Source organism: Pseudomonas sp. P1_A1 (assembly GCF_056406935.1).
In genome coordinates, this window is the sequence record NZ_JBFTZE010000001.1 from 566,880 (window position 1) to 624,550 (window position 57,671).

At 60.2% G+C, this 57,671-nt stretch carries 50 protein-coding genes (2 of these 50 cut by a window edge); 26 read left to right on the forward strand and 24 right to left on the reverse strand.

All coding sequences use genetic code 11. The features are described 5' to 3' along the window. Positions 1-7,206, reverse strand: partial view of a non-ribosomal peptide synthetase gene (locus tag AC1D2Q_RS02535; RefSeq protein WP_477812146.1) — the 5' portion only. 5,166 nt of this gene lie to the left of the window's left edge; the window shows 7,206 of its 12,372 coding nt (coding positions 1-7,206); it begins with the start codon at positions 7,204-7,206; its stop codon lies off the left edge, out of view. A gap of 247 nt (positions 7,207-7,453) precedes the next feature. Continuing rightward, on the reverse strand, positions 7,454-8,188 hold the full coding sequence (locus tag AC1D2Q_RS02540; protein WP_477812147.1) for a thioesterase II family protein: 735 nt from the start codon (positions 8,186-8,188) through the stop codon (positions 7,454-7,456). Between the two features lie 193 nt (positions 8,189-8,381). Between AC1D2Q_RS02540 and AC1D2Q_RS02545 the strand changes: the two genes are divergently transcribed. Continuing rightward, positions 8,382-10,205 carry a glycoside hydrolase family 15 protein gene (locus AC1D2Q_RS02545; protein WP_477812148.1) on the forward strand — a complete coding sequence of 608 codons (1,824 nt, stop codon included), beginning with the start codon at positions 8,382-8,384 and terminating at the stop codon, positions 10,203-10,205. A gap of 94 nt (positions 10,206-10,299) precedes the next feature. Here AC1D2Q_RS02545 and AC1D2Q_RS02550 read toward each other — a convergent pair whose 3' ends face one another. Then, positions 10,300-10,674 (reverse strand): DUF6124 family protein, encoded by a 375-nt coding sequence (locus tag AC1D2Q_RS02550; RefSeq protein WP_086945112.1) that lies wholly within the window; start codon positions 10,672-10,674, stop codon positions 10,300-10,302. Between the two features lie 687 nt (positions 10,675-11,361). Here AC1D2Q_RS02550 and AC1D2Q_RS02555 point away from each other — a divergent pair. Continuing rightward, a complete protein-coding gene (locus AC1D2Q_RS02555) occupies positions 11,362-11,751 on the forward strand; it encodes a hypothetical protein (protein WP_477812149.1) in 390 nt (129 codons plus the stop codon). 32 nt (positions 11,752-11,783) lie between these two features. Here the strand turns inward: AC1D2Q_RS02555 and AC1D2Q_RS02560 are convergent, their stop codons facing one another. Continuing rightward, entirely contained in the window at positions 11,784-12,776 is a 993-nt protein-coding gene (locus tag AC1D2Q_RS02560) for a GlxA family transcriptional regulator (protein WP_477812150.1), read from the reverse strand. Positions 12,777-12,866: 90 nt separating this feature from the next. Between AC1D2Q_RS02560 and inhA the strand changes: the two genes are divergently transcribed. Further along, positions 12,867-13,553: an isonitrile hydratase gene (gene inhA / locus AC1D2Q_RS02565; protein ID WP_477812151.1), complete on the forward strand. Its 687-nt coding sequence runs from the start codon at positions 12,867-12,869 to the stop codon at positions 13,551-13,553. Positions 13,554-13,572: 19 nt separating this feature from the next. Here the strand turns inward: inhA and AC1D2Q_RS02570 are convergent, their stop codons facing one another. Beyond that, positions 13,573-13,920: an antibiotic biosynthesis monooxygenase family protein gene (locus AC1D2Q_RS02570; RefSeq protein WP_477812152.1), complete on the reverse strand. Its 348-nt coding sequence runs from the start codon at positions 13,918-13,920 to the stop codon at positions 13,573-13,575. A 26-nt stretch (positions 13,921-13,946) separates the two neighbouring features. Further along, a complete protein-coding gene (locus AC1D2Q_RS02575; protein WP_477812153.1) occupies positions 13,947-14,576 on the reverse strand; it encodes a LysE family translocator in 630 nt (209 codons plus the stop codon). Positions 14,577-14,665: 89 nt separating this feature from the next. Between AC1D2Q_RS02575 and AC1D2Q_RS02580 the strand changes: the two genes are divergently transcribed. After that, the gene (locus AC1D2Q_RS02580) at positions 14,666-15,991 is read left to right on the forward strand and encodes an aminotransferase-like domain-containing protein (protein WP_477812154.1); all 1,326 of its coding nucleotides are present in this window, start codon (positions 14,666-14,668) and stop codon (positions 15,989-15,991) included. A gap of 527 nt (positions 15,992-16,518) precedes the next feature. Here AC1D2Q_RS02580 and AC1D2Q_RS02585 read toward each other — a convergent pair. Further along, on the reverse strand, positions 16,519-17,007 hold the full coding sequence (locus AC1D2Q_RS02585; RefSeq protein ID WP_477812155.1) for an SRPBCC family protein: 489 nt from the start codon (positions 17,005-17,007) through the stop codon (positions 16,519-16,521). A gap of 208 nt (positions 17,008-17,215) precedes the next feature. Between AC1D2Q_RS02585 and AC1D2Q_RS02590 the strand changes: the two genes are divergently transcribed. Then, positions 17,216-17,617: a lysozyme inhibitor LprI family protein gene (locus AC1D2Q_RS02590; RefSeq protein ID WP_477812156.1), complete on the forward strand. Its 402-nt coding sequence runs from the start codon at positions 17,216-17,218 to the stop codon at positions 17,615-17,617. Positions 17,618-17,979: 362 nt separating this feature from the next. Further along, positions 17,980-18,336: a hypothetical protein gene (locus AC1D2Q_RS02595; RefSeq protein ID WP_477812157.1), complete on the forward strand. Its 357-nt coding sequence runs from the start codon at positions 17,980-17,982 to the stop codon at positions 18,334-18,336. Between the two features lie 48 nt (positions 18,337-18,384). Here AC1D2Q_RS02595 and AC1D2Q_RS02600 read toward each other — a convergent pair whose 3' ends face one another. The 4 genes from AC1D2Q_RS02600 to AC1D2Q_RS02615 all read right to left on the reverse strand — a co-directional run bounded on the left by AC1D2Q_RS02600 (position 18,385) and on the right by AC1D2Q_RS02615 (position 21,442). Then, positions 18,385-18,639 (reverse strand): DUF1652 domain-containing protein, encoded by a 255-nt coding sequence (locus AC1D2Q_RS02600; RefSeq protein ID WP_477812158.1) that lies wholly within the window; start codon positions 18,637-18,639, stop codon positions 18,385-18,387. A 179-nt stretch (positions 18,640-18,818) separates the two neighbouring features. Further along, entirely contained in the window at positions 18,819-19,556 is a 738-nt protein-coding gene (locus AC1D2Q_RS02605; RefSeq protein WP_028941162.1) for an S-methyl-5'-thioinosine phosphorylase, read from the reverse strand. A 12-nt stretch (positions 19,557-19,568) separates the two neighbouring features. After that, on the reverse strand, positions 19,569-20,579 hold the full coding sequence (gene nagZ, locus AC1D2Q_RS02610; RefSeq protein ID WP_477812159.1) for a beta-N-acetylhexosaminidase: 1,011 nt from the start codon (positions 20,577-20,579) through the stop codon (positions 19,569-19,571). A gap of 155 nt (positions 20,580-20,734) precedes the next feature. Continuing rightward, complete coding sequence (locus tag AC1D2Q_RS02615) at positions 20,735-21,442, reverse strand: TetR/AcrR family transcriptional regulator (RefSeq protein ID WP_019648307.1); 708 nt, start codon at positions 21,440-21,442, stop codon at positions 20,735-20,737. 229 nt (positions 21,443-21,671) lie between these two features. On the opposite strand from AC1D2Q_RS02615, the gene lexA reads away from it, so the two are divergent. Further along, positions 21,672-22,280: a transcriptional repressor LexA gene (gene lexA, locus AC1D2Q_RS02620; protein WP_477812160.1), complete on the forward strand. Its 609-nt coding sequence runs from the start codon at positions 21,672-21,674 to the stop codon at positions 22,278-22,280. A gap of 10 nt (positions 22,281-22,290) precedes the next feature. After that, positions 22,291-22,764: an SOS-induced cell division inhibitor SulA gene (gene sulA / locus AC1D2Q_RS02625; protein ID WP_477812161.1), complete on the forward strand. Its 474-nt coding sequence runs from the start codon at positions 22,291-22,293 to the stop codon at positions 22,762-22,764. A 94-nt stretch (positions 22,765-22,858) separates the two neighbouring features. Here the strand turns inward: sulA and AC1D2Q_RS02630 are convergent, their stop codons facing one another. From AC1D2Q_RS02630 to AC1D2Q_RS02660, 7 genes are all read right to left on the reverse strand, one after another. Further along, positions 22,859-23,092: a hypothetical protein gene (locus AC1D2Q_RS02630; RefSeq protein ID WP_007933173.1), complete on the reverse strand. Its 234-nt coding sequence runs from the start codon at positions 23,090-23,092 to the stop codon at positions 22,859-22,861. 141 nt (positions 23,093-23,233) lie between these two features. Continuing rightward, on the reverse strand, positions 23,234-23,758 hold the full coding sequence (locus AC1D2Q_RS02635) for a DUF6586 family protein (RefSeq protein WP_477812162.1): 525 nt from the start codon (positions 23,756-23,758) through the stop codon (positions 23,234-23,236). Between the two features lie 142 nt (positions 23,759-23,900). Beyond that, complete coding sequence (gene topA / locus AC1D2Q_RS02640) at positions 23,901-26,528, reverse strand: type I DNA topoisomerase (RefSeq protein WP_477812163.1); 2,628 nt, start codon at positions 26,526-26,528, stop codon at positions 23,901-23,903. Between the two features lie 114 nt (positions 26,529-26,642). Further along, on the reverse strand, positions 26,643-26,879 hold the full coding sequence (locus AC1D2Q_RS02645; RefSeq protein WP_007933188.1) for a DUF1653 domain-containing protein: 237 nt from the start codon (positions 26,877-26,879) through the stop codon (positions 26,643-26,645). 99 nt (positions 26,880-26,978) lie between these two features. After that, entirely contained in the window at positions 26,979-28,154 is a 1,176-nt protein-coding gene (gene fadA, locus AC1D2Q_RS02650) for an acetyl-CoA C-acyltransferase FadA (RefSeq protein WP_007933190.1), read from the reverse strand. Between the two features lie 30 nt (positions 28,155-28,184). Then, positions 28,185-30,332: a fatty acid oxidation complex subunit alpha FadB gene (gene fadB / locus AC1D2Q_RS02655; protein WP_477812164.1), complete on the reverse strand. Its 2,148-nt coding sequence runs from the start codon at positions 30,330-30,332 to the stop codon at positions 28,185-28,187. A 540-nt stretch (positions 30,333-30,872) separates the two neighbouring features. Beyond that, positions 30,873-31,310 (reverse strand): hypothetical protein, encoded by a 438-nt coding sequence (locus AC1D2Q_RS02660; protein WP_477812165.1) that lies wholly within the window; start codon positions 31,308-31,310, stop codon positions 30,873-30,875. 104 nt (positions 31,311-31,414) lie between these two features. Here AC1D2Q_RS02660 and AC1D2Q_RS02665 point away from each other — a divergent pair, with 104 nt between their 5' ends. Then, positions 31,415-31,852: a universal stress protein gene (locus tag AC1D2Q_RS02665; protein ID WP_007933196.1), complete on the forward strand. Its 438-nt coding sequence runs from the start codon at positions 31,415-31,417 to the stop codon at positions 31,850-31,852. Between the two features lie 78 nt (positions 31,853-31,930). On the opposite strand, the gene AC1D2Q_RS02670 is transcribed toward AC1D2Q_RS02665, so the two are convergent. Continuing rightward, positions 31,931-33,853 carry an ATP-binding cassette domain-containing protein gene (locus AC1D2Q_RS02670; RefSeq protein ID WP_477812166.1) on the reverse strand — a complete coding sequence of 641 codons (1,923 nt, stop codon included), beginning with the start codon at positions 33,851-33,853 and terminating at the stop codon, positions 31,931-31,933. Between the two features lie 213 nt (positions 33,854-34,066). Between AC1D2Q_RS02670 and AC1D2Q_RS02675 the strand changes: the two genes are divergently transcribed. Next, on the forward strand, positions 34,067-35,995 hold the full coding sequence (locus tag AC1D2Q_RS02675; protein ID WP_477812167.1) for a transglycosylase SLT domain-containing protein: 1,929 nt from the start codon (positions 34,067-34,069) through the stop codon (positions 35,993-35,995). Between the two features lie 79 nt (positions 35,996-36,074). Here the strand turns inward: AC1D2Q_RS02675 and AC1D2Q_RS02680 are convergent, their stop codons facing one another. Continuing rightward, complete coding sequence (locus AC1D2Q_RS02680; protein WP_477812168.1) at positions 36,075-37,868, reverse strand: ABC transporter transmembrane domain-containing protein; 1,794 nt, start codon at positions 37,866-37,868, stop codon at positions 36,075-36,077. A gap of 257 nt (positions 37,869-38,125) precedes the next feature. Here AC1D2Q_RS02680 and AC1D2Q_RS02685 point away from each other — a divergent pair, with 257 nt between their 5' ends. Beyond that, a complete protein-coding gene (locus AC1D2Q_RS02685; protein ID WP_477812169.1) occupies positions 38,126-38,305 on the forward strand; it encodes a PA1571 family protein in 180 nt (59 codons plus the stop codon). A 91-nt stretch (positions 38,306-38,396) separates the two neighbouring features. Here AC1D2Q_RS02685 and pdxB read toward each other — a convergent pair whose 3' ends face one another. After that, the gene (gene pdxB, locus AC1D2Q_RS02690) at positions 38,397-39,539 is read right to left on the reverse strand and encodes a 4-phosphoerythronate dehydrogenase PdxB (RefSeq protein WP_477812170.1); all 1,143 of its coding nucleotides are present in this window, start codon (positions 39,537-39,539) and stop codon (positions 38,397-38,399) included. A 165-nt stretch (positions 39,540-39,704) separates the two neighbouring features. On the opposite strand from pdxB, the gene AC1D2Q_RS02695 reads away from it, so the two are divergent. After that, complete coding sequence (locus tag AC1D2Q_RS02695) at positions 39,705-41,114, forward strand: MATE family efflux transporter (RefSeq protein WP_477812171.1); 1,410 nt, start codon at positions 39,705-39,707, stop codon at positions 41,112-41,114. Positions 41,115-41,161: 47 nt separating this feature from the next. Here the strand turns inward: AC1D2Q_RS02695 and tusA are convergent, their stop codons facing one another. Together tusA and rlmM are read right to left on the reverse strand one after the other, a co-directional pair. After that, on the reverse strand, positions 41,162-41,413 hold the full coding sequence (gene tusA / locus AC1D2Q_RS02700) for a sulfurtransferase TusA (RefSeq protein ID WP_007907805.1): 252 nt from the start codon (positions 41,411-41,413) through the stop codon (positions 41,162-41,164). Positions 41,414-41,490: 77 nt separating this feature from the next. Further along, on the reverse strand, positions 41,491-42,564 hold the full coding sequence (rlmM, locus tag AC1D2Q_RS02705; RefSeq protein WP_018925308.1) for a 23S rRNA (cytidine(2498)-2'-O)-methyltransferase RlmM: 1,074 nt from the start codon (positions 42,562-42,564) through the stop codon (positions 41,491-41,493). Positions 42,565-42,787: 223 nt separating this feature from the next. Between rlmM and acnA the strand changes: the two genes are divergently transcribed. The 3 genes from acnA (at position 42,788) to AC1D2Q_RS02720 (ending at position 48,183) form a co-directional block, all read left to right on the forward strand. Then, positions 42,788-45,529, forward strand: a complete 2,742-nt coding sequence (gene acnA / locus AC1D2Q_RS02710; RefSeq protein ID WP_477812172.1) for an aconitate hydratase AcnA — start codon at positions 42,788-42,790, stop codon at positions 45,527-45,529. A gap of 190 nt (positions 45,530-45,719) precedes the next feature. Further along, positions 45,720-46,511: a lysostaphin resistance A-like protein gene (locus AC1D2Q_RS02715; RefSeq protein ID WP_477812173.1), complete on the forward strand. Its 792-nt coding sequence runs from the start codon at positions 45,720-45,722 to the stop codon at positions 46,509-46,511. Between the two features lie 106 nt (positions 46,512-46,617). After that, entirely contained in the window at positions 46,618-48,183 is a 1,566-nt protein-coding gene (locus tag AC1D2Q_RS02720; protein WP_477812174.1) for a methyl-accepting chemotaxis protein, read from the forward strand. 113 nt (positions 48,184-48,296) lie between these two features. Here AC1D2Q_RS02720 and AC1D2Q_RS02725 read toward each other — a convergent pair whose 3' ends face one another. Then, complete coding sequence (locus AC1D2Q_RS02725) at positions 48,297-48,971, reverse strand: alpha/beta family hydrolase (RefSeq protein WP_477812175.1); 675 nt, start codon at positions 48,969-48,971, stop codon at positions 48,297-48,299. Positions 48,972-49,082: 111 nt separating this feature from the next. Between AC1D2Q_RS02725 and ccoN (AC1D2Q_RS02730) the strand changes: the two genes are divergently transcribed. The 11 genes from ccoN (AC1D2Q_RS02730) to ccoG all read left to right on the forward strand — a co-directional run. Continuing rightward, positions 49,083-50,507 carry a cytochrome-c oxidase, cbb3-type subunit I gene (ccoN, locus tag AC1D2Q_RS02730; protein ID WP_477812176.1) on the forward strand — a complete coding sequence of 475 codons (1,425 nt, stop codon included), beginning with the start codon at positions 49,083-49,085 and terminating at the stop codon, positions 50,505-50,507. A 10-nt stretch (positions 50,508-50,517) separates the two neighbouring features. After that, a complete protein-coding gene (gene ccoO, locus AC1D2Q_RS02735) occupies positions 50,518-51,126 on the forward strand; it encodes a cytochrome-c oxidase, cbb3-type subunit II (protein WP_007942211.1) in 609 nt (202 codons plus the stop codon). 3 nt (positions 51,127-51,129) lie between these two features. Further along, the gene (locus AC1D2Q_RS02740) at positions 51,130-51,330 is read left to right on the forward strand and encodes a cbb3-type cytochrome oxidase subunit 3 (protein WP_477812177.1); all 201 of its coding nucleotides are present in this window, start codon (positions 51,130-51,132) and stop codon (positions 51,328-51,330) included. Continuing rightward, complete coding sequence (gene ccoP / locus AC1D2Q_RS02745; protein WP_477812178.1) at positions 51,327-52,280, forward strand: cytochrome-c oxidase, cbb3-type subunit III; 954 nt, start codon at positions 51,327-51,329, stop codon at positions 52,278-52,280. The genes AC1D2Q_RS02740 and ccoP (AC1D2Q_RS02745) overlap by 4 nt, the downstream gene beginning before the upstream one ends. A gap of 482 nt (positions 52,281-52,762) precedes the next feature. Beyond that, positions 52,763-54,205, forward strand: coding sequence for a cytochrome-c oxidase, cbb3-type subunit I (gene ccoN / locus AC1D2Q_RS02750; RefSeq protein WP_477812179.1), 1,443 nt, complete (start codon positions 52,763-52,765; stop codon positions 54,203-54,205). After that, positions 54,205-54,813, forward strand: coding sequence for a cytochrome-c oxidase, cbb3-type subunit II (gene ccoO / locus AC1D2Q_RS02755; RefSeq protein ID WP_010456412.1), 609 nt, complete (start codon positions 54,205-54,207; stop codon positions 54,811-54,813). The genes ccoN (AC1D2Q_RS02750) and ccoO (AC1D2Q_RS02755) overlap by 1 nt, the downstream gene beginning before the upstream one ends. 5 nt (positions 54,814-54,818) lie before the next feature. Continuing rightward, positions 54,819-55,004 carry a CcoQ/FixQ family Cbb3-type cytochrome c oxidase assembly chaperone gene (locus AC1D2Q_RS02760; protein WP_003175465.1) on the forward strand — a complete coding sequence of 62 codons (186 nt, stop codon included), beginning with the start codon at positions 54,819-54,821 and terminating at the stop codon, positions 55,002-55,004. After that, positions 55,001-55,984: a cytochrome-c oxidase, cbb3-type subunit III gene (gene ccoP, locus AC1D2Q_RS02765; RefSeq protein ID WP_105339580.1), complete on the forward strand. Its 984-nt coding sequence runs from the start codon at positions 55,001-55,003 to the stop codon at positions 55,982-55,984. Before AC1D2Q_RS02760 ends, ccoP (AC1D2Q_RS02765) begins: the two co-directional genes overlap by 4 nt. Before the next feature lie 183 nt (positions 55,985-56,167). Then, positions 56,168-56,422, forward strand: coding sequence for a type II toxin-antitoxin system Phd/YefM family antitoxin (locus tag AC1D2Q_RS02770; RefSeq protein ID WP_026331761.1), 255 nt, complete (start codon positions 56,168-56,170; stop codon positions 56,420-56,422). Then, on the forward strand, positions 56,422-56,832 hold the full coding sequence (locus AC1D2Q_RS02775; protein WP_430953835.1) for a type II toxin-antitoxin system VapC family toxin: 411 nt from the start codon (positions 56,422-56,424) through the stop codon (positions 56,830-56,832). The genes AC1D2Q_RS02770 and AC1D2Q_RS02775 overlap by 1 nt, the downstream gene beginning before the upstream one ends. Before the next feature lie 205 nt (positions 56,833-57,037). After that, positions 57,038-57,671, forward strand: the 5' portion of a protein-coding gene (gene ccoG, locus AC1D2Q_RS02780) for a cytochrome c oxidase accessory protein CcoG (RefSeq protein ID WP_477812180.1). Its footprint extends 782 nt past the window's final position; the window shows 634 of its 1,416 coding nt (coding positions 1-634); the start codon lies at positions 57,038-57,040; its stop codon lies off the right edge, out of view.

Here is a 57,671-nt window from a genome sequence, read left to right on the forward strand (position 1 = left end):
CGTGCCATCGGCACGCTGCCGCACCAGGTCGCCGGTGCGGTACAGCAGCCCACCGACCGCGCTGAACGGGTCAGCGACAAAGCGCTCCGCCGTCAGCCCCGAACGATTCAGGTAACCCCGGGCCAGGCCGGTGCCGCCCAGGTACAGCTCACCGGCCATGCCTTGGGGCAGCAGGTTCAGGTCGGCGTCCAGCACGTAAGCGCTGCGGTCACCGATGCGACTGCCGATCGGCGCGTAGGCCGCGCCGCACTGTACGTCGCGCCCGGCCTTCCAGATCAGCGGCGTGACCACGGTTTCGGTCGGGCCGTAGCCGTTGATGATGTAGTCTGGATCGAGCGCACGCTTGACCCGCTCGAAACTGGCGTTGGGCACGGCATCGCCGCCGAAACAGTAGATCCGCACCTTCGGCGGGTGGCCTTCACGCTCGGCGTGTTCGGCCAGTTGTTGCAGGTAGACCGGCGGGAACGCCACCACCGTCACGCCGTGTTCGCGCATGGCGTTGTAAGTCTGTTCCGGGGTCCACAGGCTGTCGTCGCGAATCAGCAGCGAGGCACCGTGGGTCAGGCTGGTCAGCCAACGCTCATGGGCGCCGTCGAAGGCGAAGGACATGAAGTGGAATTCGCAGTCGCTGTCACGCATTTCATAGCGTTCGCCAATGGCCTGGCAATGCATCGCCAGCGGGCCATGGGCGACGCTCACGCCTTTGGGGTTACCGGTGGAACCGGAGGTGTAGATGACGTAGGCGAGGTTCTGCGGATCAAGCGGCACCTTGGGTGCGGTAAGGGATTGGCTGCGCAGATCGAGACGGTCGAGCTCCAGCACCGGGACCGCATCATCCACCGGCAACTGCGCCGAAACCGACGAATCGCTGAGCAACAACGCCAGCCCCGAATCCTCGATCAAATAAGCCAGACGCTCGCGCGGGTAACTGGTGTCCAGCGGCACGTAGGCACCGCCGGCCTTGAGCACCGCCAGCAGCGCAACGATCACCCCTTCGCTGCGCGGCAAGGCCACGCCGACCCGGCTTTCCGGGCCGACACCCCGCGCGATCAGGGCGTGGGCCAACTGATTGGCGCGTTGGTCGATGTCGCCATAGCTGAACCGCTGGCCGGAGAAAATCACCGCTGTGCGCTCCGGGCGCTGGGCAGCGAGTTCGGCGATGCGCTGGTGCACGGCGACATTCACCGGGTACGGTTGCGGCTGGTTATTGGCCTGTTGCTGCGTCAGCTCGGCAGCGCTGGCCAGGGCGATTTCACCGAGGTTGCGTGCGGCCGACTCGGCGAACTGCTCCAGCAGTTGCAGCAGGTGCGCACCGATGCATTCGATCGCGGGCGTGGAGAAATGCGCCCGGTCAAAGCTGTAATGCAGCGCCAGGGTCTGGCCCAATGTCACGGCGACGCTCAACGGATAATGGGTTTGCTCGAGGTTGGCGACCTCGCCGAACACCACGCCTTGCTCAGCGCCCTGCTGCAGCGCCTGGGCAATCGGGTAGTTCTCGAACACCAGAATGTTGTCGAACAGGGCTTCGCCGCCCTGCCCGGCCCAGCGTTGAATGTCTGCCAACGGCGTGTGCTCGAACTCGCGCAGGCTGAGGTTTTGCGCCTGCACCGCTTGCAACCAGTGGCCGACGCTTTGGTCCGGACGCGGCGTGCCGATCACCGGCAAGGTATTGATGAACAAGCCGACCGCTTGCTCGATGCCGGGCAAGTCTGCCGGACGCCCGGCCACCGTGGCGCCGAACGCCACGGTTTCATGTCCGGTGTAGCGTTGCAGCAACAGCAGCCACGTGGCTTGCACCAAGGTGTTGAGGGTGACTTTCTGTTGCCGGGCAAAAGTTTCAAGGTGTTGGGTGCGACTGATGTCCAGAGTCTGGAAATGATCGCCGTGCCCACTCAGGGTTTCGTTGCCGGACACCACTCGCGCCAGTCGGGTCGGCTCTTGCAAGGAGGCCAATGGCTCGCGCCAGAAGTCCTGGCTCAGTTGCCCATCCTGACGCTGCAACCAAGCGATGTAATCGCGATAGCGCCCGCCGGTGGCCATCGGTACGCGACCGCTGTAACGCTGCAAGACTTCGCCGAGCAACTGCGAGTTGCTCCAGCCATCCATCAGGATGTGGTGATGGGTGTAAATCAGCTGCCAGCGATCGGCCGCGGTGTGCACCAGCACCAGTCGCAGCAACGGCGCCTGGCTCAGGTCGAACCCTTGTTGGCGCTCGGCATCGGCCAGCTCACTCAAGGCCTGAACCTGATCGCCACGCTCACGCCAGTCGAGCACGGTGAACGGCAACTGCACCTGCTTGTGGACGATCTGCACCGGATGTTCCAGTTCGCCTTGCCAGACAAAACCTGTGCGCAAGATGTCCTGGGCATCGACCGTGGCCTGCCAAGCGGTGCGGAAACGCTCCGGTTCGAGGCCTTGCACATCCACCCGCAGCTGATTGATGTATTCACCCGCCGCCTGCTCGTACAGGGTGTGGAACAACAACCCCTGCTGCATCGGCGACAGCGGATAGAGGTCGTCGAGTTGGCCGATGGCCACCGGCAATGCCTCGAGTTGTGCCTGGGTGATGCGCGCCAGCGGGAAGTCCGACGGCGTGGCCTGTGGCACCTCAAGGCTGCAGCAATGCTCGATCAACCCGTTGAGTTCGACAGCGTATTGATCGACCAGCTGCTGGATGGTCGCGGTGTCGAACATCTCGCGGCTGAAGCCCCAGCTCATCGACAACTCGCCGCCGTACACCTGGCCTTCGACCGTCAGCCAATTGGCCAACGGTGCCGACGGATCCTGGGCCGCGCCGCTGCCTTCGCTGGACGGCACAAACAACGCCGCTTCGTCGAACTGACGGTCGAACTGCCCCAGGTAGTTGAAGGTGATGCGCGGTTGCGGCAAAGCCGCCAGTGCGTTGCTCGTTTGCGAATCGGCCAGATAACGCAGCGCGCCGTAGCCCAGACCTTTGTCCGGCACCGCGCGCAGTTGCTCCTTGACCGTTTTGATCGATGCACCGAGGTCGCCGGCCGGGCTCAGGTTGACCGGGAACAGACTGGTGAACCAGCCCACGGTGCGGGTCAAATCGATGTCGTCGAACAGGTCTTCACGGCCATGTCCTTCGAGCTGGATCAACGTGCTGCCCTGCCCGGTCCAGCGGCACACGGCCCGCGCCAACGCGGTCAGCAGCAGATCATTGACCTGAGTGCGATAAGCCGCCGGCACCTGTTGCAGCAGTTTGCGGGTTTGTTCGGCGTCGAAGGTCAGTTCGACTTTCTGCTCGAAACGGTTTTGCAGTGCACCGTCTGGGCGGTCGCACGGCAAGTCGTGTTGCGCTGCATCGCGCAGTTGCGCCTGCCAATAATCGACACTGCTGTGGAATGTTGGCAGGTGGCTTTGCAGACGCGCCACCCAGCGCTGGTATGAACTGGTTTTCGCCGCTGTCGTCAGCGTCGAGCCGTCGCGTGCCTGGCGATAGAACTGCTGCAGATCTTCCAGCAATACCCGCCATGACACACCGTCCACCGCCAAATGATGAATCACCAGCAGCAGCCGCTGAGTGCCGTCGGCCATGTCCACCGACAACGCTCGCAGCAACGGGCCGTTGCCCAGATCAAGACTGCGCTGGGCTTCGTCGCACAACGCATTCAGCTCTTCGAGCGATTGCGCCGAGCGTTGCCACAGCACCGACTCAACAGACGCTGCGCCATAGGCCTGCTGCCAACCGGCGTCGGTCTGTTGATAACGCAGACGCAACCCATCGTGATGCTGGAGCAACCGCGCCAACGCCTGATCCAGCGCCCCGGCATCCAGCGCTTCGCGCGGCACCAGCAGCAGCGACTGGTTCCAGTGATGACGCTCAGGGATGGCTTGCTCGAAGAACCAGTGCTGCACCGGCGCCAGGGCCACCGCGCCAACCGCCGGACCTTGATCGATCAGCTTCTGCTCGCCGCTGCGGGCCACTTGCGCCAGGCTGCGCAGGGTCTGGTACTGGAACAGGTCTTTGGGGCTCAACAGGATGCCCGCCTGACGCGCGCGGCTGACCACTTGCATCGACACAATGGAGTCGCCGCCCAGCTCGAAGAAGTTGTCTTCCAGGCCGACGTTGTCGATGGCCAGGATGTCTTGCCAGATCGCCGCCAGCGACTTTTCCAGCGCCGTGCGCGGCGCCACGTGTTCACGTTGTTGCTGGGTGCCGTCGACCGCAGGCAAGGCCTTGCGGTCGAGCTTGCCGTTGGGGGTCAACGGCAATTGTTCGAGGAACAGCAGATACGCCGGGACCATGTAGTCCGGCAAATGTCGGCGCAGCGCGGCTTTCAGGGTTTCGCGCAGGCTCGCTTGAGCATCGGCATCGTCCGCCAACACCGCGGCATCGGTCGGCACGATGTAGGCGACCAGTTGCTGACCACTGGCGCCATCCTGAGCCAGCACCGCCAGTTCGCGTACCGCGTCCTGCTGCAACAGCCGCGCTTCGATCTCACCCAGCTCGATGCGGAAACCACGAACCTTGACCTGATGGTCGATGCGACCGACGTATTGCAATGCACCGTCAACCTGATAACGGGTCAAATCGCCCGTGCGATACAGGCGCTCGCCGTTGCTGGCGAACGGGTTCGGCACGTACTTCTCGGCAGTCATGCCCGGTCGCGCCAGGTAACCCCGGGTGATGCCCGCGCCGGCCAGGTACAGCTCAGCCGATACGCCCTGCGGCACCGGTTGCAAATCGGCGTCGAGCAAATAGCTGGCGGTGTGTTTGAGCGACCGGCCGATGTTGGCGCTGCCGCCGGACTGGCGACGGGTCCAGGTGGAATAGGTGGTGTCTTCCGACGGGCCGTAGAGGTCGTAGACGTGCTCGATAGTCGGCTGCTGATACAGCGCCTCCACCAGGCTTTGCTTCAGCGGCTCACCGGCGAGGTTGATGGTGCGCACGCTCGGCGGGATCTGTCCGTCGCGCTGCAACGCATTGATCGCCGAGGGCACAGTGTTTATCAGACGCACCTGATCCCGGGCCGGCAGTTGCGGCAGCTCCAGGGCATTGCGGGCGATGATCAGCGAGCCGCCGTTGGCCAGGGTGACAAACAGCTCCCACACCGACAGGTCGAAGCACACCGAGGTCGAGGCCAGCACACCTTGAATGTCGTCGCGGCTGTACACCGATTGCGACCAGTCGATCAGCGCCAGCACGTTGCGATGGGCGATGGCCACGCCTTTGGGCTTGCCGGTGGAGCCAGAGGTGTAGATCACATAAGCGAGGTTATCCGGCGTGACGCTAGTGACCGGAGCGCTGCGCGGATAATCCGCCAGCCACGATTCGGCGTTGTCCATCAACAGCACTTGGGTGCCCGCCATCACGTTCAATGTTGCCGCAACAGCCTGCTCGGTCAGTAGCACCAAGGCGTGACTGTCTTCGAGCATGTAGGCCACGCGGTCAGCCGGGTAATCCGGGTCCAGCGGCACGTAGGCGCCGCCGGCCTTGAGCACTGCCAGCAACGCCACCAGCAGGCTGTCGGAACGCTGCATCGCCACGCCGACGCGGACTTCCGGGCCCACGCCCAACTCGATCAGCTTGTGGGCGAGTTGGTTGGCGCGACTGTCGAGTTCGCCGTAAGTCAGTTGTTTGGCCGCGAAGGTCACCGCCAACGCGTCCGGCATGGCCGCGACCTGTCTGGCGATCAACTCATGAATGCACAGATCATCGGCGAAACCTGGGTCAGCGCGGTTCCAGTCATGGACGATGCGCTGGTATTCCTCGGCTTCAAGCAGCGGCAAATCGCTGATGCGCTGCTGGCTGTCGTTGACCATGCCGTGCAGCAAATGGGTCCAGTGTCGTGCCATGCGGGCGATGGTCGGCGCCTCGAACAGGTCATTGGCGTAGGTCAGCGCGGCGTGCAGTGTGCCGGCCTTTTCATAGGTGTCCAGGGTCAGGTCGAACTGGGTGGTGCGCCCTTCCCATTCGATCACGCCCAGTTCCAGGCCCGAGGCGGTGGTCACCGTGGAAATGTCCGCCACCTGCGGCTGATGGTTGTACATCACCTGGAACAACGGCGTGTGGCTGAGGCTGCGCTCCAGCTTCAACGCTTCCACCAGCCGCTCGAATGGCAAGTCCTGATGGGCCTGGGCGCCGAGGGCGGCTTCCTTGATGTCACTGAGCAAATCCGCCACGCGGGTCTGGCCATCGAGCCGGGTGCGCAGCACTTGGGTGTTGACGAAGAAACCGATCAGGCCTTCGATTTCGCCGCGATTGCGGTTGGCGATCGGCACGCCGACGCGGATGTCGGTCTGCCCGGTGTAACGGTGCAGCAACGCGTTGAACGCGCCAAGCAACAGCATGAACAAGGTGATGTTGTGCTTCTGCGCGGTGGCTCGCAGTTGCTCGGCCAGTGGGCCGTCGACGCCGAACTCATAACGCGTGCCGCGATAGCTGGGCATCGCCGGGCGCGGATGATCGGTGGGCAGCTCCAGCACCGGATGCTCGAAGCCCAATTGGGCTTGCCAGTATTCCAGCTGCCGCGCCTGCTCCCCGGCTTCCAGCCAGCGGCGTTGCCACAAGGCATAGTCGCTGTATTGAATCGGCAACGGCGCGAGCTGCGGTTGCGCGCCGGCATCATGGGCGTCGTAGCAGCGGATGAACTCGTCGATCAACACGTTCATCGACCAGCCATCGGACACGATGTGGTGCAGAGTCAGCAGCAGCACGTGCTCCTGCTCGGCGAGCTTGAGCAGCTTGACCCGCAGCAGCGGCCCGACGGCAAGGTCGAACGGCAGCAACGATTGCTGTTGGGCGGCCTCGGCCACGGCCTGTTCGCGCTCAAGGGTTGGCAGCGCGCTGAAATCGACCTGCTCGATCACCAACGGCGCACTGGCAGGTGCCTGTTGCAGGGACTCGTCGGCCTGGCGCTGGAACACCGTGCGCAGGGTTTCATGACGCGCCACCAGGCTGGTGAACGCTTGCTCCAGGGCCGGCAGGTTCAGTTGCCCGGTCAGGCGCACTGCGCCCGGCAAGTTGTAGGCGCCGCTGTGCGGGTCCAGTTGCCAGAGGAACCACATGCGCTGCTGGGCATAGGACAGCGCTTGCCGGTCCTCGGCCTCGACCCCTTGCGGAATCGGAAAACGGGCGAAGTCCACGCCCTCCTTGTGCAAAGCCGCAAGGAACATCTGGCGCTTTTCCAGGGGCAACCCGATAAACCGGCGAGCAAGTTTCAAGGAGTCTTCAGCATTCATTTCTTAGCATCCGGATCAGTAGGCAGGAAGCACAAAGGCACGTCGTCCCTATGAAACGAATGCAGACCGGAAAAATTAGCGTTTGAGAACAAGTATCAGGAAGGGAGGGGAAACACGGTCAGCGTAGGAGCTGCCGAAGGCTCGGGCCGCGTTCGGACGATCTTTTGATCTTGCTTTTGTAGCACCTTCAATGCCGCCAAAAGATCGCAGCCTGCGGCAGCTACGGGCGACTGCGATCTTTCCGAGGTTATGCGACAACCAAGGCATGCCGCCGATGGTGAACCTCCAGCTGATTCTTGATCACCCGCAGCACCTTGGCTTCGTGCTCATGAATGAAGAAGTGCCCACCAGCCAGCATGTCCACCGAAAAGCTGCCACGGGTTTCCCTGCTCCAGCCAATCAACTGTTCGGTGGTGGCTTTGTCGGCCTTGCCACCCAGCACATGCACCGGGCACTTGAGCAATGGCCGCTGTACCGGCTGAAAACGTCCGCAAAGCAGAAAGTCCGCGCGCAGAATCGGCAGTGTCAGGCTCATCAGCTCTTCATTGGCCAGCACCTCTTCGCTGGTGCCATTGAGCGTGCGTAGCTGCTCGATCAACTGCGCATCGGTTTTCGGCTCGGCAAAGCCCCGATCGTAGTCGGCGCGCATCGTTGGCGCCGCCGTTCCGGAGGCAAACAGCGCCACCGGTTCCGGGCAACCCAACGCACGAAAGGCGTGGGCCAGTTCGCACGCGAGCAAGGCGCCCAGGCTATGACCAAACAGGGCGTAAGGCGCCTTGAGCGTCGAACGCAATTCCCTGGCCAATTGCATCGCCAGCGCGCGCATGTCGGTGTGCAGCGGTTCGCCAAACCGTGCGCCCCGTCCCGGCAGTTCCACCGGTTGCAACTGCAACCACTGCGGCAACTTGCGCCGCCAGCGGCTGTAGACCATGGCACTGGCGCCAGAATACGGCAGGCACAGCAGGGTCAGCTTGGTCACCACGTTTACCTCGAAAAGTCGTCTGTAGGGGAAGACGACCCGCAAGCGGCGCAAATTAGTCGGCGCCGATAAATCCCGCCTGGGAGAAAGCGTCGAATTATTGGTTGAGTGTGAACGCCGGTTCGTCGCCAAATGAACTCTCTGCGGCTTAAACCAGTCAGCTGGTTAGACCTTCACTCCCCGGAGTTCCACGGCAATGGTTGATCCTTCCGAACGACAAAGCGCGATCGACGCCCACGGCATCATTGGCGACATGCGCAGCGCCGCGTTGGTCAACGACAAGGGCAGCGTGGACTTTTTCTGCTGGCCGGAATTCGATAGCCCGTCGATTTTCTGTTCACTGCTGGACAGCCCCGAAGCCGGCATTTTCCAACTGGCTCCGGACCTGCCCGACGCCCGCCGCGAGCAGATATATCTGCCCGACACCAACGTCTTGCAAACCCGCTGGCTCAGTGATCATGCGGTGGTCGAGGTCACCGATCTGCTGCCCATCGGCGACAGCGAGGATGATTGGCCGATGTTGATGCGCCGGGTGCGCGTGGTCAGCGGTCAAGCGACGATTCAGATGTTGTGCAACCTGCGTCATGACTATGCGCGGGCCCATACCAAGGCCCGGGCACGCGGTCGCAGTGTGTATTTCGAGGCCACCGGTCAGCCGCCCATGCAGCTGTGTGCGGATCAGCCCTTGCGTGTCGAAGGCAATGCAGCGATTGCCGAATTCACCCTCGAACAGGGCCAGAGCGCCGAGTTTTTGCTCGGCGGCGTTGACGATCCGCGCTTCAAGGAAGGCGCCGCCGATCTGTGCCTGGAGCGCACCCTGAAGTTCTGGCGCGACTGGATCGGCCAGTCCAATTACCGCGGGCGCTGGCGGGAAATGGTCAATCGCTCGGCCCTGGCGCTGAAGCTGCTGACCTCGCGCAAACACGGCGCCATCCTCGCCGCCGCCACCTTCGGCCTGCCGGAAACACCCGGCGGCACACGCAACTGGGACTACCGCTACACCTGGATCCGCGACGCCTCGTTCACCGTCTACGCCTTCATGCGCCTGGGCTTCGTCGAGGAAGCCAACGCCTACATGCGCTGGCTGCGCGGCAGGGTCAGTGATTGCCGTGGTAAACCGATGAAACTCAATATTCTCTACGCTATCGATGGCCGCCAGGAACTGCCGGAAACCGAACTTTCGCACTTGTCCGGCCATGGCGGCGCGACGCCGGTGCGCATCGGCAATCAGGCGTACGAACAAATCCAGCTCGACATCTTCGGCGAGCTGATGGACGCGGTGTATCTGGTCAACAAGTACGGTGAAGCGATTTCCCATGAAGGCTGGAAACACACCGTGGAAGTGGTCGATCAGGTCTGCGAAACCTGGCAACAAAAGGACGTTGGCATCTGGGAAATGCGCGGCGAGCAGTATGATTTCCTGCACTCGCGACTGATGTGCTGGGTGGCGCTGGATCGGGCCATCCGGCTGGCCTCCAAACGCTCGCTGCCTGCCCCGTTCGCCCGTTGGGACCAGACCCGTCAAGCGATCTACGCCGACATCTGGAGCAACTTCTGGAACGAAGAACGCGGGCATTTCGTCCAGCACATCGGCGGCACCGGCCTCGATGGTTCGATGCTGCTGATGCCGCTGGTGCGCTTCGTCAGCGCCAAGGATCCGCGCTGGATCTCGACCCTCAAAGCTATCGAGAAAACCCTGGTTCGCGCCGGCATGGTCTACCGCTACCGCAACGACGACAGCCAGATCGACGGCCTGCCCGGCACCGAAGGCGCCTTCGCCGCCTGCTCGTTCTGGTATGTCGAATGCCTGGCCCGCGCCGGTCAGGTAGAAAAGGCGCACCTGGAGTTCGAGCAATTGCTGCGGTACGCCAACCCGTTGGGGTTGTACGCCGAAGAGTTCGACAGCCATGCCCGACACCTGGGCAACACTCCGCAAGCATTGACGCATCTGGCGCTGATCAGCGCGGCGAGCTTTCTGGATCGGAAGTTGAGTGGGGAGAAGAACTTCTGGCAGCCTTGAGACTGAGGTGACTGCTTCGCGGGCAAGCCTCGCTCCTACACGGAGCCGGGTTCGATTCCAACATGGGAGTGAGCTTGCTCGCGATGACGAGGGATCAGCTGTGTGGCGCAGGCTTCGGTACGTCGACGTTATCCAGCACCCGGTTCACCGCCAGCTCGGCCAGCATGATGACTTGCTGGATCGCCAGGAGCGTATGCCGCTGTGGGGCGTCGACATACGCGGCAATGTCGCTGGTCATGACGCTGGCCGAGGCCAGTGATTCGCAGACATGGGCCAGCAGACTTTCGTTATCCATATCCGGCGCAACTAGAAACATCCTGCTTGGCTTACGACCTTCGGTTTTTTTCGGGGTGGGTTTGAGGTAGTGGTCGAGCGCGCGTTCGGCGGCGTCGTGGAGTTTTTTCGAATCGAGGGATTCATAGGGCGAAACGTCGTCGGTTTCTGGGGGATTCGGTGTGGCTTTGAACATGGTGACACTCCAAATGAGAAGTTGAGCTGCCACTGATCGCTGCGACGCGATGGAGGGAGGCAGCTGTACGCGGGGTCGCAGACCGAGTCATTTGGAAACCCGGCATACCCGAAGGTATCCCGCGCACAGCCACCATAAGACCAAACGACACACTCCGAAGGAGCGTTGGTTGGGCGGCGGCGATTATGCACCAAATGAACTGAACGGACTGCGACGCCCGGTCGCTGAATTTGCAACGACCCCCAAAGCCTATCGGCTCCCTTTCCTAACCAACAACCGTCAAAACTCGTCAGAAATATCCACTTTTACGACACTTTTTGTAGGATCAAGACCTACCCGCGATGAACTTAAACACACTCTGCCTGACAGGGCTGACCTCCTGTGGCGAGGGAGCTTGCTCCCGCTGGGGCGCGCAGCGGCCCTGAAATCTGCAACCACATTCCTCCAGAAGCACCGTATTTACTGGCTTAGCGACTGCTACGCAGCCGAACGGGGGCAAGCCCCCTCGCCACAGGATTGCGTAGGCCAATCGCCTACATTCACTAAACAAACCAGCCCAATCAACACCTAGTAACTGATTCCTACATCCGGAAATACCTTGTTGCCAGCACCTACATCCATCCCTACCATCCACGCTCAACGGGCACAGCGGAGCTGTCCAACAAAACCCGAATTCAAGGAACCAGAATGAGCCAGCGCATCCATCGCAGCATCAACGTCCCACTCCGATCAGGCCTGAACCGGACTGAATTGTGGGAAGGCCCCGACAAAGGCCTGATCAAATGCTGGGAAATCGGTCGTCAGCGCGCCGCCCGCTTCCCCGACCTCGCCCACCAATGCCTCACCGGCGAACTCCCGGTGCTGGGCTGGAAAGGTGGCGTCAGCCGCAGCCTGAAGAAACTCGAAAAATACGGATCCCTCAAATACCTCGCCCAATGGCAGGGGTTGCGCGGGGAAGATCTGGACATTGATCTGAGCGCAGAAAGGGCGTTGACCTGTTCCCGGACCAAAATGGTGGTGACGTTTACGCCGGATCGGTCGAAGTATTTCAACCAGGTGGCGGACGTGGAAGCCTGAGAAACAGGGCCTCAGAGCGCCCGAAGCGACCCTCAATGTATCACTGGATCTGCTGAAGGGCTGACGGAAAACCGCTCGCGATAGGCTTGCGGTGTTACACCCATGGCCCGCAGAAAACTGCGGCGCAGGGTCTCTTCGCTGCCAAACCCGCATTGCACCGCGACCCGTTTGATCGGTACGCCGGTGTCGCTGAGCAGTCGTCGCGCGGTCTCGACCCGAATCAGTTCAATGGCCCGCGCCGGGGTCTGGCCAGTGTCGGCGCGGTAGTGGCGCACGAAGCTGCGCTCGCTCATGCCGGCCTGCAAGGCCAAGGTCGGAATGCCGAGGTCTTTGGTGAGGTTTTCGCTGATCCAGGCGTGAAGCTCGTCGAATCGGTTGCCTTCTTTCTGCAAAGACAGGGTCACGCTGAACTGCGACTGGCCCCCCGGCCGCTTGAGAAACACCACCAATTGCCGGGCGACGTCCAGGGCCATGGTTCGGCCGAGGTCCTGTTCGACCATGGCCAGCGCCAGGTCAATACCCGCGGTAACCCCGGCCGAGGTCCAGACCGGACCGTCGTTGATGAAGATCGGGTTGGGTTCGACCTGCAGTTTGGGATGCTGCTGCGCCAATTGCTCGCAACGGGTCCAGTGCGTCACCACCCGTCGACCATCAAGCCAGCCGCTGGCCGCCAGCAAAAACGCCCCGGTGCACACCGACGACACCCGCCGGCAATCTCGCGCATGCTCACGCACCCACGCCACCAGCGACGCGTCCTGTGCCGCCGCGTAAACGCCCCAGCCACCGGCAATGATCAAGGTGTCGCTGCCCCGATCCGGCAGCGGCTCTGCCAACAGTGCCAACCCCGCCGACGACATCACCGCCCCGCCACCGATGGCAATCACTGACGGCGCATAGGGCGGCGGCAGACCTTGCTGGCGGGCAATGTCGTTGGCCGAGGCAAATACCTGCAACGGCCCGGTGACATCGAGCACTTGCACGTTGGCGAAGGCCAGCACATGAATGGTTTTCGGGTGGTTCGGCATGATTGGCGTAATTCGTGGGGTTATTGGCGTATTCGCCAAATCCTACGAGCCTACAGTGAAGCCGTCCACCCCAATCAGGAGAAAAACGCCATGACGTTGCAGATCGGTTTACTGTTGTTTCCACAGGTTCAACAACTGGACCTGACCGGCCCTTATGACGTGCTGGCCTCGCTGCCGGACGTGAAGGTGCACCTGATCTGGAAGGACCTGGTGCCCGTCACCGCAAGTACCGGGCTGGTGTTGAAACCGACCATCACCTTCGACGATTGCCCGCCGCTGGATGTGATCTGCATTCCCGGAGGTGGCGGCGTCGGCCCATTGATGGAGGATGAACAAACCCTGGCCTTCATCAAGACTCAGGCCGCCACGGCGCGGTATGTCACCTCGGTCTGCACCGGTGCCCTGGTGCTTGGCGCGGCGGGGCTGCTCAAGGGCAAGCGCGCCACCACTCACTGGGCGTATCACGAGTTGCTCGGGCGGTTGGGGGCGATCCCGGTGAAGGATCGGGTGGTGCGCGACGGCAATCTGCTGACCGGTGGCGGGATCACCGCGGGGATCGATTTTGCCCTGACCCTGGCCGCGGAATTGTTCGATAAAGACACCGCGCAGCTGGTGCAATTGCAGCTGGAATACGCCCCGGCACCGCCGTTTGCTTCGGGCAGCCCCGAGACGGCGCCAGCCAGCGTGCTGGAAGAAGCCCGTAAACGTGCTGCCGGGTCGTTGAAATTACGTACGGAAATCACCGAACGTGCGGCGGCGAAACTCAACCTCCAGTGAAAGAAATGGCCGCGGGGGGCTATCCCCCCGCAGCCAGTCGCTCACGCTGGCCATTCGGCACAAACAGCTCGAACGAGTCATCGCCATAAGCCCGCTCCACTTTAGCGATCACCACTTGATAACCCACATACCACTTGCGGTACTGACGCTTGGCCTCCAGGTGCCTGGGGTGGCTGGCGAATTCCCGGACAGAGGCTTCGTCCTGCCAGTAGTAACTGGCGTTGACCAGTTCGCCATCGGCCGAGCACCAGGATTGGGTGCCGACGAACCCTTCGATGCTGATCGCGACTTCGTCGATCAACGTGCTCAACCGGTTGAACTCCTCGTCCCGTTGCCCGGGTTTGTAGATAAACGATGCGATGTACATGCAGAGATTCCTTTTCAGCGAATGAGTCAGGCCGGACGAGTCATCAGGGCCAGCCGGACGGCGAGCAACAGCAATACCGCGGCCAGCCCCAATGACTGCCATTTGGCGAATGTCGACGTACTGGAAATACGCCGGCTGACCGAGCTGCCGAAAACCCCGAGCAGGGTGTGAAACACGCCACTGACCAGGGTCAGCACCATGCCCAGCAACACCAGCTGTACGGCAATCGAGCCTCGTTGCGCGTTAACGAATTGCGGCAGGAACACCATGAAAAACAGCAAGGCCTTGGGGTTCAGCAGGCTATTGAGCATCGCCCGGATCAGCAGGGTCTTGAGCGGCACCTGCGCAACATCCGACGTGCCGCTGGCCGATGGTTTTTGCAGCGCCTTGAACGCCAGCCACAGCAGGTACAGGACGCCGGCATAACGGATCAGGTCGAAGGCCGGCGGCCAGCTGGCAACCAATGCCGTAACGCCCATCGCGGTCAGCGCCGTCAGGATCAGATCGGCCAGGCCAATGCCCAATCCCGACGCCACACCGCCGCGCCAGCCATAACTGGCACCATGGCTGATTACGAAGGCCATGTTCGGTCCGGGTGACAGCAGCAACAGCATCACCGCGCCGACGAAAATCGATAAGGTCGCAGGGYCAATCACAGCGAAGTCTCCGTCCTGGAAAGCCTGTAGATTAGAGCGCCAATCTGATACAAACAAAAAATTGATCCAGATACAAAGAGCGCTCACCCATGACCCGCATTCGCTACAAACGCCTGATGGATCAGTTCGCCGGGAAGATTCGCAGCGGTGAACTGCCACCCGCCACGCAATTGCCGACCATTCGCGCGTTGATGCAGAGCGAACGGATTGCCCTGGCCACGGCATTGCGGGTCTATCACGAGCTGGAAGCGATCGGCCTGGTGGTCGGCGAAACCGGCCGAGGCACCTTTGTGCGCGACACGTCCTTGCCACGCGGACTAGGGCTGGAACAGCAACCACTGGGCGCCGGCATGGTGGACCTGACCTTCAATTACCCGTCGGTACCCGGTCAGGACGAGTTATTGCGCGAGGGTTTGCGAGCGATCGCCGCCTCCGGGGATATCGATGCGCTATTGCATTCCGCGCCTCAGGGCGGGCGGCCGCATGAACGGCAGACGGCGGCCCGGCATTTACGCAATCGGAACATTCGGGTGGGGGGCGATCAGGTGCTGATCGTCAACGGCGCCCAGCAAGGTCTTGCCGTGACGCTGATGGCACTGCTCAAGCCGGGAGATATTCTGGCCCTCGACGCCCTCACCTACCCCGGCCTGAAAACCCTGGCCCAGGCCCATCGGCTGGACCTCGAAGCCCTCCCGCAAATCGCCGGGCACACCGACCTCGACGCCCTGGAAGCGCTGTGCAAGCGGCGCCCCGTGCGGGCGTTCTACAGCATGCCGACGATGCACAATCCGTTGGGGACGGTGATGTCCATCGCCGACCGTGAACGCCTGGTGCAATTGGCCGAACGCTATGACTTTCTGATCATCGAAGACGGCGCCTATGCCTTCCTCGCAGAACCGGCGCCCAAACCGCTGTTTACCTTGGCCCCACAGCGCACGCTGTACATCAGCGGCTTGTCGAAAAGCGTTGCCTCGGGCCTGCGCATCGGTTTCATCGTTGCACCGAAAGCGATGATGCCGGCGCTGGAGCAAGCCATCCGCGTGTCGACATGGAGCACCCCGTCGCTGACCGTCGCGCTGGCCTGCCGCTGGATCGATAGCGGCGAAGTCGACAACCTCGAAGAGCAAAAGCGCCTGGACGCCCGGCAGCGACAGGACCTGGCTCGGCAAATCCTGAAAAACTGCGAACTGGTGGCGCATCCCGCTTCCTACTACCTCTGGCTCAGATTGCCCGAAGGCTTGCGGGCCGAAACGGTGGTTGCCGAGCTGGAACGTAAAGGCGTGCAGGTGACCAGCGCCGATCCCTTTGCCACGACCACTCACGTGCCTCCTGCACTGCGGGTAGCCATGGGATCGATCAGCCTCGACGCGTTGAAGCGCGCCCTGGAGACTCTGCGTGAAGCCGTGGACATCTGACGGACTTTTCTGACACCCATAAAAAAACCCGCCTAAGCGGGTTTCTCAAGACCATTGCGACATCCTGTCGGTAGCCATCCTGGCGTATGGTCGATCATCCGTGATCCTGAACACGTCCTGTGTTCAGTTGATGGATCCAGATTAAACACATCGATGAAGCTTCAAAAGACGACATAACAGCGGCTGCGTGTAAGCCATTGACCATTCAGCGCCTAAAAACAGCCCTACGGGTCCGGGAGATCGGTTGCAGTTTTTCTGCAGACGAAAAAAAACCCGCCGAAGYGGGTTTTTCCCAAGACCATATCGACTCCCTGTCGGCAGCGATCCTTGCTATGGTCGATCATCCGTGACCCTGGAGCACTTCCTGTGCTTCAGTTGATGGGGCTAGATTACGCTTCGGATCCAATCAGCAATAGACGATATAGCTACTACCGCGTGTAAGACATTCGCCATAGCCCCCCTTCCGAGAACCCTTAGACGTATCAACCATCATGGGCCGAAGCCGCGAATTTCGCGGCCTGCAGCCATCAACCTCCCTGAAGATCGTGGGCCTTGGCGTTGTCTGCCAGAAACTGTTCGATGTTGTTCATCTGCTCATCCCAGCCACGGCTGTCCATGCGGAACGCCTTGAGCCTGCGCGACTGGGGAACGTGATCGAAACCGGACTCGACGACCGTCAACAACGTACCTTCGTCCATGTCCTGGAGTTCGAATTTCACCAGCGTGGTGGGCTCCTGGGAGTAATCGACTTCCGGCTCCACCGCATACGGGTGCCAGCGAAACGAGAACACCCGCTCCGGCTCGACTCGCTCCACCAGGACATTCCACAACAAGTGCTCATAACCAGGGTACGTAATCTGCCCCTGGGTCCACTCGCCGGCGACAAAGCGCTTGCCTTCGAGTGCCACGCCGAACCATTGTCCGAACATTTCGGCATTGGCCAGCATGCGCCAGACCCGCGAGCGCGGCGCCTTGAGCAGGATCTTCCTTTCGATGCGATCTGATGCCGGGTTCATAAGTCACCTCCTGTATTGAACAGTAGGCCCGTAAAGACCAGAAGACCAACCTAAAAGTTGTATCAAACGGCTGATGCAATCAACCGTACCTGAAATATTCGGCCTCGATTTTGGCCATAAGTTCTGGTTTGAAAGTGCCTCGTTACAAGCTGAAACCTCCATCTTCGCTACACTGCAGCTCAATTTTCATCACCACTGCGAGCCCACCATGCCCCCACGGTTTCTCCTGGCACTGACGCCACTGCTATTCACCCCACTTGCACATGCCGTCGACTGCGACAATGCCACCGACCAGGCAACGATGAATCAGTGCGCGGCGCAGCAGAACAAGGCGGCCGACAAGGAGCTGAATGCGCTTTACCAGCAGATCACCACGCGCTTGAAGGACAGCCCTGACGCCAAAAAGCTGTTGGTCGGTGCTCAGCGCTCGTGGATTGCGTTTCGCGATGCCGAGTGCAAGTTCTCGGCGTCCGGGGTGGAAGGTGGCAGTGTCTATCCGCTGATCTACAGCAACTGCACCACGGCGCTGACCAAGGCGCGGGTCGAAGCGCTCAAGACTTACTTGAAGTGCAAGGAAGGGGATTTGAGTTGCCCGGTGCCTGAGGCTTGATGCTGCGGCGTTCTTGAGGGCGTCTTCGCGGGTAAGCCTCGCTCCTCCATGAGTCTTCGGCGCCACACAAATTGTGTGTTCACCAAAAATCCAGAGTAGCAGCGAGGTTTGCCCGCGAAGGCGACCTTTCAGGCGCCGCGTACCAGCTTAACGAGCACTATAAAAATCAACCAATTACTTTAAATAACTGGCTTATGGGCGCGTCTGAACAAGATCGCCCGCGTCTAATATCGCGACACCTGTTGCAGTGTGAGACAAGCATAGATGCCCCCGGCCGGAACACTTCATCGCCCGGCAATTGACGATGCTCCAGTGCAGGCGCGAAATGAGGGTTCACCGATTGCCAGTCAGAGGGTAAGAACATGGCAAGCATAACGGTCCTGGCGGGGGACTTTCTGCAGGGTGATGGAGAGTACACAGACGGCGTTTTCACGCTCAGGACGTCGCTTCACCCGTGGCCCGGCATCACCCTCCCGCTCTCATTGTTCAATAGCGTAGAAGTGGCCAACGAGGATTCGATCAACAACATCAAGGATGTCATCGGCTTCGGTGTGGCGGGTGCCATGTTGCTGGGGCCGATCGGCGCGATTGCCGGTTTCATGTTGGCAGGCAAGGAAACCGAGGTAACCTTTCTGGCCACACTCAAGGATGGAAGAAGGTTGCTGGCAGCTGCAGACAGCGACACGTTCGATGAGATTTCCCGAAAAATCCCGTCCTGACACGACAGACGCACGCCGCACCACCGACGGGTGCGGCGTGACATCGGTTCAGCTGTAGAACGTCGGGTGAACGCCTTTGTGAGCCTCGATTTCCAACCGCATATCAGCCACCAGCGAAGCAATTGCATAGGGGCTGTCCAGTGTCCACACTGGAATGTGAGTGGCCACCAGATCCACTTTGCCGGTCATGCAATCGCAGACCCGAATCGTCAGGGACTGGTCCGCCTCCATGCTGCAGGTGCACACGGCGGGCAGAAAACTTTGCTCGATGATGTTTTTGATTTCCAGGGGTGATAGGAACATCGCTACCTCCCTCGCGCCAGATGTATGCCGGGCAAATGCTCCGTCATTTCACCCTTTAGCTTGAAAATTCTAATCCTCAATAGCGGGTGTCTCAAGGCTGTGACAGGTTGCTCGTCGTCTCATCGGGCTGGCGCTTGTTTTCACGATCCGATAATGACTGAAACTGGGGAGTGTCGAGCTTAACCTTTCAATACCCGCGCCAACGTCGACTTCACTTTGCCCATGCCATCATGCAGTGCCTGTTCAATCTCGGCCATGGTAATGACCGCCGTCGATTTGCCCGCCGCCGGGTTTACCACCAGCGCCAGACAGGCATAGTCCAGTTCCAGTTCACGCGCCAATGCGGCTTCTGGCATACCGGTCATGCCGACGATGTCACAACCGTCACGTTCCAGCTTCGCGATTTCAGCAACTGTTTCCAGACGTGGCCCTTGAGTGCAGGCGTACACGCCATGACTGCTATAGCCGACGCCTTCAGCCGCCAACGCCGCGATCAATTGCTGGCGCAGGGGTTCGCTGTAGGGATAGCTGAAGTCGATGTGTGTCACGTGTTCCAGGTCATCGGCGAAATAGGTGTGTTCGCGACCGCTGGTGTAGTCGATCAATTGATGCGGCACGCAGAAATGCCCGGTGCCCATCGCGGCATGAATCCCGCCCACGGCGTTGACCGCGAGAATCGCCTCGGCACCGGCCTGCTTCAAGGCCCACAGATTGGCGCGGTAGTTCACCTGATGCGGCGGGAAGCGGTGTGGGTGGCCGTGACGTGCGAGAAACAGCACTTCCTTGCCGGCGTACTCACCGATCTGCACCTCGGCCGAAGGCGCACCGTAAGGGGTGTCCACCGCCAATGACTGACGAATGCTCAAGCCTTCGAGTTGAGTCAGGCCGGTGCCACCGATAATCGCGTAAACCGTCATAACGAAAAATCCTTAATCAATCAATTGAGCTTCTTTGAGCGCACCGACGGCCGTCAGCCAGCGCGGGTCTTGACGGTATTCAGTGCTGGCGTACGCCTGCCCACGCATCCGCGCGATACGCGCCGAAGGCTTGACCTTCAACCGCTGGGCGGCACTCAATGCCAACTCGGCAGCCGCGCGGTCGTTGCACACCAGGCCCATGTCGCAACCGGCGGTCAATGCCGCTTCGATGCGACTGGCGGCATCGCCCACCACGTGCGCACCGGCCATCGACAGGTCGTCACTGAAGATCACGCCATCGAACTGCAGCTCGCCGCGCAGGATGTCCTGCAACCAGCGACGGGAGAAACCGGCAGGCTGGGAATCGACTTGTGGATAAATAACGTGGGCCGGCATGACGGCGGCCAATTGCTTGCTCAATCGCGTGAATGGCACCAGGTCGTTGGCGCGGATCTCTTCGAGGCTGCGCTCGTCGTTGGGAATCGCAACGTGGGAATCGGCCTCGGCCCAGCCATGACCGGGGAAATGCTTGCCGGTGGCGGCCATTCCGGCGCTGTTCATGCCGCGGATGAATGCACCGGCAAGCAAGGCTGCGCGCTCGGGATCACCTTCGAACGAACGGGTGCCGACAACGGCACTGCGTTGGTAGTCCAGGTCCAGCACCGGAGCAAAGCTCAGGTCGAGACCGACCGCGAGCACTTCGGTCGCCATGATCCAGCCGCACTGTTCGGCCAGGTATTCGGCATTCGGATTGTCGGCGATAGCGCGCATGGCGGGTAGTCGCACGAAGCCCTGACGCAGCCGCTGAACCCGACCGCCCTCCTGATCCACCGCCAGCAGCAGATCGGGACGAATGGCGCGGATCGCGGCGCTCAACTCACGCACCTGACGCGGATGTTCGATATTACGGGCAAAAATGATCAGGCCGCCCACTTCGGGCTGGCGCAACAATTGGCGATCTTCAGACGTCAGCCAGGTACCGGCGACGTCCACCATCAACGAGCCTTGCAGGCCAGCAGTCATGGAAATTCCTTGATTACGGTAAACCCGGCTCGCACGAATTCGCCGCCATGGGCTGAGCCCGGCAGGTCGGCGATATCAATGAGGGGGTTCAAAACGAGAGTCGGCATGGGCGGCTAGCTTAGCGGATGTCAGCTGCCGCGCCCACCCGTGTGCGGTTAAACCTTGGCGGCCACCGGGGTCGATTTGCTGCGTGGACGCAACTGTGCGGTAGCCATGGCGGTGTCGGTGACGCCGGTTTCGGCACGCATGCCCGCAGCCAGGAATGGCACCATCAGACGCATCACTTGCTCGATGGAAGTGTTGACGCCGAAATCGGTCTCGGCAATCGCGCGCAGGGCCTTGATCCCGGACATGCTGAATGCCGCGGCCCCTAGCATGAAGTGCACGCGCCAGAACAGTTCGATGGGTGGAATGCGTGGGGCGGCTTCGTTGACCAGCAGCATGTAGCGGCGGAAAACCTTGCCGTACATGTCTTCCAGGTAACGACGCAAGTGCCCTTGGCTCTGACTGAAAGCCAGCCCCAGCAAACGCATGAAGATGGACAGGTCGTTGCCGCTGCGTGGTTGCACCACCAAGGCTTGCTCGACGAGGATCTCCAGCAATTCTTCCAGGGTCGGTTTGTTCTCGGGTTTGGCCTGACGGCGCTCCAGCTCTTTATCGAGACTGAGGCAGAACGGCCCGAGAAAACGCGAGAAGACCGCTTGAATCAGCGCCTTCTTCGATCCGAAGTGATAGTTCACCGCCGCCAGATTGACACCGGCCTTGCTGGTGATCAGACGCAACGAGGTTTCAGCGAAACCTTTTTCCGCGAACAATTGCTCGGCAGCATCGAGAATGCGTTCAACGGTTTCCGACTGGGCCATGGCTACTCCGCCTGACAAACACTTGTTTGAAACATACGTTTCAGCCCAGGCCTTGTCAAGTCTGGCGGTTCGTTTTGGGAATGGTCGGTCAGCTATTTAACCATACAACACTGGCGCTTCAATCGGCGAGCTGAATGACCGTCCAGCGGCCGGCAAAAAAAGGGGCATTGCCAAGACCGGTTCACTGTATATAATCCCAGTCACTGTATAAAAAGACAGAGCGATCAATATGCTAAAGCTGACGCCACGCCAAGCAGAGATTCTGGCCTTCATCAAACGCTGCCTCGAAGACAACGGCTACCCGCCAACCCGCGCGGAAATCGCTCAGGAACTGGGCTTCAAGTCGCCCAACGCAGCGGAAGAACACCTCAAGGCCCTGGCCCGCAAGGGCGCGATCGAGATGACCCCGGGCGCCTCCCGCGGCATTCGCATCCCCGGCTTCGAAGCCAAGGCCGACGAGTCTACCCTGCCGATCATCGGCCGAGTGGCAGCAGGCTCGCCGATCCTCGCCCAGCAGCACATCGAAGAATCCTGCAACATCAACCCTTCGTTCTTCCACCCTCGCGCTGACTATCTGTTGCGGGTCCATGGCATGAGCATGAAGGACGTCGGCATTTTCGACGGCGACCTGCTGGCCGTCCATACCACCCGCGAAGCCCGTAACGGTCAGATCGTGGTGGCGCGGATTGGCGACGAAGTGACCGTCAAGCGCTTCAAGCGCGACGGCAGCAAAGTCTGGCTGATTGCCGAAAACCCTGAATTCGCCCCTATCGAAGTCAACCTGAAAGATCAGGAACTGGTGATCGAAGGCTTGAGCGTCGGCGTGATTCGCCGCTAAAGGAGGCTTTATGCAGTTCCCACACACCTCACAGCAAGCCCAACTGCCGTTGTTCGAGGCGTTCATGGCGCAGCCGCTGGCGCCGATCCTGAAAGACGTGGTCGAGGCGCCCTGGAGCGCCGAGCCCGAAGTTTTCAGCGAGCTGTCATTGCGTGGCGCGGCCGGGAACTGCCTGAACCTTCTGGCACCAATCCTCAGAGAGCTGAGTCAGGATCAGGACGCTCGCTGGCTGACTCTGATCGCCCCGCCCGCCAGCCTGACCCAGGCCTGGTTGCGGGACGCCGGCCTGAACCGTGAACGCATTCTGCTGCTGCAACCACGCGGCACACAGAGCGCTCAGCAGCTGACCTGTGAAGCTTTGCGACTTGGCCGCAGCCATACGGTCGTCAGCTGGCTAAACCCGTTGAGCACATCGTCGCGGCAACAGCTGATCAGCGCCGCCCGTACCGGGGATGCGCAAAGTCTGAATATTCGACTGGGTTAACTGACAAAACACTGTTTGCACTGAACAGCGCGGGGCTTCTCCAAGGATAGAGAAGCCGGTCTGTAGAGGTATCCGCAAAATCCGACGGGCGGGATCAATGAAGAACCCGTGGCCCCTCTTCCTTATCAAATTCGCCTTCAACCAGGCGTCCTGCCATCTGAACACCGACGCTCAACATCGCCTTGGCGACTTCCACGTGCTGGCCTTGCAGGAAAGCCTTGGCATCCTCGGAGAAATCCAAAGTAACCAGAGAACCCTCGTCCTCGGCCCTACGCAGCTCGATTCGGCCGTCTGGTAACTCGACAATTTCTAGAAAGGACGTTGGCATAAAGGACTGTTCTCCACGAAAGGCAGGGATTATATAGGCATCGGCCAAGCTTCGCTCAGGATCTTGACCAGATGCCATCACGAAGAGAAATTTCTGACATCACGCTTCCTTGAGCGGACCATTCGCCGAGCACTCAATCTTTCAGCACTCGTTCAGCCCGTCGCGAAACCGGATCGCCAAGCTTTTCAGATTCTGGCGCCAGTTCTCCAGTTCTTCCCGGCTAAGCTCTTCAGGCGCCTCTTCTTCGTCAAGGTTGACGGCCAGAATAAGCGGCTGCGTCACATCCCCCTTGGGCTTGTGTGGAGCACGAGGCGGTTGAAACAGTGCGGCATAAGCCGACAGCAGCTTGGCCAGCCAGGTTTCAGGGTTTTGCGCCAACTCGACCATCTCGGCCATTTCCGGAATAGCGATGGTTTCGAGCACTTCGCGGGTCAGCAGCATCTCTGCCCGCGGCGCGTTGGCCTGAGGCAAGCGATAGAAACCGGCGATTTCATGGCACAGCCCCAACAGCGCTCCGTACAGGTGAAACAACGCCGATTCGCGCCCGGCTTGAATCAGCGCCAGGGAGTTCATCGCCCGCCCCTCTTCGGCCTTGGCGAGCGCTTCCAGCGACAAGCCGGCGAAATAAATTTTCTGGTTGGTACGGGTATAGAGTTCGTGGGCCATGACGGCAGCCTCCACAACGAAATAATTGCTTCACGCAGGTCTGACAGTGTCATGGATCACCCAAGCTCACCGCAAGCCCAAAACAAAAAGGCCGCATGAAAACCCGAGGGTTGTCATGCGGCCTTTTTATGTGCAGCGGCTTTTAAGCCTTGGCTGCTGGACGCTTGTCTTCAACCGTCCACTTGCCACCATCGTAATACGCTTTCCAGCCAGTCGGCTTACCGTCGACTTCCGTCTGCACGTATTGCTCTTTGGTCTTGCGGCTGTAACGGATCACTGCTGGCAGACCGTCAGGATCTTTCTTCGGTGCTTCGCATAGGAAGTGGTACTTCGGATCGATCTCATCCTTGTGCGGCACGATCTCGACGACCAATGGCGCACGGGTCTCGCGGTTTTTCGGGAACTGGCTGGCCGCCAGGAACAGGCCGGAAGCACCGTCACGCAGGATATAGGTGTCGTTGACCTTTTCGCATTTGAGCTCAGGCATCTTCACCGGATCCATCTTCGGCGGCGCCGCATCACCGCTTTTCAGCAGCTTGCGGGTGTTCTTGCAGGTTGCATTGGTGCAACCGAAGAACTTGCCGAAACGTCCGGTCTTGAGCTGCATCTCGCTACCGCACTTGTCGCACTCCAGGCTCGGACCCTCGTAGCCCTTGATGCGGTAAGTGCCCTCTTCGATTTCATAGCCTGCGCAATCCGGGTTGTTACCACAGATGTGCAGCTTGCGCTTCTCGTCGAGCAGATAAGCGTCCATCGCCGTGCTGCAGATCGGGCAACGGTGCTTGCCGCGCAGAACCAGCGACTCCGACTCACCCTCGTCGTCCGCGGCGATTTCGTCGCCCGGCACCAGGTTGACGGTGGCCTTGCAGCGTTCTTTCGGCGGCAGGCTGTAGCCCGAGCAACCGAGGAACACGCCGGTCGATGCAGTACGAATCTGCATCGGACGACCGCACACCACACATGGAATATCAGTCATTACCGGCTGGTTGGCACGCATGCCGCCTTCGGCGCTTTCGGCCACTTCGAGTTTCTTCTTGAAGTCGCCGTAGAACTCGTCGAGCACGTTTTTCCAGTCGCGCTCGCCCTGGGCCACGTCATCGAGATTCTCTTCCATGCCGGCGGTGAAGCCGTAGTCCATGAGATTGGAGAAGCTCTCGGCCAGACGCTCGGTGACGATGTCGCCCATCTTTTCCGAATAGAAACGACGGTTGTGCAGCGCCACGTAGCCGCGGTCCTGGATGGTCGAAATGATCGCCGCGTAGGTCGAAGGACGACCGATGCCACGTTTTTCCATCTCCTTGACCAGGCTCGCTTCCGAATAACGCGCCGGCGGCTTGGTGAAGTGCTGGGTCGGATCAAGCTTGATCAGCTTCATCGCATCGCCCTGGGCCATGTCCGGCAGCACGTCGTCATCGCCAGGCTTGGTGATTTGCGGCATGACGCGGGTGTAACCGTCGAATTTCAGGATGCGGCCCTTGGCGCGCAACTCGAAGTCACCGGCACCGACGGTGACCGTGGTCGACAGGTATTGGGCCGGCAGCATCTGGCAGGCGAGGAACTGACGCCAGATCAGCTCGTAAAGCCGCTCGGCATCACGCTCCATGCCCGACAGCTTGCTTGGCTCGGTATTGGCGTCGGACGGACGAATCGCTTCGTGAGCCTCTTGGGCGCCTTCTTTGCTGCTGTAGACGTTCGGGGCTTCCGGCAGGTACTTCTTGCCGAATTCGCCTTCAATATATGTACGCGCCATCGTCACGGCATCGGCCGAGAGGTTGGTGGAGTCGGTACGCATATAAGTGATGTAGCCGGCTTCGTACAGACGCTGGGCCATCATCATGGTTTTCTTCACACCGAAGCCCAGGCGATTACTCGCAGCCTGCTGCAGGGTGGAGGTAATGAACGGTGCCGACGGCTTGCTGCTGGTCGGTTTGTCTTCGCGCTTGACGATGCTGTAGCTGGAGGCCTTGAGCTTCTCCAGCGCGGCCATGGCCTGGGCTTCGTTGAGCGGCTTGAAGGCTTCGCCTTTCTCGCGAGCCACGTCGAAGCGCACGGTCGCGCCCTTGGCGGTGCCGAGGTCAGCGTGAACTTCCCAGTACTCTTCCGGGTTGAACGCGCGGATTTCGCGCTCACGCTCAACCACCAGCTTCACGGCAACCGATTGCACGCGACCGGCGGACAAGCCACGGGCGACCTTGGCCCACAGCAGCGGCGAAACCATGTAACCCACCACGCGGTCGAGGAAGCGACGCGCCTGCTGAGCGTTTACGCGATCGATGTCCAGCTCGCCCGGCTGGGAGAAAGCTTCCTGGATCGCTTTTTTGGTGATTTCGTTGAACACCACGCGCTTGTAGCGGCTGTCGTCACCACCGATGGCTTCGCGCAGGTGCCAGGCAATGGCTTCCCCCTCGCGATCCAAGTCGGTTGCGAGATAGATGGTGTCAGCATCTTTGGCGAGCCGGCGCAGCTCTTCGATAACTTTTTCCTTGCCCGGGAGGATCTCGTACTTGGCTTTCCAGCCATGATCGGGATCGACACCCATGCGCGAGACCAGCTGCTTGCGCGCTTTCTCTTTCGGCGTGAGCACCGGACCTTCACCTGCGGCGGCCTTGCCACGCTTGGCGGCAGGCTCTTTGCTGGCGCTAGCCGAACCGCTGGTGGGCAGGTCTCGGATATGGCCGATACTCGACTTCACCACGTATTGGTTACCCAGATACTTGTTGATGGTCTTGGCCTTAGCCGGGGATTCCACAATGACCAGCGATTTGCCCATGGATCAGAAAATTCCTGAATTCTAGAAGTGAAAGGCGGTTGGCGCCTGACGCGGCACCGCTATATATAGTGGCTACAAGGTGAGGTCAAGCGCAGGGTTCTGCGCGCACTCCCCTCATGGCTGCGGAAAAATGCTCGGTTCGGCTTGCACCAAAGCAAAGCGTGGCACCTGTTCGCCGTCAACCTCGACCGACTCCAGGAACATGCTCAAGGGGCGTACCCAAAAGCCGTAATCGCCATACAGGGCTTGGTAGAAGACCACTTCTTCTTCGGTCTCCGAATGTCGCGCAACACTGAATACGCGGTACTGCGGACCTTTGTAATGTTGGTAGAGCCCAGGTTGTATCGGCATGCTTTGGCCCTCACTCAAATTTTTTCAAAATAAAAACAAAAATAAATCCGGAAAAACAAAAACCGGGGCACTTGGCCCCGGCTTCCATCGACGAAACGCTTAAACGCGTTCGAAGACGGTGGAGATGCCTTGGCCGAGACCAATGCACATGGTAGCCACCCCGAAGGTGCCGCCATTCTGCTTCATCACGTTCAGCAAGGTGCCCGAAATACGTGCACCGGAGCAACCGAACGGGTGACCCAGGGCGATCGCGCCGCCGTGCAGGTTAACCTTCTCGTTCATCTTGTCGAGCACTTTCAAATCTTTCAGCACTGGCAGGGCCTGTGCGGCGAAAGCTTCGTTGAGCTCGAAGAAGTCGATATCGTTGATGCCAAGGCCCGCGCGCTTCAATGCTTTCTGCGTTGCCGGTACTGGACCATAGCCCATGATCGCCGGGTCCACACCTGCCACTGCCATCGAGCGAATCACCGCCAGCGGCTGGATGCCCAGGTCCTGGGCACGCTGTGCCGACATCACGATCATGCACGAAGCACCGTCGGTGATCTGCGACGAAGTACCAGCAGTCACGGTGCCGCCCTTCGGGTTAAACGCCGGCTTCAGAGCCGCCAGGCTTTCCAGGGTGGTTTCCGGACGAATGGTTTCGTCGTAGTCGAACAGTTTCAGGAAACCGTTCTCGTCGTAGCCCTGCATCGGGATGATTTCGTCCTTGAACTTGCCTTCCACGGTCGCCTTGTGGGCGAGTTGGTGGGAGCGCACGCCAAAGGCGTCCTGCTGTTCGCGAGTAATGCCATGCATTTTGCCGAGCATTTCTGCGGTCAGGCCCATCATGCCCGAGGCTTTCGCCGCGTACAGGGACATGTGCGGGTTCGGATCGACACCGTGCATCATGCTCACATGACCCATATGCTCGACGCCGCCAACGACGAACACGTCACCGTTGCCGGTCATGATTGCTTGCGCGGCAGTGTGCAGCGCACTCATCGACGAGCCACACAGACGGCTGACGGTCTGGCCGGCCGAGGTGTGTGGAATCTGAGTCATCAGGGACGCCATGCGGGCGATGTTCCAGCCCTGCTCCAGGGTCTGGTTCACGCAGCCCCAGATCACGTCTTCGACTTCGCTCGGATCAACCTTGACGTTGCGTTCCAGCAATTTGCTGATCAGGTGTGCCGACATGTCTTCGGCGCGGGTGTTGCGGTGCATGCCGCCCTTGGAGCGGCCCATCGGTGTACGACCGAAGTCGACAATCACGACGTCTCTAGGATTCAAGCTCATATACGTTCACTCTCGCTCTAGTGTGGGCGCTTAACCGAAGAAGCTCTGACCGTTCCTGGCCATTTCACGCAGCTTCGCGGTCGGGTGGTACAGCGCGCCCAAATCAGCGTACTGGTCAGCCAGGGCAACGAACTCTGCCACACCGATCGAATCGATGTAGCGCAGCGCACCGCCACGGAATGGAGGGAAACCAATACCGTAGACCAGACCCATGTCGGCTTCGGCGGCGGTTTCGACGATGCCGTCTTCCAGGCAACGCACGGTTTCCAGGCACAGCGGGATCATCATCCAGTTGATGATGTCTTCGTCAGTGACTTCGCGCTGTTCGAACACGATCGGCTTGAGCACTTCCAGCACCGACGGATCGGCGACTTTCTTCTGCTTGCCACGCTTGTCGGTCTCGTAGGCGTAGAAGCCCTTGCCATTTTTCTGGCCCAGGCGCTTGGCTTCATAGAGCACGTCGACGGCCGAACGGCGATCGTCCTTCATGCGATCCGGGAAGCCTTCAGCCATGACGTCACGACCATGGTGGCCGGTGTCGATGCCGACCACGTCCATCAGGTATGCCGGGCCCATTGGCCAGCCGAATTTCTCCATGACCTTGTCGATGCGGACGAAGTCCACGCCGGCGCTGACCAGCTTGGCGAAACCGCCGAAGTACGGGAACAGCACACGGTTGACCAGGAAGCCCGGGCAGTCGTTGACGACGATCGGGTTCTTGCCCATTTTCTTGGCGTAGGCAACGGTGGTGGCAACGGCCACTTCGCTGGACTTCTCGCCACGGATCACTTCAACCAGCGGCATCATGTGCACCGGGTTGAAGAAGTGCATGCCGACGAAGTTTTCCGGACGCTTGAGGGCTTTGGCCAGCAAGGTGATGGAAATGGTCGAGGTGTTGGACGCGAGAATGGTGTCCTCTTTGACCTTGTCTTCGACTTCGGCCAGAACGGCTTGCTTGACCTTCGGGTTCTCGACCACGGCTTCGACGACCAGATCGACGTGACCGAAATCGCCGTAGGACAGGGTCGGACGAATGCCGTTGAGCACTTCGGCCATCTTCGCCGGGGTCATGCGACCTTTATCAACGCGGCCAACCAGCAGCTTGGCGGCTTCGGCCAGACCTTGCTCGATACCGTGTTCGTTGATGTCCTTCATCAGGATCGGCGTGCCTTTGGAGGCCGACTGATAGGCGATACCGCCACCCATGATGCCGGCGCCCAATACGGCGGCCTGCTTCACTTMCTTGGCGATTTCGTCGTAGGCCTTGGCCTTTTTCTTCAGCTCCTGATCGTTCAGGAACAGACCGATCAAGCTCTGTGCGGCAGAGGTCTTGGCCAGTTTGACGAAACCGGCGGCTTCGACTTCCAGGGCCTTGTCGCGACCGAAGTTCGCGGCTTTCTGGATGGTCTTGATCGCTTCGACCGGCGCCGGGTAGTTCGGGCCCGCCTGACCGGCCACGAAACCTTTGGCGGTTTCGAACGACATCATTTGTTCGATGGCGTTGAGCTTGAGCTTTTCGAGCTTCGGCTGACGCTTGGCCTTGTAGTCAAACGTGCCGGAGATGGCGCCCTTGATCAGGTTCAGCGCCGCTTCGTGCAATTTCTGCGAGTCGACCACCGCGTCGACGGCACCGACTTTCAGTGCGTCTTCAGCGCGGTTTTCCTTACCGGCGGCAATCCACTCGATGGCGTTGTCGGCACCGATGATGCGCGGCAGGCGCACGGTACCGCCGAAACCTGGGTAGATGCCCAGCTTGACTTCCGGCAGACCGATTTTGGCGGTGCTGGCCATGACGCGGAAATCCGCCGCCAGGCACATTTCCAGACCGCCGCCCAGTGCGATGCCATTGATCGCGGCGACAGTCGGGACGTTGAGGTCTTCGAAATCGCTGAAAATCTTGTTGGCTTCGAGGTTGCCAGCAACAAGCTCGGCATCCGGCAGCTTGAAGTTGTCGACGAATTCGGTGATGTCGGCGCCGACGATGAATACGTCCTTGCCACTGCTGACGATCACACCCTTGATCGAAGCATCTGCCTTGATGGTGTCTACAGCCTGACGCAGTTCGTTCAGGGTAAGACGGTTGAACTTGTTGACGGACTCACCCTTGAGGTCGAACTTCAGTTCGACGATGCCACTTTCAAGAGCCTTAACCGTGATGGCTTTACCTTCGTAAATCATCAACTGATCTCCACGATATGGAAGCTGAACAGTACACGTCGGACGCAGGCGGCTGGCTCGGCAGGGACGTTTATTGTCAATGCTAACGCCAACTCACCCGGCACACCCGCCAACGCGATAGTCGGGATTCTGTAGGAGCCGTCTGTAATACAAACGCTCAATTCATACGCCCGTTTGATTTGGGTGTGTCACCTTCACGGAATTTCCGGCAATTGTCAATCGCCCAAAATACGGGTTGAAACGCGACTTTCCGGTCACTTCCGTACCACGAAGCCCTGCAACACGCGGATGCATGTGAGGCCATTCATAGAATCAATAGTTAGAAAAGTCGCCCTAATTAGCGGCAACCTGTGTTTAACAGGCTAGGCTGGCGAGACCCTGAAGAAAAAATTGAACGCTTTTGACGAATGCCAAGCGTAAGATCTGTGCCACAAAGAATTACCGGCCTGCCTGGCCAACCCCAGCCCGATGATGATGTCGGGCTTTTTATTGCCTGCCTTCCGGACGACGACGCACGACTGCGTAGGGGGGAAATCGGGTTCAGGCGAGCGCCTTGAGCGTAGCGTCGATCTGTTGCAGAACCTCGGCTTCGCCCTTCTCGCCCCAATACAGGGCAATCATTTGCTTGTCTGCCTCGACCTTGTAGACGTTGGCAGGCAATTTTTCGAAATGATTCAGCAGCACTCCATCCTCGCAGGCTTCCTGCCACTGATTGACCCACACACCCGGCGCCTTCTGCCAATAGCTCCAGCACGCCGGCTGAGTGCCACGGCGCGGTCGGTGGTACTGGGCGCAAGGGCTTGGCGGCTCCTGGCTCAGCCAGTGCGGCCATTCCTGGGGCGCCAATTGCATGGCAAGGCCAATGCGTCGCGCCTCCATGCGCAGGGCCATGCGACCGCTCTGGACACGAGACGGTCGCAACCAGGCCAGCGGGCTCAGCACCACCAGCAGGATTGACACCACTATCCAGACCGTCATATCTGTACTCCCGATTCTTGATGAGCCCATTGGGTCACGTTGAAACCAATGCGCTTGAAACCAGCCATACTTACCAATATTGCAATCCTCAGGAGGAGCACCTCATGCCCTACCACCATATTCTGGTCGCTGTAGATCTAACCGAAGAGTGCGATCCTGTAATCCACCGCGCCCGCGAACTGTCGGTGAGCAATGGCGCAAAGCTGTCCCTGGTGCATATCGTCGAGCCGATGGCCATGGCTTTTGGCGGCGACGTGCCGATGGACCTTTCCCAGTTGCAACAGCAACAGTTCGATCAGGCCAAGGAGCGCCTTGAGCGGTTGATCCTGAAATACCCGGAGCTCTCCAAGGAATACAGCCACTTGACCTACGGCCAGCCGCGACAGGAGATTCACCATCTCGCCAAGGAGCAAACGTGCGACCTGATCGTGGTGGGCAGTCATGGCCGGCATGGCCTGGCACTGTTGCTCGGCTCCACTGCCAATGACGTGCTGCACGGCGCGCCTTGCGATGTACTTGCCGTGCGCCTGCAAAAAAGCTGACAACAAGCAACAATAAAACCCTTACGAAAAGCCCGGCATTCACACGAGTGAAGCCGGGCTTTTTCATAGCCGGATCAATCAGGCATCCAGTTCGGCCCAGCGCTCGACCATTACGTCGAGTTCAGCCTGTAACTGCTCAAGCTGAGCGATCACTGCAGCCGTCTCGGCAGGAGGACGCTGATAGAAGCCGACGTCCGCCATCTGCGCTTCAACCACCGCGATCTGCTGCTCCATGGCTTCGATCTGGCCAGGCAAGGCTTCCAGCTCACGCTGCAACTTGTAGCTGAGTTTCTTTTTCGCCACCGGCGCTGGCGTTTCCACTGCAGCAACCGGTGCAGGTTCGGCCGTCACGACAGCCGAGTTCAGGTCGGCCTTGCCGGACTTGCTCTCGGTCACACCCAGCAGACGCGGCGAACCGCCCTGACGCAGCCAGTCCTGATAACCGCCGACGTATTCGCGAACCTTGCCTTCACCTTCGAAGACCAGGGTGCTGGTGACCACGTTGTCGAGGAATGCCCGGTCGTGGCTGACCATCAGCACAGTGCCGTTGAAGGTCAGCAAGACCTCTTCCAGCAGTTCGAGGGTTTCCACGTCGAGGTCGTTGGTCGGTTCGTCGAGCACCAGCAGGTTCGCCGGTTTGCTGAACAGTTTTGCCAGCAGCAGACGCGCACGCTCACCACCGGACAACGCCTTGACCGGCGTGCGGGCACGCTGCGGGCTGAACAGGAAGTCGCCGAGGTAGCTCAGCACGTGACGGCTCTGGCCATCGATATCGATGAAGTCGCGACCTTCAGCGACGTTGTCGATCACGGTCTTTTCCAGGTCCAACTGATGGCGCAACTGGTCGAAATAGGCCACGTCGATGCGCGTCCCCTCTTCCACTGTGCCGCTGGTCGGCTGCAGACCGTTGAGCATCAGCTTCAACAGCGTGGTCTTGCCGGTACCGTTGGCGCCGAGCAGACCGATGCGGTCGCCACGCTGCAGGACCATCGAGAAATCCTTGATCAGGAACGGGCCGCCCGGGTGAGCGAAACTCACGTTCTCGAGCACCATCACCTGCTTGCCGGACTTGTCGGCGGTATCGAGCTGAATGTTGGCCTTGCCGGTACGCTCACGACGCTCGCTACGCTCGACGCGCAGGGCTTTCAGTGCACGGACACGGCCTTCGTTACGGGTGCGACGCGCCTTGATGCCCTGGCGGATCCAGACTTCTTCCTGGGCCAGCTTTTTGTCGAACAGCGCGTTGGCGGTTTCTTCAGCGGCCAGTGTGGCCTCTTTGTGCACGAGGAAGCTGGCGTAATCGCCGTTCCAGTCGATCAAGCCGCCGCGATCCAGTTCCAGGATACGGGTTGCAAGGTTCTGCAGGAATGAACGGTCGTGCGTGATGAACAGCACGGCGCCCTGGAAATCCTTCAGCGCTTCTTCAAGCCAGGCGATGGCACCGATGTCCAGGTGGTTGGTCGGTTCGTCGAGCAGCAGCAGGTCCGGTTCGGAAACCAGCGCCTGGGCCAACAGGACGCGACGACGCCAGCCGCCGGACAATTCGGCGAGGGTCTTGTCCGCAGGCAACTGCAGACGGCTCAAGGTGCTGTCGACCAGTTGCTGCAAGCGCCAGCCATCTCGGGCTTCGAGGTCGTGCTGGACGTGCATCAGTTTGTCCAGATCGGCGTCGGTGACGATGTTCTGGCTCAGATGGTGATATTCGGCAAGCAACGCGCCAACGCCGTCGAGGCCTTCGGCGACCACGTCGAACACGGTCCGCTCGTCGGCTACCGGCAATTCTTGCGGCAATTCGCCAATCTTGAGGCCAGGCGCGCGCCAAACGGACCCATCGTCGGGCTTCTGGTCGCCCTTGACGAGCTTCATCATGCTGGACTTGCCAGTGCCGTTGCGGCCGATGATGCACACCCGCTCACCACGGGCGATCTGCCAGGACACCTTGTCCAACAACGGCATAGCGCCGAAAGCAAGGGACACATCGCTGAATTTGAGCAGGGTCATGAGCTTCTCCAAAAACCGGGCGCGCATTCTACCTGACTTGAGGCTACAGAAGGCCGGCAATTTCAATGTCGGAGCACTCTGCACAACAATTGTTGCGAACTTATGCTGGCATGTCGGCAAAGCTTTCACCCGCTGCTGGCAAAAGGCTAAGCTACAGATAATTAGGTGCCGGTCCTGCCGACACTTGTCATGATTTTTCTGCCCGGATGTCTCATGCGCAGTCGCCTTTTCAATCTTTTTTCGTGTTTGCTTCTTACAGCCGCTGCCGTTCAATCCGCCCAGGCGGTAGACCTGTCTACCCAACGCCAGTATTACGACGAAGCCAAGCGTGCCTTGGCCAAGGGCGATTCCGGCCCCTATTTCCGTTATAGCCAGGCGCTCAGCGATTATCCGCTGACCCCCTACCTGGCTTATGACGAACTGACCGCGCGGCTGAAAACCGCAAACAATGCCGAAATCGAGAACTTCCTCGCCGAACACGGCGACCTGCCGCAAGCCAACTGGATGAAATTGCGCTGGTTGCGCTGGCTGGCCGAACGCGGCGATTGGGAAACGTTCGTCAAATATTATGACCCCAAGCTCAATTTCACCGAACTGGACTGCCTGAACGCGCAGTATCAGATCAGCCATAACCGCAAGGCCGAAGGTTACGCCAACGCTGACAAACTCTGGCTGAGCGGCAAAACCCGGCCCGAGGCATGCGATGCGGTGTTCGGCATGTGGGCCGCCGATGGTCAACTGACTGAACAGAAACGCTGGGAACGCACCAAGCTCGCCGCCCAGGCCGGTAACTACCCGCTGGCCAACAGCCTGATCAATGGCCTGACGACCCTTGCCCCGCGCGGTCGCCTGCTGGTGGATGTGGCGCAGAAACCCGAACTGCTGAATCAGCCGTCGCGCTTTACCCCGGCCGATGAGCCTATGTCCGACATCGTCAGCCTTGGCCTGCGCCGCCTGGCCCGTCAGGATCCGGACAGGGCCATGGCCCTGCTCGACGGCTACGCCAGCAGCATGCACTTCTCCCGGGATGAGAAAGTCGCGATCGCCCGGGAAATCGGGCTGACCCTCGCTCGACGTTTCGACAGTCGCGCGCTGGACGTGATGACCAAATACGACCCTGAGCTGCGGGACAACACCGTTTCGGAATGGCGCTTGCGCCTGCTGTTGCGTCTGGCCCGTTGGGACGACGCCTATCAGTTGACCCGCCGCCTGCCTCAGGACCTGGCCACCACCAACCGCTGGCGTTACTGGCAGGCTCGCACCCTGGAGTTGGCGCAGCCACAGAATCCGCAAGCGCAAACGCTTTACAAGGGCCTGGCTCGCGAACGCGACTTCTACGGCTTCCTGGCGGCCGATCGCTCGCAGTCTCCCTATTCGCTGATCAACAAACCGCTGATGCTCAGCCAGGCGCTGATCAACAAGGTACGCAATACCCCCGGTGTGCGCCGCGCGCTGGAGTTCCATGCACGCGGGCAGATCGTCGACGGCCGACGCGAGTGGTACCACGTCAGCCAACATTTCAGTCGTGACGAGATGGTCGCCCAGGCGAAACTGGCCTATGACCTGAAATGGTATTTCCCGGCAATCCGCACCATCAGTAAGGCGCAGTACTGGGACGACCTGGACATCCGCTTCCCGATGGCTCACCGCGATACCCTGGTGCGTGAAGCCAAGGTCCGTGGCCTGCACTCGAGCTGGGTGTTCGCGATCACTCGTCAGGAAAGCGCCTTCATGGACGATGCCCGCTCCGGCGTCGGCGCCAGCGGCCTGATGCAACTGATGCCCGGCACCGCCAAGGAAACCGCGCGCAAGTTCAGCATTCCCCTGGCCTCGCCGCAGCAAGTGCTCGATCCAGACAAGAATATCCAGCTCGGCGCCGCTTATCTGAGCCAGGTCCATAGCCAGTTCAACGGCAACCGCGTGCTCGCCTCCGCTGCCTACAACGCCGGCCCCGGCCGGGTGCGTCAATGGCTGCGCGGCGCCGACCACCTGAGCTTCGATGTGTGGGTGGAAAGCATCCCGTTCGACGAAACCCGCCAGTACGTGCAGAACGTGCTGTCGTATTCGGTGATCTACGGCCAGAAGCTCAATTCACCGCAGCCGCTGGTGGATTGGCATGAGCGTTACTTTGACGATCAATGAGCCTGCTTTGAAACGCTGAAAAAAATGCCCGCATCGATTGATGCGGGCATTTTTTATGGTGCTCGACTTGGTCGGTTACTTAGTCGGTTACTTGGTCGATTGGGGCATGGAGCCCATCACTAAACTGCAACGCAGCCAATCGCGCATACAACGCATTGCTCGCAATCAACTCCTGATGCGTTCCCACCGCTACCAGTTTCCCTTGGTCCATCACCGCGATTCGGTCAGCGTTTTTCACTGTCGCCAGTCGATGGGCGATGACCAGTGTGGTGCGGTTTTTCATCAGGCTAGGCAGGGCTTGCTGGATCAGGTGCTCGCTCTGGGCATCGAGGGCGCTGGTGGCTTCGTCCAGCAGCAGGATCGGCGCATCCACCAGCAGCGCCCGGGCGATGGCCAGGCGCTGGCGTTGCCCGCCGGACAAACCGAGACCCGCGTCGCCGAGGTGGGTCTGGTAGCCGTTGGGCATTTGCTCGATGAAGTCGTGGGCATAGGCAATTTTGGCGGCTTCCTGGACCTGGGCCGAAGTCGCCGTCGGGTGGCCGTAGCGAATGTTCTCTTCGATGCTGCCAAAGAACAGTGCCGGGGTTTGCGAGACGAGGGCGAAGCAGCGGCGCAAGTCCAGAGGGTCGAGTTGGGTCAGCGGCACACCGTCCAGCAGGATGCGTCCTGCAGCGGGGTCGTAAAAACGTAACAGCAAGTCATACACCGTCGATTTGCCGGCACCTGACGGCCCGACCAAGGCGAGGGTTTCGCCGGCGTTGATCGTCAGACTCAAACCATCGACAGCAAAGCTTTCAGGACGCGACGGGTAGGAAAAACGCACATCCTGCAGCACCAGATCGCCTTTCACCCGTTCAGGCAAGGTCACCAGCCCATGGGTCGGGGGCTGAATGATGTTTTCCGAACGCAACAGCTCGGCAATCCGTTCCGCCGCCCCTGCTGCTCGCTGCAGTTCGCCGATAACCTCACTCAGCGTACCGAAGGCGCCACCGACGATCAGGCTGTAAAAGACGAACGCTGCCAACTCACCCGCGGAAATCCGCCCGGCGATGACGTCCATGCCGCCTACCCAGAGCATCACCCCGACCGCGCCCAACACCAGCAGGATCACCAGGGTAATCAACCAGGCTCGCTGGAAAATGCGCTTGCGGGCGGTATTGAAAGCCTCTTCCACGGTCGCGGCAAAACGCTGCTCGTCCTGCACCTGATGGTTGTAGGCCTGCACGGTTTTGATCTGACTCAGGGTTTCGGAAACATAACTGCCGATATCGGCAACCCGATCCTGGCTCTGTCGCGACAGGGTGCGCACCCGGCGACCAAAAATCAGGATCGGTGCGACCACCAGCGGCAATGCAATCACCACAATGCTGGTCAGCTTGGGATTGGTGATAAACAGCAAGACAATCCCGCCGATCACCATCAGCCCGTTACGCAGGAACAGCGACAACGAAGAACCGATCACCGATTGCAGCAGCGTGGTGTCGGCAGTCAGTCGTGACTGGATCTCGGAGCTGCGATTGTCTTCATAAAAGCCTGGATGCAGGTAGACCAGGTGGTTGAACACCCGACGGCGGATGTCCGCGACAACGCGCTCACCGATCCACGACACCAGGTAAAACCGCACAAAGGTGCCGATCGCCAGACCAATCACCAACAGCATGAACAGGCCGATGGATTGATTGAGCAAATGCGGCGACTGGGTCATGAAACCCTGATCCACCAGCAGGCGAATCCCCTGCCCCATGGACAAGGTGATGCCGGCAGTGACAATCAACGCCAGCAAGGCACCTAAGGCCGGCCAGCGATAAGGCGCGATAAAACGGCTGGCCAGACGAATGGCGCGGCGATGACGGGCAGAGAGCATGGAGATCATCCGTTGAGGCAACCAATGGCTTTGACCCGATCAAGCCTACACCGACCGACGGGGTAGAACGCTGTAAATCACAATGAGTCAGGTTAATTATGACCGCCAAGACTAGTGGCTAGAGATTATTGGTCTAAAGTCCGGGTGGAAACGTCAGGGTATTTCTGATGGACTGGGGATGCCGACCTGAAGATCGCAGGGAATTGTCACAGCCCGGTCACCTGGCGGTTCTACAGTAAGCACACAACCTGATGAGGAGACAGGCCATGTCCTTGCAAAACAGCAGCGATGACAAGATTCAAGTGATCCGCACACAGCCAGACCAGTCTCTGGGTTGCTCGATTATCGATGAGGAAGGACGCGAAGTACCGATCACTGAAAACATGATCCAGGACGCTTGCCGCGAACTGGAAAAGCGATTGGTCAAGCCTGCCGAACAAAAGTGATATAGCCACCGTCTTCTTGACCCGGCCCTGTTGGCCGGGTTTTTTATGGGTGCCTGTTTTGTGTGGCTTTTGTAGGAATCCGGTCAGTTTTCTAGGCCGAGATTGCGCCTAAGGCCGCCACGATCCGCTGCAACGCCGGCGAATCCCCTTCGATCCGCACTTTCAACCCATCGATCTCACGTCGCAGCGGGTAATGTTTGCGCAGCGCATCGAACGCCGCACGCTGTTCACTCACATTGCCTACAAGGCTGCGGCGGAAATCCGCGTCGTCACGGCGCGGGTCGTACACGCCACGGCACAACATCGCCAGCGCCCAGGCCGGATCGGTGTCAGCATTCAACGTAACAGCCGACAGCCATGGCGCTGGCAGCAAATCGTTCAGGCTGACCTGTTCCGGTTGCTCAAGAAACTTGCAAAACGCCTGATAGATCTGCGCCGTCCCGCGCTGTTTGCCGTCGAGGCTGTAGCCGGCAATGTGCGGCGTCGCGATGACACACAACTCCGCCAGCGCTACATCGACTTCAGGCTCAGCCTCCCAGACATCCAGCACCGCTTGCAGATCTTCGCGTTGCAACAGCACCTGACGCAGGGCGGCGTTGTCGATTACCGGGCCACGACTGGCGTTGATCAGCCAGGTGCCGGGCTTGAGTTGGCTCAAGCGGCTCTTGTCGAACAGATGCCAGGTTGCCTGAGGGCCTTGTTTTTCCAGCGGCGTGTGCAGGCTGATGACGTCGCATTGCTCGATGATCTGCTCGAGGCTGACGTAATCCCCCCCTTCGGCGGCTTGCCGTGGTGGATCGCAAACCAGCACATTCCAGCCCAGACCTTGCAGAACCTTGACCAGCCGCCCGCCCACTTCACCGGCGCCGACCACGCCGTAAGTGCGCCGAGTCAGGTCGACACCTTCGATTTCGGCCAGGGTCAGCAGGCTGCCCAGCACGTAATCGACCACACCCCGGGCATTGCAGCCTGGCGCGCTGGACCAGGTGATGCCGGCCTGTTGAAAGTAGTCCAGATCCAGATGATCGGTGCCGATGGTGCACGTGCCGACAAAGCGCACTTTGCTGCCCTCGAGTAATTCACGGTTAACGTTGGTCACCGATCGCACCAGCAGCACATCAGCCTGCTCGACGGTGGCGCGGTCGATGGAACGTCCCGGCACTCGGCGGATTTCACCGAAACCTTCGAAGAAGGCATCGAGCAGCGGGATATTTTCGTCGGCAACAATCAACATGGCAGGCTCCTTTGGCGGACCGGCAGTTTAGGCGCAGATGCCATGCCGCGCCTAGACACATCCCCCGGAGGGATTACAAATCGGTAACACAGGATTTTTCCTGACCATTGTGTCAAGGCGTAGAATGCGCCGCCTCGCGCATCAAAATCCTTTGGACGTTTCGCCTTGAATTCCGTGACTGACCACACCGCCGCTATTTCCCTCAACCGCCCGGCCCGGGTTCGCCTGGAGCTGAAAAACCTGCTCGGCCTGGCGTTGCCGATCATGATCGCGCAACTGGCGACCACCGCCATGGGCTTCGTCGATGCGGTGATGGCGGGACGGGTCGGGCCTCGCGATCTCGCGGCCGTCGCGCTCGGCAACTCGATCTGGGTGCCGGTGTTTCTGTTGATGACCGGTACGCTGCTGGCCACCACCCCGAAAGTCGCCCAGCGCTTCGGTGCCGGCACTCACAGCGAGATCGGCCCGATCGTGCGTCAAGCCTTGTGGCTGGCGCTGGTGGTGGGTTTGATGGCGACCGGCCTGCTGTTCAGCGCCGAACCGATCCTGCATATCATGAAGGTCGATCCCGAGCTGATCGGCCCGTGCATGCAGTACCTGCACGGCATCGCCAGCGGCCTGCCCGCCGTCGCGTTCTATCACGTATTGCGCTGTTTCAGTGATGGTCTGGGTCGCACGCGTCCGGCCATGGTCCTTGGCTTGTGCGGGCTGGCGCTGAACATTCCGCTCAATTACATCTTCATCTATGGCCACTTTGGTGTGCCAGCGATGGGCGGTGTCGGCTGCGGCTGGGCCACGGCAATCGTGATGTGGGTGATGGCGCTGGGGATGGCCGGCTGGGAACGCTGGGCGCCAGCCTATCAGTCGAGCCAGTTGTTCAGCCGTTTCGACTGGCCTCAGTGGGCGGTGATCAAACGTTTGCTGGGCATCGGCCTGCCGATCGGCATCGCCGTTTTCGCCGAGTCGAGCATCTTTGCGGTGATCGCCCTGCTGATCGGCAGCCTCGGCGCCACTGTGGTCGCCGGGCACCAGATCGCCCTGAATTTCAGCTCGCTGGTGTTCATGATCCCCTACTCCCTGGGCATGGCCGTGACCGTGCGGGTCGGCCAGGCACTGGGCCGTGAAGAACCACGCGAAGCTCGTTTCGCTGCCGGGGTCGGTATGGGCACGGCACTGGCTTATGCGTGTATTTCCGCAAGCATGATGCTGTTGCTGCGTGAACCCATCGCCGCGATCTACACCGCCGACCCGACGGTGATTCACGTGGCCGCGATGCTGATTGTGTACTCGGCGCTGTTCCAGTTTTCCGATGCGATCCAAGTGACGGGGGCCGGTGCACTGCGCGGCTATCAAGACACGCGAGTGACGATGATCCTGACGCTGTTCGCTTATTGGGGCATCGGTTTGCCGGTGGGTTACGCCTTGGGCCTGACCGATTGGTTCGGTGCGCCGAGCGGCCCGAGCGGGCTGTGGCAGGGTTTGATCGTCGGCTTGAGTTGCGCGGCGCTGATGCTGTCGATCCGCCTGACGCGCAGCGCACGCAAGCGGATCCGCATCAGCCGTTCGGCCGGTTAAGCGAGCGCAAAAAAAGGGCCTGCACATGCAGGCCTTTTTTGTGCCCGTTAAGCGAGCTTCTTGCGGATCCAGTACAGGTAGGTGCCTGCCTCTTCATGCTGCGCGACGAGTTCGTGGTCGAGGAACACGCAGAACTTGGGAATGTCGCGACGGGTCGACGGGTCAGTGGCGATCACCTTCAGCAGGCCGCCGGGCACCAGGTCACGGATGTGCTGGTGCAGCATCATCACCGGTTCCGGGCAATTGAGGCCGGTGGCGTCGAGGGTGCCGTCGACCGGCGTATCGATCATTTCACTCATGGTTTACTCCTGAAACTTGCCGGCATTGTCGCGCATTGCCGGGTGTTCGGTCACCTGCGGGAGCGGGACCGTGTGAATCAGCGGGATTTCGGTTTTTTCACGTCAAGCCGGCGCAAATGGCAGGTCACTTCTTCACGGTCGTGATACAGCTGCTTGCAGCCGATTTCAACCCGAATGCCCCGCGCCTTGAACCCCTCGGCAATACGCTCCAGCAAGCGCTTCACTTCGGCATAACGCTGTTTCATCGGCAGCTTGAGGTTGACCACCGCTTCCCGGCAATGCCCCTCGCCAATCCATTCTTCCAGCATCGCCGCGTTGCGCGCCGGCTTCTCGACAATGTCACAGACCATCCAGTCCACCGGCTGCTTGGGCTTGAAGGTGAAACCGTCGGCCATCAAGTGCTGCACCAGACCGGTATCCATCAGGCTTTCGGCCATCGGGCCGTTGTCGATGGCGGTCACCAGCATGCCGCGGTTGACCAGTTGCCAGGTCCAGCCGCCGGGTGCAGCGCCGAGGTCGACACCGGTCATGTCGCTGTGCAGACGCTCATCCCACTGGTCGCGGGGGATGAAATGGTGCCAGGCCTCTTCCAGCTTCAACGTCGAACGGCTCGGCGCTTCACGGGGGAACTTCAGGCGCGGAATGCCCATCGGCCACATCGCCGAGTTGTTCGACTCCGCCAGGCCCATGAACACTTCGCGACCGCTCTTGAAGGTCAGCAGCAGACGCGGCTTGTTGGGGTCTTCCACCAGCTTGCCGGCCGCCATCAACGCCTTGCGCAGGTGCACTTCAAACTTCTTGCAGAAGTTCGACAGCTCTTTGCCATCATTGGTGTCGACCATTTCCAGCCACAGGCTGCCGCACAGCGGGAAGTCGGCCATGTGCGCGAGGATCACGCTGATGCGGTCGGTTTCCGGCAGATCGATAAAAATCCCCCGTGCCCATTGACGCGGGAAGATCAGATCGGCGAAACGCTGGCCACGCATCAGGCGCTCGGCGCCGTCTTCTTCGGTGCAGATGAATTCGGCATAGGCGCTGGCGGTCTTGGCCTTCGCATAACCGGCCACGTTCAGCCGCGCGGCATGTTCGGAAATCTCGGAACAGACTTCGCCTTCGAAGCCCGGTCGGCAATGCATAAAGAGGGTGTTCATTCTTACTCCTGGGCAGTTGGCGGAAAAATTGCGCCACTGCGCGATGCCCAGACTTGCGTTGAAGCAAAGCCTGTCACGAAAACCGGCGCATGATAGCCGAGTTCGGAACCCTGGACTTGTCTATAGAGTCCAGTTATTAGCGTTAACGTATGAACAGGGCTAGGTTAAAGGCTCTGTCTGTCCCGCCAGTCCGTAGCCGTGCGGACCCAAAGGAGTCATTTCAATGCCGTCCCTCGATAGCCTGAAAACCCTTAAAACCTTACAAGTCGACGACAAGACCTACCACTATTTCAGCCTGCCCGAAGCCGCCAAGAGTCTGGGTGATCTCGACAAGCTGCCGATGTCGTTGAAAGTGCTGCTGGAAAACCTGCTGCGCTGGGAGGACGAGAAAACCGTCACCGGCGCCGACCTCAAGGCGATTGCCGCCTGGCTCAAGGAGCGTCGCTCCGATCGTGAAATCCAGTACCGCCCCGCGCGGGTATTGATGCAGGACTTTACCGGCGTCCCGGCCGTGGTCGACCTGGCCGCCATGCGCGCCGCCATGGCCAAGGCCGGTGGCGACCCGCAGCGCATCAATCCGCTATCGCCGGTGGACCTGGTGATCGACCACTCGGTGATGGTCGACAAGTTCGCCAGCTCAAGTGCCTTCGAACAGAACGTCGACATCGAAATGCAACGCAACCACGAGCGGTACGCCTTCCTGCGCTGGGGCCAGAGCGCCTTCGACAACTTCAGCGTGGTGCCGCCGGGCACCGGCATCTGTCACCAGGTCAACCTTGAATATCTGGGGCGCACCGTCTGGACCAAGGACGAGGACGGCCGCACCTATGCCTTCCCCGACACCCTGGTCGGCACCGACTCGCACACCACCATGATCAACGGCCTCGGCGTACTCGGCTGGGGCGTCGGCGGGATCGAAGCGGAAGCGGCGATGCTTGGCCAACCGGTGTCGATGCTGATTCCGGAAGTGATCGGCTTCAAACTCACCGGCAAACTCAAGGAAGGCATCACCGCCACCGATCTGGTGCTGACCGTCACCCAGATGCTGCGCAAGAAAGGTGTGGTCGGCAAATTCGTCGAGTTCTACGGCGACGGCCTCGCCGATCTGCCGCTGGCCGACCGCGCGACTATTGCCAACATGGCCCCGGAATATGGCGCCACCTGCGGCTTCTTCCCGGTGGACGAAGTGACACTGGAATACTTGCGCCTGTCCGGCCGTACCCCGGAAACCGTGAAACTGGTGGAGGCCTACAGCAAAACCCAGGGCCTGTGGCGTCTGCCCGGCAAGGAGCCCGTGTTCACAGACAGCCTGGCCCTGGACATGGGCAGCGTCGAGGCCAGCCTCGCTGGGCCGAAGCGCCCGCAGGACCGCGTCTCGTTGCCGAATGTCGCGCAAGCGTTCACTGACTTTCTCGGCTTGCAATTCAAACCGTCCACCAAGGAAGAGAGTCGCCTGGAAAGTGAGGGCGGCGGTGGCGTTGCGGTGGGCAACGCTGATCTGGTCGGCGAAGCGGACTACCATCACGAAGGCCGTACATATCGGCTGAAAAACGGCGCGGTGGTGATTGCTGCGATCACGTCCTGTACCAACACCTCCAACCCCAGCGTGATGATGGCCGCGGGTCTGGTGGCGAAGAAAGCCATAGAGAAAGGCCTCAAGCGCAAACCGTGGGTCAAGAGTTCGCTGGCCCCCGGCTCGAAAGTGGTGACCGACTACTACAAGGCGGCGGGCCTGACCCAATACCTCGATGAACTCGGTTTTGCGCTGGTCGGTTATGGCTGCACCACCTGCATCGGCAACTCCGGGCCGTTGCCGGAGCCGATTGAAAAAGCCATCCAGAAAGCCGACCTGACCGTCGCCTCCGTGCTGTCAGGCAACCGCAACTTCGAAGGTCGTGTGCATCCGCTGGTGAAAACCAACTGGCTGGCCTCCCCGCCCCTGGTCGTCGCCTATGCGCTGGCTGGCACGGTGCGCATCGACATCAGCAGCGAGCCATTGGGCAACGACAAGGACGGCCATCCTGTTTATCTGCGAGACATTTGGCCGAGCACCCAGGAAATCGCCGACGCCGTGACTCAGGTGAACACCGCGATGTTCCACAAGGAGTACGCCGAAGTGTTCGCCGGCGACGAGCAGTGGCAAGCGATCGAAGTGCCGCAGGCGGCGACTTACGTCTGGAACAACGATTCGACGTATATCCAGCATCCGCCCTTCTTCGATGACATTGGCGGCCCTGCGCCGGTGGTCAAGAATGTCGAAGGGGCGAAAGTCCTCGCGCTGCTCGGCGATTCGGTAACCACCGACCACATCTCCCCGGCCGGCAACATCAAGACGGACAGCCCTGCCGGCCGTTACCTGCGTGAACAAGGGGTGGAACCGCGGGACTTCAACTCCTACGGCTCGCGTCGAGGCAACCACCAAGTGATGATGCGCGGCACCTTCGCCAACATCCGCATTCGCAACGAAATGCTCGGTGGTGAAGAGGGCGGCAACACGATTTACATTCCGACCGGGGAAAAGCTGCCGATCTACGACGCGGCCATGCGTTACCAGGCCTCGGGCACGCCGCTGGTGGTGATCGCCGGGCAAGAATACGGCACCGGCTCAAGCCGTGACTGGGCGGCCAAGGGCACCAACCTGCTGGGGGTCAAAGCCGTCATCGCCGAAAGCTTCGAACGGATTCACCGTTCAAATCTGGTGGGCATGGGCGTGTTGCCGCTGCAGTTCAAGCTGGATCAGAACCGCAAGAGCCTGAACCTCACCGGCAAGGAAACCCTGGACATTCTTGGCCTGACGGGCGTCGAACTGACTCCACGGATGAACCTGACGCTGGTCATCACCCGTGAAGACGGCAGCCAGGAGAAGGTCGAGGTATTGTGCCGGATCGATACTCTGAACGAAGTGGAGTACTTCAAGGCCGGAGGGATTTTGCATTACGTGTTGCGGCAGTTGATTGCCTCGTAACGCCTCCGCTGACAAGGACACCGCCTTCGGGCGGTGTTTTTGTTTGGGCGGTGTATGTCTCTATAATCGCGTGCCCGAAAAGATCGCAGCCTTCGGCAGCTCCTGCATTGGATTGCATTCCTCCTGTAGGAGCTGCCGAAGGCTGCGATCTTTTGTGCCAAACAGGCACCTCCGCTCTCAAGGACTTCAAATGATCGCTCTGCCATGGACCTATCTGGCACTTCTCTCGCTCGGCTACTGCCTGGCTTTGATCTACGGCCATCTCGGCTGGCTGGCAGCCATTTCTTTCGGGTTACTGCTGATCGCCGGTTTCGCCGTTCGCCAACAACAGATTCCCCTCGGCCGCTACCTCGGCCACGGCTTGTTCATCGTCCTGGCGGCGGCGCTGGCGACACACTGGCTTCCCGGTTTCTACAACGGTCGCGCCATCGATCCCCTGCGTTTCACCGACGATGCCGTACGGTTCGCCATGTACCTGAATCAGGACAAACCCCTGATCGGCTTCTGGCTATTACTGGTCTGCCCATGGATCGTCGGCCGGCGCTCCCTGCGCCTGTCCGTGTATGCCACCGCCCTCGCCCTGACCGTGAGTGCCGTACTGGCCCTGGGTGGTGCGCTATTGCTGGGCGTGATCAGTTGGGCACCGAAATGGCCGGATCAGGCCTGGCTGTGGATGCTGAACAATCTGTTGCTGGTAACGCTGGTGGAAGAAGCGCTGTTTCGCGGCTACATCCAGGGCGGTCTGAGCCGGCAGTTTAAACACCTGCCTTATGGCGAAAGCCTCGCGCTGGTGCTCGCATCATTGCTATTTGGCCTCGTTCATCTGGGCGCTGGCTGGCAATGGGTGTTGCTGGCCAGCCTGGCCGGTGTCGGCTATGGCCTGGCCTACCGGTTCGGTGGGCTGGGTGCGGCCATCGCCACCCATTTTGGTTTGAATCTGCTGCATTTCGGCTTGTTCACGTATCCGATGCTCGCGGGATGATGACGCAGCGGTCGTTTTGCGACGCGTTACTGATTTATTGAAAAAAACTTCAATAAATGCCCGACGATGCCGATACCCCTTCAAAGCCTTGCGGATTGAAAAAGCCATGCGTAACAACCAGCCCATTACACAACGCGAACGGACCTTCCCGGCGCAGCAACGGTTGATTTCCACCACCGATGCCAAGGGCATGATCACCTACTGCAACGATGCTTTCGTCGAAATCAGCGGGTTTTCTCGTGAGGAACTGATCCGTGCGCCGCATAACCTGGTCCGTCACCCCGACGTCCCGTCGGCGGTGTTCGCGCACATGTGGGGCACCCTGAAACAAGGCTTGCCATGGATGGGCATTGTCAAGAATCGCTGCAAGACCGGTGACCACTACTGGGTTAACGCCTATGTCACACCGGTGTTCGAAGGCAATCAGGTGATCGGTTACGAATCGGTGCGGGTCAAGCCCACCGCCGAGCAGATCCGCCGTGCCGAAGCGCTCTACCAACGCATCAACCAGGGCAAGTCGGCGATCCCTTCAACAGACAAATGGCTACCGGTGCTGCAGGACTGGCTGCCGTTCATTCTGGTCAGCCAGCTAAGCTTCATGATTGGCGCCTCGCTCAACTCCCAGTGGGGCTTCGCCCTCGCCGCCGGTCTCTCGGTGCCGCTGGGTTTGTTGGGCCTGAGCTGGCAGCAGCGTGGCCTCAAGCGCTTGCTGCGCCTGGCCGAACAGACCACGTCCGACCCGCTGATCGCGCAGATGTACACCGACAGCCGCGGTGCTCAGGCACGCTTGGAAATGTCCATTCTCAGCCAGGAAGCTCGCCTGAAAACCTGCCTGACGCGCCTGCAAGACACCGCCGAGCATCTGAACGAACAAGCGAAACAGTCCGACACGCTGGCTCACAACAGCTCCACCGGCCTGGAACGTCAGCGCGTCGAAACCGAGCAAGTGGCGACCGCTGTCAATCAGATGGCTGCCACCACCCAGGAAGTCGCCAGCCATGTGCAGCGCACCGCCGACGCCACTCAGGAAGCCAATCGCCTGACCGGTCGCGGTCGCGACATTGCCGGGGAAACCCGCGAAGCCATTCAGCGCCTGTCGGTGGTGGTGGGTGAAACCGGCCTGACCGTGACGCAACTGGCCAAGGACAGCGACGAAATCGGTGGCGTGGTCGACGTGATCAAAGGCATTGCCGACCAGACCAACCTGCTCGCCTTGAACGCGGCGATCGAAGCCGCGCGTGCCGGTGAGATGGGCCGAGGTTTTGCGGTGGTGGCCGACGAAGTGCGCCAATTGGCGCAGCGTACCAGCGAATCCACCGGGCAGATCCACGCCCTGATCGCCAAGCTGCAACAAACCGCCAGCACGGCGGTGCAAACCATGGAGGCCGGCCATCGCCAGGCTGAAGAAGGTGTGGCGCGGGTATTGGAAGCGGATCAGGCGCTGGTGGGCATCAGCGAAGCGGTAGCCCACATCACCGACATGACCACCCAAATCGCTGCCGCGACCGAAGAGCAAAGTTCGGTGGCCGAAGAAATCAGCCGCAACATCAGTAACATCTCACAACTGGCTGATCAGACCTCGGAACAGGCACAAAACTCGGCGCTGCTGAGTGAAGAACTGACCAAGACGGCGAATACCCAGTATTCGTTGGTGGAGCGGTTTAACCGCTGACAACAAAGTCAAAAGATCGCAGGCTGCGCCAGCTCCTACATTCGAACGGCGTACACCCCGTAGGAGCTGCCGAAGGCTCGGGCCGCGTTCGGACGATCTTTTGATCTTGCTTCTCACAGAAACGCGGCAACTTTCTTCGCTGTCGCGTCCAAATGCTGCTCATGCGTAAACCCCGAAGCCCTCAACGGCTTCAAATCATGATCCGCCGCCTCAAGCCAGAACACCTCGATACCCGGCGCCAACGTATAAGCCTCAACGGCCTCACGATTGCCCAACGCATCCCGCTCACCCTGCACAATCAACGTCCGTGTCTTTAGCGCAGCCAAATGCTCAACCCGAGGTTTCTCCGGTTTGCCGACGGCATAAAACGGATAGCCGAGACACACCAGCGCATCCGCCCCCAATTCGTCGGCTAAAAGACAGGCCATACGCCCGCCCATGGACTTGCCGCCAACGGCCAGACGCCCAGTGACATGGCGTCGCACCACGGCGTACACCTCGCGCCAGCATTCCAGCAACTTCGGTGCTGGATTCGGTGGACGCTTGCCGCCGTCCACTCGCCGCTGGGCCATGTACGGAAACTCGAAGCGCAGCACGTTGACGCCTTGCGCGGCAAGGCGCGCAGCCATGTCGCTCATCCAGCCGCTGTCCATCGGCGCACCGGCGCCATGGGCGAGGATCAGTGTCGCCGAGGCCGGCACCGAGGCGGCATTCCACAGCCATCCGTGATCCCGCACGCACTGCGCCCATTGATCCCCGTCAATACTGGCCTTGTGCTGTTTGTCCATGCTTGCCTCGCTTTTAGTCTGCCTATAACTCCAGGCGAAGGGAGCGTCTGCCTTGCGCGGCTTACTCGCAAAGACGGGCCCTCACTTCGGCTGAACCGTGGATGGGGAACCATGAACACTTCTATCAGTACCGCCTACAACTACAAGGTGGTCCGCCAATTCGCCATTATGACGGTGGTGTGGGGCATCGTCGGCATGGGGCTCGGGGTTTTTCTCGCCGCCCAGTTGGTCTGGCCCGAACTCAACTTCAATCTGCCATGGACCAGTTTCGGCCGGTTGCGCCCGCTGCACACCAACGCGGTGATCTTCGCCTTCGGCGGCTGCGCCCTGTTCGCCAGTTCGTTCTACTCGGTACAGCGCACCTGCCAGACTCGGCTGTTCGCGCCGAAGATCGCCGCGTTCTGCTTCTGGGGCTGGCAGTTGGTGATCCTGCTGGCGGCCATCAGCCTGCCGCTGGGCTACACCAGTTCCAAGGAATACGCCGAGCTGGAATGGCCGATCGACATCCTGATCACCATCGTCTGGGTCGCCTACGCCATCGTGTTCTTCGGCACGATCATGCAGCGCAAGACCAAACACATCTATGTCGGTAACTGGTTCTTCGGTGCGTTCATCATCACCGTGGCGATCCTGCACATCGTCAACAACATGGAACTGCCGGTCAGCTTCACCAAGTCCTACTCGCTGTACTCAGGTGCCACCGACGCCATGGTGCAGTGGTGGTACGGGCACAACGCCGTGGGCTTTTTCCTCACCGCCGGTTTCCTCGGGATGATGTATTACTTCGTGCCTAAACAGGCCGAACGCCCGGTGTATTCCTATCGCTTGTCGATCGTGCACTTCTGGGCGCTGATCACCCTGTACATCTGGGCCGGTCCCCATCACTTGCACTACACCGCGCTGCCGGACTGGGCGCAGTCCCTGGGCATGGTGATGTCGCTGATCCTGCTGGCGCCGAGCTGGGGCGGGATGATCAACGGCATGATGACCCTGTCGGGCGCCTGGCATAAGTTGCGCAGCGACCCGATCCTGCGTTTCCTCGTGGTGTCCCTGGCGTTCTACGGCATGTCGACCTTCGAAGGGCCGATGATGGCGATCAAGACGGTCAACGCCCTCTCCCACTACACCGACTGGACCATCGGCCACGTTCACGCCGGCGCGCTCGGCTGGGTGGCGATGATTTCCATTGGTGCGCTGTACCACATGATCCCGAAAGTCTTCGGCCGCGAGCAAATGCACAGCATCGGCCTGATCAACGCGCACTTCTGGCTCGCCACCATCGGCACCGTGCTGTACATCGCCTCGATGTGGGTCAATGGCATCGCCCAGGGCCTGATGTGGCGCGCAGTCAACGAGGACGGCACGCTGACCTACTCCTTCGTCGAAACCCTGGTGGCCAGCCACCCTGGCTTCATTGTGCGACTGGTGGGCGGCGCGATCTTCCTCAGCGGCATGTTGCTGATGGCTTACAACACCTGGCGCACCGTGCGGGCCTCGCAGCCTGTCGAAGCCGTCGCTGCCGCGCAGATCGCCTGAGGAGTCCGCCATGAAACACGAAACAATCGAGAAAAACGTCGGCCTGCTGATGTTGCTGATGGTGTTCGCCGTGAGCATCGGCGGCCTGACCCAGATCGTCCCGCTGTTCTTCCAGGACGTGACCAATAAACCTGTGGAAGGCATGAAGCCCTACACCGCGCTGCAACTGGAAGGTCGCGACATTTACATCCGCGAAGGCTGCGTCGGTTGCCACTCGCAGATGATCCGCCCGTTCCGCGCCGAAACCGAACGCTATGGCCATTACTCGGTGGCCGGGGAAAGCGTGTGGGATCACCCGTTCCTCTGGGGCTCCAAGCGCACCGGGCCGGACCTGGCGCGAGTCGGCGGGCGCTACTCCGAAGACTGGCACCGTGCGCACTTGTACAACCCGCGCAACGTGGTGCCGGAATCGAAGATGCCGGCGTATCCATGGCTGGTGGCCAACCCGCTCGACAGCAGCCACACCGAAACCAAGATACGCGCCATGCGCACCCTCGGCGTGCCATACACCGACGAAGACATTGCAGGCTCGGTCGCTTCGCTCAAGGGCAAGACCGAGATGGACGCGCTGGTCGCCTACCTGCAAGTGCTCGGCACTGCCATCAAGAGCAAGAGGTGAGTCATGGTCATTGATATGAGCACAGGCCTGATCCGCGGCCTCGGCACAGTCGTGGTGTTCGTGGCCTTCGTCGGCCTGACGCTGTGGGTGTTCAACAGCAAGCGCAACTCGCAATTCGCCGAAGCGCGCCTGCTGCCGTTCGCTGACGAGCCGCAACCCGAAACTACCCAAGAATCTGCAACAACAAGGAGCGCCCGGCCATGACCACCTTCTGGAGTGCGTGGATCTGCGTACTGACCATCGGCAGCCTGATCGGCCTGACCTGGCTGCTGATCGGCACCCGCCGGGGCGAAACCAAGGGCAGCGTCGACCAGACCATGGGCCACAGCTTCGACGGCATCGAGGAGTACGACAACCCACTGCCGCAGTGGTGGTTCATGCTGTTCGCCGGCACCCTGGTGTTCTCGGTCGGCTACCTGATCCTTTATCCGGGCCTGGGCAACTGGAAAGGCATCCTGCCCGGTTATGAAAACGGCTGGACCGGCGTGCACGAATGGGAAAAGGAGATGAGCAAGGCAGACGCCAGATTCGGGCCGATCTTCGCCAAATTCGCTGCCATGCCGGTGGAAGAAGTAGCAAAAGATCCACAAGCGCTGAAAATGGGCGGCCGCCTGTTCGCCTCCAACTGCTCGGTGTGCCACGGCTCGGATGCCAAGGGCGCATTCGGCTTCCCCAACCTGGCTGACAGCGATTGGCGCTGGGGTGGCAGTGCCGAAACCATCAAGACCACCATCATGGGTGGCCGGATGGCGGCCATGCCGGCCTGGGGTGAAGTGTTGGGTGAAACCGGGGTGAAGAACGTCGCCGCATACGTGCGTCACGAATTGGCCGGCCTGCCGCTGCCGGCCGACAGTAGTGCCGACGTGCAAGCCGGACAGCAATTGTTCAGCACCACCTGCGTAGCCTGTCATGGGGCAAACGGCCAGGGCACTGAAGCCATGGGCGCGCCGAATCTGACGCACCCGGCCGGTTTTATCTACGGCACTGGCCTGGCGCAATTGCAACAGACTATTCGCCATGGCCGCCAAGGCCATATGCCAGCGCAAAACGAACTGCTGGGCAACGACAAGGTGCAATTGCTGGCCGCTTATGTGTACAGCTTGTCCCACGGAGTCGGCACCGAACGTTTGCAGGCACAAGGCAAAAGCGAATAATTTTTGACCGCTCTGCTGCCGCATTCTGCGGAATGCGGCAGTTCCCTTCCCCTTTGCGACGCATTGTCGCACCCGCCATTGGTCTTCCTTTCGGTTCGCCAGATTCGGGTCTAAGCTTGCTCCGATGCGGACTGGCAAGAGCCGGTTCCAGGTCGATCCAACCCGATGTGTTCGACGAATCTGCTCGATGACAGGCCGCAAAGGCTGGTAGATACCGGCTGTCGCGCAAATTGCAGTCTGTCCCTTAATGATTGCGTTTGAACACACCCCGTTACATCTGACTTGAACCCCTCGCCTTTTTCATCCGCTGCGACATTTTGTCAGAGGGCAATTTTGTCCTTACGCGGCGCATGGAAAGGCCGCAGAATCAGGTTTTGAAAGCATTGACCCAGGTCATGGCGCGTTGCAATGACCCCCCGCTTTCTCCATACTTGCGGCCGATTTTTACTCCTAATAAAACACCCAAACCGTGGAACCTTAGAATGAGCACAGCAATCAGTCCGACTGCTTATAACTATAAGGTAGTCCGCCAGTTCGCCATCATGACGGTGGTCTGGGGGATCCTTGGCATGGGGCTTGGTGTCTTCATCGCCTCACAGCTCGTATGGCCGGAATTGAACTTCGGTCTGCCGTGGACGACTTTTGGACGCTTACGCCCGTTGCACACCAACCTGGTGATTTTCGCCTTCGGTGGTTGTGCTCTGTTTGCCACTTCTTATTACGTCGTGCAGCGAACCTGCCAAACGCGACTGATCTCCGACAGCCTCGCGGCCTTCACCTTCTGGGGTTGGCAAGCGGTGATCGTCGGCGCGATCGTGACCTTGCCGATGGGTTTCACCACCACCAAGGAATACGCGGAACTGGAATGGCCCCTGGCTATTCTGCTGGCCATCGTCTGGGTCACCTACGGTCTGGTGTTCTTCGGCACCATCGTCAAGCGCAAGACCAAGCACATCTATGTCGGTAACTGGTTCTACGGTGCCTTCATCGTCGTGACCGCGATGCTGCACATCGTCAACCACATGTCGCTGCCGGTCAGCCTGTTCAAGTCCTACTCGGCCTACTCGGGTGCGACCGACGCGATGATCCAGTGGTGGTACGGCCACAACGCCGTGGGCTTCTTCCTGACCACCGGTTTCCTGGGGATGATGTACTACTTCGTGCCGAAACAGGCCGAGCGTCCGATCTACTCCTATCGTTTGTCGATCGTGCACTTCTGGGCGCTGATCACCCTGTACATCTGGGCCGGTCCGCACCACCTGCACTACACCGCACTGCCGGACTGGGCTCAGTCCCTGGGCATGGCGATGTCGATCATCCTGCTGGCTCCGAGCTGGGGCGGCATGATCAACGGCATGATGACCCTGTCGGGCGCCTGGCATAAGCTGCGCACCGACCCGATCCTGCGTTTCCTGGTCGTGTCGCTGGCGTTCTACGGCATGTCGACCTTCGAAGGCCCGATGATGGCGATCAAGACCGTCAACTCGCTCTCGCACTACACCGACTGGACCATCGGCCACGTACACGCCGGCGCCTTGGGCTGGGTAGCGATGATCTCGATCGGCGCCATCTACCACATGATCCCGAAACTGTTCGGCCGTGCACAAATGCACAGCACCGGCCTGATCAACGCGCACTTCTGGCTCGCGACCATCGGTACCGTGCTGTACATCGCTTCGATGTGGGTCAACGGCATCACCCAAGGCCTGATGTGGCGTGCAATCAACGATGACGGCACTCTCACCTACTCGTTCGTGGAAGCGCTGCAAGCCAGCCACCCTGGTTTCATCGTTCGTGCCCTGGGCGGCGCGTTCTTTGCCAGCGGCATGCTGTTGATGGCCTACAACGTGTTCCGTACCGTTCGCGCCTCGGACCCGGCTGAAGCCGAAGCCGCTACCAAGATTGCTGTAGTTGGAGCTCACTGATGAAGCATGAAGCAGTCGAGAAGAATATTGGCCTGCTGGCCTTCTTCATGGTTATCGCCGTCAGCGTCGGCGGCCTGACCCAGATCGTTCCGCTGTTTTTCCAGGACGTCACCAACAAGCCGGTCGAGGGCATGAAGCCTCGTACCGCCCTTGAACTGGAAGGCCGCGACATCTACATCGCCAACGGTTGTGTCGGCTGCCACTCGCAGATGATCCGCCCGTTCCGTGCTGAAACCGAACGCTACGGCCACTACTCGGTCGCCGGTGAAAGCGTCTGGGACCACCCGTTCCTGTGGGGTTCCAAGCGTACCGGTCCGGACCTGGCCCGTGTCGGCGGTCGTTACTCCGATGACTGGCAACGTGCGCACTTGTACAACCCGCGCAACGTGGTGCCTGAGTCGAAAATGCCGGCTTACCCGTTCCTCGTGGAAAACAAGCTCGACGGCAAAGACACCGCCAAGAAAATGGAAGTCTTGCGCACGCTCGGCGTCCCTTACACCGACGAAGACATCGCCGGCGCCAAGGATGCTGTGAAGGGCAAAACCGAAATGGACGCGCTGGTGGCCTATCTGCAAGGCCTGGGCACCATCATCAAAAGCAAACGGTGATTTGGATGGATATCGGGATGATTCGTGGCCTGGGCACCGTTGTTGTGATGGTGGCCTTCATCGGTCTGGCGTTGTGGGTATTCAGCCCCAAGCGCAAGTCGGAGTTTGAAGACGCGACCTTGCTGCCTTTCGCGGATGATCCCGAAGCCATCAAGCACGTCGAGCAAGCTTCTAGGAGTAACAAAGAATGACTACGTTCTGGAGTCTGTACGTCACAGTCCTCAGTCTCGGCACCATCTTCGCCCTGACCTGGCTGCTGCTGTCCACCCGCAAGGGCCAGCGCGCCGAGCAGACCGACGAGACGGTCGGCCACTCCTTCGACGGGATCGAGGAGTACGACAACCCACTGCCGAAATGGTGGTTCATGCTGTTCGTGGGCACCATCATCTTCGCCCTCGGCTACCTGGTGCTCTACCCAGGCCTGGGTAACTGGAAAGGCCTGTTGCCGGGTTACAACTACCTCGATAACGACAAGCAGACCGCGTTCGCCAACGGCCAGACCGGCTGGACCGGCGTTCACGAGTGGGAAAAGGAAATGGCCAGGTCGGATGCCAAGTTCGGCCCGATCTTCGCCAAGTTCGCTTCCATGCCAATCGAAGAAGTCGCCAAGGACCCGCAAGCCCTGAAGATGGGTGGCCGCCTGTTCGCCTCCAACTGCTCGGTCTGCCACGGTTCCGACGCCAAGGGCGCTTATGGCTTCCCTAACCTGACCGACGCCGACTGGCGCTGGGGCGGTGAAGCGGCAACCATCAAGACCACCATCATGGGCGGCCGTCACGCCGTGATGCCGGCCTGGGCCGAAGTGATCGGCGAACAAGGCGTCAGCGACGTTGCCGCTTACGTGCTGACCAGCCTCGATGGCCGCAAGTTGCCGGAAGGCGCCAAGGCTGACCCGGTTGCCGGCCAGAAGCTGTTCGCTGCCAACTGCGTGGCTTGCCACGGTCCGGAAGGCAAAGGCACCCCGGCCATGGGCGCCCCAAACCTGACTCACCCGGCAGCGTTCATCTACGGTTCGAGCTTCGCTCAACTGCAGCAGACCATCCGTTACGGCCGTCAGGGCCAGATGCCTGCGCAAGAACAGCTGCAAGGCAACGACAAGGTTCACCTGCTGGCCGCTTACGTCTACAGCCTCTCTCACGGTGAGAAAGCGCCGGTGGCAGACGCCCAGTAAGGCAAACGCTCGATGCAAACAAAACGGCCCCGCCAATGAGAATTGGCGGGGCCGTTTTGTTTTCAACACAATCATGCCTGCCCCCTACCGACCAGTGGTAGCAGCCCCGTCATCCATGAGGTTGCGATACGACCTACCGAGTAGTAACGTTTCTACAAAGCACTTTCAAGAGGGTCAGCCATGATGGCCATCACCACCATTTCCAGCCGTGAATTCAATCAGGACACAAGTAGTGCCAAAAAAGCCACGCGTCAGGGGCCGGTTATCATCACCGACCGTGGCAAGCCTGCTCACGTACTGCTAAGCATTGAGGAGTACCAAAAACTGACTGGCATAAACGCCAACATCGTCGATCTGTTGGTGATGCCAGAAGCAGCCGACATCGAATTCGAAACCGAGCGCGCCGTGATCATTCATCGCCCCGTGGACTTGTCCTGATGTTTCTGCTCGACACCAACGTGATTTCTGAACTACGCAAACCCCAGGCTGATGTAAATGTCGTCGCTTGGGCTAAAAGTATCATCGCGCCACGCATGTTTATTTCGGCCATTACCTTGAAGGAACTGGAGACAGGGGTATTACGAATGGAGCGACGTGACCCCGCGCAAGGGAAGGTTTTGCGTGCGTGGCTGAAGCGACATGTCATTCCGGCCTTCGATGCCAGAATCTTGCCGGTCGACGCCGCTGTGGCGCTACGCTGTGCCAGCCTGCATGTTCCGGACCGCGCCAACGAAAGCGATGCCCTGATCGCAGCGACCGCGCTGGTTCATGGCCTTACAGTGGTCACCCGTAACATCAGCGATTTCCAATCCAGTGGTGTTGCCCTGATCAATCCATGGGCCGATTGAGCGCCAACACTCGCGTAACCGTCCATAATTCACAAGTCAATTGATTCAAGTCATTACACTGTCAGTTGATTTCCACCAACGTGACCAAAGGTCGCACCCTTGAGTTAGAGCTACAGGCGTATCATTGCGCCACTGCAACACCTCTTTTTGACCGCGGTCGGCACGTACTGACCGGGGCATTTTTCCACTGCCGTGGGATGCAATGATGAGCAATCAGATTCCGGTACACGACGTTACTCCGCCTGCCAAGAACGCGAACAACAGCGTCGACCTCTACGCCTCTCGAGAAAAGATCTACACCCGCGCCTTCACCGGTCTGTTCCGTAACCTGCGGATGACGGGGGGTGCCGCACTGTTTCTGCTGTATTTCGGCACGGTGTGGCTGAGCTGGGGCGGTCATCAGGCCGTCTGGTGGAACCTGCCGGAGCGTAAGTTCTTCATTTTTGGCGCGACCTTCTGGCCCCAGGATTTCATCCTGCTCTCGGGCATTCTGATCATCAGTGCCTTCGGCCTGTTCTTCATTACCGTGTATGCCGGTCGGGTCTGGTGCGGCTACACCTGCCCGCAAAGCGTCTGGACCTGGATCTTCATGTGGTGCGAAAAGGTCACCGAAGGCGACCGCAACCAGCGCATCAAGCTCGACAAGGCGCCGATGAGCGCCAACAAATTCCTACGCAAATTCAGCAAGCACACGATGTGGCTGCTGATCGGTTTCGTGACCGGCATGACCTTCGTCGGCTACTTCTCGCCGATTCGCGAGCTGGTGATCGATTTCTTCACCGGCCAGGCCGATGGCTGGTCGTATTTCTGGGTCGGCTTCTTCACCCTCGCCACTTACG

Bases quoted from the DNA above. Each gene is read 5' to 3' on its own strand.
- sulA (WP_477812161.1), top strand. From the start codon at position 22,291: ATGCAGTTCCCACACACCTCACAGCAAGCCCAACTGCCGTTGTTCGAG.
- fadA (WP_007933190.1), bottom strand. From the start codon at position 28,154: ATGAGCTTGAATCCTAGAGACGTCGTGATTGTCGACTTCGGTCGTACA.
- AC1D2Q_RS02555 (WP_477812149.1), top strand. From the start codon at position 11,362: ATGAGCCAGCGCATCCATCGCAGCATCAACGTCCCACTCCGATCAGGC.
- AC1D2Q_RS02660 (WP_477812165.1), bottom strand. From the start codon at position 31,310: ATGACGGTCTGGATAGTGGTGTCAATCCTGCTGGTGGTGCTGAGCCCG.
- AC1D2Q_RS02740 (WP_477812177.1), top strand. From the start codon at position 51,130: ATGGTCATTGATATGAGCACAGGCCTGATCCGCGGCCTCGGCACAGTC.
- pdxB (WP_477812170.1), bottom strand. From the start codon at position 39,539: ATGTTGATTGTTGCCGACGAAAATATCCCGCTGCTCGATGCCTTCTTC.
- AC1D2Q_RS02580 (WP_477812154.1), top strand. From the start codon at position 14,666: ATGACCCGCATTCGCTACAAACGCCTGATGGATCAGTTCGCCGGGAAG.
- topA (WP_477812163.1), bottom strand. From the start codon at position 26,528: ATGGGCAAATCGCTGGTCATTGTGGAATCCCCGGCTAAGGCCAAGACC.
- AC1D2Q_RS02570 (WP_477812152.1), bottom strand. From the start codon at position 13,920: ATGTACATCGCATCGTTTATCTACAAACCCGGGCAACGGGACGAGGAG.
- AC1D2Q_RS02725 (WP_477812175.1), bottom strand. From the start codon at position 48,971: ATGGACAAACAGCACAAGGCCAGTATTGACGGGGATCAATGGGCGCAG.
- AC1D2Q_RS02645 (WP_007933188.1), bottom strand. From the start codon at position 26,879: ATGCCGATACAACCTGGGCTCTACCAACATTACAAAGGTCCGCAGTAC.
- AC1D2Q_RS02715 (WP_477812173.1), top strand. From the start codon at position 45,720: ATGATCGCTCTGCCATGGACCTATCTGGCACTTCTCTCGCTCGGCTAC.
- acnA (WP_477812172.1), top strand. From the start codon at position 42,788: ATGCCGTCCCTCGATAGCCTGAAAACCCTTAAAACCTTACAAGTCGAC.
- ccoN (WP_477812179.1), top strand. From the start codon at position 52,763: ATGAGCACAGCAATCAGTCCGACTGCTTATAACTATAAGGTAGTCCGC.
- inhA (WP_477812151.1), top strand. From the start codon at position 12,867: ATGACGTTGCAGATCGGTTTACTGTTGTTTCCACAGGTTCAACAACTG.
- AC1D2Q_RS02760 (WP_003175465.1), top strand. From the start codon at position 54,819: ATGGATATCGGGATGATTCGTGGCCTGGGCACCGTTGTTGTGATGGTG.
- AC1D2Q_RS02720 (WP_477812174.1), top strand. From the start codon at position 46,618: ATGCGTAACAACCAGCCCATTACACAACGCGAACGGACCTTCCCGGCG.
- AC1D2Q_RS02560 (WP_477812150.1), bottom strand. From the start codon at position 12,776: ATGCCGAACCACCCGAAAACCATTCATGTGCTGGCCTTCGCCAACGTG.
- ccoP (WP_477812178.1), top strand. From the start codon at position 51,327: ATGACCACCTTCTGGAGTGCGTGGATCTGCGTACTGACCATCGGCAGC.
- AC1D2Q_RS02770 (WP_026331761.1), top strand. From the start codon at position 56,168: ATGGCCATCACCACCATTTCCAGCCGTGAATTCAATCAGGACACAAGT.
- AC1D2Q_RS02675 (WP_477812167.1), top strand. From the start codon at position 34,067: ATGCGCAGTCGCCTTTTCAATCTTTTTTCGTGTTTGCTTCTTACAGCC.
- AC1D2Q_RS02615 (WP_019648307.1), bottom strand. From the start codon at position 21,442: ATGGCCCAGTCGGAAACCGTTGAACGCATTCTCGATGCTGCCGAGCAA.
- AC1D2Q_RS02680 (WP_477812168.1), bottom strand. From the start codon at position 37,868: ATGATCTCCATGCTCTCTGCCCGTCATCGCCGCGCCATTCGTCTGGCC.
- AC1D2Q_RS02600 (WP_477812158.1), bottom strand. From the start codon at position 18,639: ATGTTCCTATCACCCCTGGAAATCAAAAACATCATCGAGCAAAGTTTT.
- ccoO (WP_007942211.1), top strand. From the start codon at position 50,518: ATGAAACACGAAACAATCGAGAAAAACGTCGGCCTGCTGATGTTGCTG.
- AC1D2Q_RS02545 (WP_477812148.1), top strand. From the start codon at position 8,382: ATGGTTGATCCTTCCGAACGACAAAGCGCGATCGACGCCCACGGCATC.
- lexA (WP_477812160.1), top strand. From the start codon at position 21,672: ATGCTAAAGCTGACGCCACGCCAAGCAGAGATTCTGGCCTTCATCAAA.
- AC1D2Q_RS02550 (WP_086945112.1), bottom strand. From the start codon at position 10,674: ATGTTCAAAGCCACACCGAATCCCCCAGAAACCGACGACGTTTCGCCC.
- nagZ (WP_477812159.1), bottom strand. From the start codon at position 20,579: ATGACTGCTGGCCTGCAAGGCTCGTTGATGGTGGACGTCGCCGGTACC.
- AC1D2Q_RS02665 (WP_007933196.1), top strand. From the start codon at position 31,415: ATGCCCTACCACCATATTCTGGTCGCTGTAGATCTAACCGAAGAGTGC.
- ccoN (WP_477812176.1), top strand. From the start codon at position 49,083: ATGAACACTTCTATCAGTACCGCCTACAACTACAAGGTGGTCCGCCAA.
- AC1D2Q_RS02670 (WP_477812166.1), bottom strand. From the start codon at position 33,853: ATGACCCTGCTCAAATTCAGCGATGTGTCCCTTGCTTTCGGCGCTATG.
- ccoP (WP_105339580.1), top strand. From the start codon at position 55,001: ATGACTACGTTCTGGAGTCTGTACGTCACAGTCCTCAGTCTCGGCACC.
- AC1D2Q_RS02775 (WP_430953835.1), top strand. From the start codon at position 56,422: ATGTTTCTGCTCGACACCAACGTGATTTCTGAACTACGCAAACCCCAG.
- AC1D2Q_RS02595 (WP_477812157.1), top strand. From the start codon at position 17,980: ATGGCAAGCATAACGGTCCTGGCGGGGGACTTTCTGCAGGGTGATGGA.
- ccoO (WP_010456412.1), top strand. From the start codon at position 54,205: ATGAAGCATGAAGCAGTCGAGAAGAATATTGGCCTGCTGGCCTTCTTC.
- AC1D2Q_RS02635 (WP_477812162.1), bottom strand. From the start codon at position 23,758: ATGGCCCACGAACTCTATACCCGTACCAACCAGAAAATTTATTTCGCC.
- AC1D2Q_RS02685 (WP_477812169.1), top strand. From the start codon at position 38,126: ATGTCCTTGCAAAACAGCAGCGATGACAAGATTCAAGTGATCCGCACA.
- tusA (WP_007907805.1), bottom strand. From the start codon at position 41,413: ATGAGTGAAATGATCGATACGCCGGTCGACGGCACCCTCGACGCCACC.
- AC1D2Q_RS02605 (WP_028941162.1), bottom strand. From the start codon at position 19,556: ATGACGGTTTACGCGATTATCGGTGGCACCGGCCTGACTCAACTCGAA.
- AC1D2Q_RS02585 (WP_477812155.1), bottom strand. From the start codon at position 17,007: ATGAACCCGGCATCAGATCGCATCGAAAGGAAGATCCTGCTCAAGGCG.
- rlmM (WP_018925308.1), bottom strand. From the start codon at position 42,564: ATGAACACCCTCTTTATGCATTGCCGACCGGGCTTCGAAGGCGAAGTC.
- AC1D2Q_RS02590 (WP_477812156.1), top strand. From the start codon at position 17,216: ATGCCCCCACGGTTTCTCCTGGCACTGACGCCACTGCTATTCACCCCA.
- AC1D2Q_RS02630 (WP_007933173.1), bottom strand. From the start codon at position 23,092: ATGCCAACGTCCTTTCTAGAAATTGTCGAGTTACCAGACGGCCGAATC.